This is a genomic window from Microtetraspora sp. NBRC 16547, from assembly GCF_030268965.1.
In the GTDB taxonomy this organism is placed as follows: Bacteria; Actinomycetota; Actinomycetes; order Streptosporangiales; family Streptosporangiaceae; genus Microtetraspora.
In genome coordinates, this window is sequence record NZ_BSSE01000005.1 from 171,319 (window position 1) to 227,809 (window position 56,491).

General features: G+C 70.3%; 54 protein-coding genes (2 of these 54 running past the window's edge). 23 read left to right on the forward strand and 31 right to left on the reverse strand.

The features are described from left to right. On the reverse strand, window positions 1-434 hold the beginning of the coding sequence (recA, locus tag QSK17_RS10195; protein WP_285704331.1) for a recombinase RecA. The gene continues 664 nt to the left of window position 1, outside the view; only the first 434 of its 1,098 coding nucleotides appear in the window; the start codon lies at window positions 432-434; its stop codon lies beyond the left edge, outside the window. 429 nt (window positions 435-863) lie between these two features. On the opposite strand from recA, the gene QSK17_RS10200 reads away from it, so the two are divergent. Beyond that, on the forward strand, window positions 864-1,139 hold the full coding sequence (locus QSK17_RS10200) for a hypothetical protein (RefSeq protein ID WP_285704332.1): 276 nt from the start codon (window positions 864-866) through the stop codon (window positions 1,137-1,139). A 209-nt stretch (window positions 1,140-1,348) separates the two neighbouring features. Here the strand turns inward: QSK17_RS10200 and QSK17_RS10205 are convergent, their stop codons facing one another. From QSK17_RS10205 to QSK17_RS10220, 4 genes are all read right to left on the reverse strand, one after another. After that, a complete protein-coding gene (locus tag QSK17_RS10205; RefSeq protein WP_285704333.1) occupies window positions 1,349-2,530 on the reverse strand; it encodes a globin domain-containing protein in 1,182 nt (393 codons plus the stop codon). A gap of 78 nt (window positions 2,531-2,608) precedes the next feature. Then, complete coding sequence (locus tag QSK17_RS10210) at window positions 2,609-3,055, reverse strand: RrF2 family transcriptional regulator (RefSeq protein WP_285704334.1); 447 nt, start codon at window positions 3,053-3,055, stop codon at window positions 2,609-2,611. Between the two features lie 253 nt (window positions 3,056-3,308). Next, on the reverse strand, window positions 3,309-3,680 hold the full coding sequence (locus QSK17_RS10215; RefSeq protein ID WP_285704335.1) for a ClpX C4-type zinc finger protein: 372 nt from the start codon (window positions 3,678-3,680) through the stop codon (window positions 3,309-3,311). Window positions 3,681-3,832: 152 nt separating this feature from the next. Continuing rightward, window positions 3,833-4,027: a DUF3046 domain-containing protein gene (locus QSK17_RS10220; protein ID WP_285704336.1), complete on the reverse strand. Its 195-nt coding sequence runs from the start codon at window positions 4,025-4,027 to the stop codon at window positions 3,833-3,835. 194 nt (window positions 4,028-4,221) lie between these two features. Here QSK17_RS10220 and QSK17_RS10225 point away from each other — a divergent pair, with 194 nt between their 5' ends. After that, window positions 4,222-9,231, forward strand: a complete 5,010-nt coding sequence (locus tag QSK17_RS10225; protein WP_285704337.1) for an Lhr family helicase — start codon at window positions 4,222-4,224, stop codon at window positions 9,229-9,231. A 298-nt stretch (window positions 9,232-9,529) separates the two neighbouring features. Here the strand turns inward: QSK17_RS10225 and QSK17_RS10230 are convergent, their stop codons facing one another. Next, window positions 9,530-9,655 carry a hypothetical protein gene (locus QSK17_RS10230; protein WP_285704338.1) on the reverse strand — a complete coding sequence of 42 codons (126 nt, stop codon included), beginning with the start codon at window positions 9,653-9,655 and terminating at the stop codon, window positions 9,530-9,532. Further along, a complete protein-coding gene (locus QSK17_RS10235; protein ID WP_285704339.1) occupies window positions 9,643-9,891 on the reverse strand; it encodes a hypothetical protein in 249 nt (82 codons plus the stop codon). The genes QSK17_RS10230 and QSK17_RS10235 overlap by 13 nt, the downstream gene beginning before the upstream one ends. A gap of 52 nt (window positions 9,892-9,943) precedes the next feature. On the opposite strand from QSK17_RS10235, the gene QSK17_RS10240 reads away from it, so the two are divergent. Beyond that, window positions 9,944-10,192, forward strand: coding sequence for a TetR-like C-terminal domain-containing protein (locus QSK17_RS10240; protein WP_285704340.1), 249 nt, complete (start codon window positions 9,944-9,946; stop codon window positions 10,190-10,192). Between the two features lie 39 nt (window positions 10,193-10,231). Here the strand turns inward: QSK17_RS10240 and QSK17_RS10245 are convergent, their stop codons facing one another. Further along, a complete protein-coding gene (locus QSK17_RS10245; RefSeq protein ID WP_285704341.1) occupies window positions 10,232-10,981 on the reverse strand; it encodes a TetR/AcrR family transcriptional regulator in 750 nt (249 codons plus the stop codon). A 205-nt stretch (window positions 10,982-11,186) separates the two neighbouring features. On the opposite strand from QSK17_RS10245, the gene QSK17_RS10250 reads away from it, so the two are divergent. Next, entirely contained in the window at window positions 11,187-11,825 is a 639-nt protein-coding gene (locus QSK17_RS10250) for a GNAT family N-acetyltransferase (protein ID WP_285704342.1), read from the forward strand. Between the two features lie 271 nt (window positions 11,826-12,096). Here QSK17_RS10250 and QSK17_RS10255 read toward each other — a convergent pair whose 3' ends face one another. After that, window positions 12,097-12,732, reverse strand: a complete 636-nt coding sequence (locus QSK17_RS10255) for a hypothetical protein (RefSeq protein WP_285704343.1) — start codon at window positions 12,730-12,732, stop codon at window positions 12,097-12,099. Window positions 12,733-12,891: 159 nt separating this feature from the next. On the opposite strand from QSK17_RS10255, the gene QSK17_RS10260 reads away from it, so the two are divergent. Further along, window positions 12,892-14,076 carry a sensor histidine kinase gene (locus QSK17_RS10260; RefSeq protein ID WP_285704344.1) on the forward strand — a complete coding sequence of 395 codons (1,185 nt, stop codon included), beginning with the start codon at window positions 12,892-12,894 and terminating at the stop codon, window positions 14,074-14,076. Then, entirely contained in the window at window positions 14,073-14,732 is a 660-nt protein-coding gene (locus QSK17_RS10265; protein ID WP_285704346.1) for a response regulator, read from the forward strand. Before QSK17_RS10260 ends, QSK17_RS10265 begins: the two co-directional genes overlap by 4 nt. Window positions 14,733-15,341: 609 nt before the next feature. Here the strand turns inward: QSK17_RS10265 and QSK17_RS10270 are convergent. Next, window positions 15,342-15,986 carry a M15 family metallopeptidase gene (locus QSK17_RS10270; RefSeq protein ID WP_285704347.1) on the reverse strand — a complete coding sequence of 215 codons (645 nt, stop codon included), beginning with the start codon at window positions 15,984-15,986 and terminating at the stop codon, window positions 15,342-15,344. A 148-nt stretch (window positions 15,987-16,134) separates the two neighbouring features. Next, entirely contained in the window at window positions 16,135-17,295 is a 1,161-nt protein-coding gene (locus tag QSK17_RS10275; RefSeq protein ID WP_285704348.1) for an ROK family protein, read from the reverse strand. Between the two features lie 162 nt (window positions 17,296-17,457). On the opposite strand from QSK17_RS10275, the gene QSK17_RS10280 reads away from it, so the two are divergent. The 4 genes from QSK17_RS10280 (at window position 17,458) to QSK17_RS10295 (ending at window position 22,237) form a co-directional block, all read left to right on the forward strand. After that, window positions 17,458-18,792, forward strand: a complete 1,335-nt coding sequence (locus QSK17_RS10280; protein ID WP_285704349.1) for a sugar ABC transporter substrate-binding protein — start codon at window positions 17,458-17,460, stop codon at window positions 18,790-18,792. Window positions 18,793-18,796: 4 nt separating this feature from the next. Then, entirely contained in the window at window positions 18,797-19,819 is a 1,023-nt protein-coding gene (locus tag QSK17_RS10285; RefSeq protein ID WP_285704350.1) for a carbohydrate ABC transporter permease, read from the forward strand. Then, window positions 19,816-20,670, forward strand: coding sequence for a carbohydrate ABC transporter permease (locus QSK17_RS10290; protein WP_285704351.1), 855 nt, complete (start codon window positions 19,816-19,818; stop codon window positions 20,668-20,670). The genes QSK17_RS10285 and QSK17_RS10290 overlap by 4 nt, the downstream gene beginning before the upstream one ends. Window positions 20,671-20,764: 94 nt before the next feature. Then, complete coding sequence (locus tag QSK17_RS10295) at window positions 20,765-22,237, forward strand: glycoside hydrolase family 3 protein (protein ID WP_285704352.1); 1,473 nt, start codon at window positions 20,765-20,767, stop codon at window positions 22,235-22,237. Between the two features lie 150 nt (window positions 22,238-22,387). Here the strand turns inward: QSK17_RS10295 and QSK17_RS10300 are convergent, their stop codons facing one another. Then, entirely contained in the window at window positions 22,388-23,566 is a 1,179-nt protein-coding gene (locus tag QSK17_RS10300; protein ID WP_285704353.1) for an ROK family transcriptional regulator, read from the reverse strand. Between the two features lie 189 nt (window positions 23,567-23,755). Between QSK17_RS10300 and QSK17_RS10305 the strand changes: the two genes are divergently transcribed. The 3 genes from QSK17_RS10305 (at window position 23,756) to QSK17_RS10315 (ending at window position 27,009) form a co-directional block, all read left to right on the forward strand. Beyond that, window positions 23,756-25,654, forward strand: a complete 1,899-nt coding sequence (locus QSK17_RS10305) for an endonuclease/exonuclease/phosphatase family protein (protein WP_285704354.1) — start codon at window positions 23,756-23,758, stop codon at window positions 25,652-25,654. 103 nt (window positions 25,655-25,757) lie between these two features. Next, a complete protein-coding gene (locus QSK17_RS10310) occupies window positions 25,758-26,222 on the forward strand; it encodes an RrF2 family transcriptional regulator (RefSeq protein WP_285704355.1) in 465 nt (154 codons plus the stop codon). Between the two features lies 1 nt (window position 26,223). Next, on the forward strand, window positions 26,224-27,009 hold the full coding sequence (locus QSK17_RS10315) for an Fpg/Nei family DNA glycosylase (protein ID WP_285704356.1): 786 nt from the start codon (window positions 26,224-26,226) through the stop codon (window positions 27,007-27,009). Here the strand turns inward: QSK17_RS10315 and QSK17_RS10320 are convergent. From QSK17_RS10320 to QSK17_RS10350, 7 genes are all read right to left on the reverse strand, one after another. Beyond that, the gene (locus QSK17_RS10320) at window positions 27,006-27,371 is read right to left on the reverse strand and encodes a helix-turn-helix domain-containing protein (protein WP_066947508.1); all 366 of its coding nucleotides are present in this window, start codon (window positions 27,369-27,371) and stop codon (window positions 27,006-27,008) included. The two genes, QSK17_RS10315 and QSK17_RS10320, sit on opposite strands and share 4 nt — an antisense overlap. 253 nt (window positions 27,372-27,624) lie before the next feature. Beyond that, a complete protein-coding gene (locus tag QSK17_RS10325) occupies window positions 27,625-28,122 on the reverse strand; it encodes a CinA family protein (RefSeq protein WP_285704358.1) in 498 nt (165 codons plus the stop codon). After that, the gene (gene pgsA, locus QSK17_RS10330) at window positions 28,119-28,775 is read right to left on the reverse strand and encodes a CDP-diacylglycerol--glycerol-3-phosphate 3-phosphatidyltransferase (protein ID WP_285704359.1); all 657 of its coding nucleotides are present in this window, start codon (window positions 28,773-28,775) and stop codon (window positions 28,119-28,121) included. Before pgsA ends, QSK17_RS10325 begins: the two co-directional genes overlap by 4 nt. Next, window positions 28,772-30,181, reverse strand: coding sequence for a 30S ribosomal protein S12 methylthiotransferase RimO (rimO, locus tag QSK17_RS10335; protein WP_285704360.1), 1,410 nt, complete (start codon window positions 30,179-30,181; stop codon window positions 28,772-28,774). Before rimO ends, pgsA begins: the two co-directional genes overlap by 4 nt. 29 nt (window positions 30,182-30,210) lie before the next feature. Next, the gene (locus QSK17_RS10340) at window positions 30,211-30,927 is read right to left on the reverse strand and encodes a helix-turn-helix domain-containing protein (RefSeq protein WP_285704361.1); all 717 of its coding nucleotides are present in this window, start codon (window positions 30,925-30,927) and stop codon (window positions 30,211-30,213) included. A 129-nt stretch (window positions 30,928-31,056) separates the two neighbouring features. Continuing rightward, complete coding sequence (locus QSK17_RS10345; RefSeq protein ID WP_285704362.1) at window positions 31,057-33,603, reverse strand: FtsK/SpoIIIE family DNA translocase; 2,547 nt, start codon at window positions 33,601-33,603, stop codon at window positions 31,057-31,059. Window positions 33,604-33,669: 66 nt separating this feature from the next. Further along, window positions 33,670-34,431 carry an NAD-dependent epimerase/dehydratase family protein gene (locus QSK17_RS10350; protein WP_285704363.1) on the reverse strand — a complete coding sequence of 254 codons (762 nt, stop codon included), beginning with the start codon at window positions 34,429-34,431 and terminating at the stop codon, window positions 33,670-33,672. A gap of 165 nt (window positions 34,432-34,596) precedes the next feature. Here QSK17_RS10350 and QSK17_RS10355 point away from each other — a divergent pair, with 165 nt between their 5' ends. Then, window positions 34,597-36,120 (forward strand): aldehyde dehydrogenase (NADP(+)), encoded by a 1,524-nt coding sequence (locus QSK17_RS10355; RefSeq protein WP_285704364.1) that lies wholly within the window; start codon window positions 34,597-34,599, stop codon window positions 36,118-36,120. A gap of 20 nt (window positions 36,121-36,140) precedes the next feature. Here QSK17_RS10355 and QSK17_RS10360 read toward each other — a convergent pair whose 3' ends face one another. The 4 genes from QSK17_RS10360 to QSK17_RS10375 form a co-directional block, all read right to left on the reverse strand. Continuing rightward, window positions 36,141-36,650, reverse strand: a complete 510-nt coding sequence (locus QSK17_RS10360; protein WP_285704365.1) for a DUF402 domain-containing protein — start codon at window positions 36,648-36,650, stop codon at window positions 36,141-36,143. A gap of 110 nt (window positions 36,651-36,760) precedes the next feature. Next, window positions 36,761-38,446, reverse strand: coding sequence for a ribonuclease J (locus QSK17_RS10365; RefSeq protein ID WP_285704366.1), 1,686 nt, complete (start codon window positions 38,444-38,446; stop codon window positions 36,761-36,763). A 136-nt stretch (window positions 38,447-38,582) separates the two neighbouring features. Beyond that, window positions 38,583-39,500: a 4-hydroxy-tetrahydrodipicolinate synthase gene (dapA, locus tag QSK17_RS10370; RefSeq protein WP_285704367.1), complete on the reverse strand. Its 918-nt coding sequence runs from the start codon at window positions 39,498-39,500 to the stop codon at window positions 38,583-38,585. Between the two features lie 225 nt (window positions 39,501-39,725). After that, window positions 39,726-39,980 carry a hypothetical protein gene (locus tag QSK17_RS10375; RefSeq protein WP_285704368.1) on the reverse strand — a complete coding sequence of 85 codons (255 nt, stop codon included), beginning with the start codon at window positions 39,978-39,980 and terminating at the stop codon, window positions 39,726-39,728. 190 nt (window positions 39,981-40,170) lie between these two features. On the opposite strand from QSK17_RS10375, the gene QSK17_RS10380 reads away from it, so the two are divergent. From QSK17_RS10380 to QSK17_RS10400, 5 genes are all read left to right on the forward strand, one after another. Next, the gene (locus QSK17_RS10380; protein ID WP_285704370.1) at window positions 40,171-40,908 is read left to right on the forward strand and encodes a GntR family transcriptional regulator; all 738 of its coding nucleotides are present in this window, start codon (window positions 40,171-40,173) and stop codon (window positions 40,906-40,908) included. A gap of 52 nt (window positions 40,909-40,960) precedes the next feature. Continuing rightward, a complete protein-coding gene (locus QSK17_RS10385; RefSeq protein ID WP_285704371.1) occupies window positions 40,961-41,635 on the forward strand; it encodes a JAB domain-containing protein in 675 nt (224 codons plus the stop codon). 111 nt (window positions 41,636-41,746) lie between these two features. Further along, on the forward strand, window positions 41,747-42,226 hold the full coding sequence (locus QSK17_RS10390; RefSeq protein ID WP_285704372.1) for a GntR family transcriptional regulator: 480 nt from the start codon (window positions 41,747-41,749) through the stop codon (window positions 42,224-42,226). Window positions 42,227-42,294: 68 nt separating this feature from the next. Beyond that, a complete protein-coding gene (locus QSK17_RS10395) occupies window positions 42,295-42,789 on the forward strand; it encodes a GntR family transcriptional regulator (protein ID WP_285704373.1) in 495 nt (164 codons plus the stop codon). Between the two features lie 145 nt (window positions 42,790-42,934). Next, window positions 42,935-43,528 (forward strand): DUF4142 domain-containing protein, encoded by a 594-nt coding sequence (locus tag QSK17_RS10400; RefSeq protein ID WP_285704374.1) that lies wholly within the window; start codon window positions 42,935-42,937, stop codon window positions 43,526-43,528. A 238-nt stretch (window positions 43,529-43,766) separates the two neighbouring features. Here the strand turns inward: QSK17_RS10400 and QSK17_RS10405 are convergent, their stop codons facing one another. Beyond that, complete coding sequence (locus tag QSK17_RS10405; protein ID WP_285704375.1) at window positions 43,767-44,690, reverse strand: DMT family transporter; 924 nt, start codon at window positions 44,688-44,690, stop codon at window positions 43,767-43,769. Window positions 44,691-44,778: 88 nt separating this feature from the next. Here QSK17_RS10405 and QSK17_RS10410 point away from each other — a divergent pair, with 88 nt between their 5' ends. The 4 genes from QSK17_RS10410 to QSK17_RS10425 all read left to right on the forward strand — a co-directional run bounded on the left by QSK17_RS10410 (window position 44,779) and on the right by QSK17_RS10425 (window position 48,670). After that, entirely contained in the window at window positions 44,779-46,176 is a 1,398-nt protein-coding gene (locus QSK17_RS10410; protein WP_285704523.1) for an aminotransferase-like domain-containing protein, read from the forward strand. A gap of 189 nt (window positions 46,177-46,365) precedes the next feature. Then, complete coding sequence (locus tag QSK17_RS10415; RefSeq protein ID WP_285704377.1) at window positions 46,366-46,986, forward strand: CGNR zinc finger domain-containing protein; 621 nt, start codon at window positions 46,366-46,368, stop codon at window positions 46,984-46,986. A 38-nt stretch (window positions 46,987-47,024) separates the two neighbouring features. Beyond that, window positions 47,025-47,627 carry a GNAT family N-acetyltransferase gene (locus QSK17_RS10420; RefSeq protein WP_285704378.1) on the forward strand — a complete coding sequence of 201 codons (603 nt, stop codon included), beginning with the start codon at window positions 47,025-47,027 and terminating at the stop codon, window positions 47,625-47,627. Between the two features lie 173 nt (window positions 47,628-47,800). After that, window positions 47,801-48,670 (forward strand): 1,4-dihydroxy-2-naphthoate polyprenyltransferase, encoded by an 870-nt coding sequence (locus QSK17_RS10425; protein ID WP_285704379.1) that lies wholly within the window; start codon window positions 47,801-47,803, stop codon window positions 48,668-48,670. Here the strand turns inward: QSK17_RS10425 and QSK17_RS10430 are convergent. From QSK17_RS10430 to truB, 7 genes are all read right to left on the reverse strand, one after another. Continuing rightward, a complete protein-coding gene (locus tag QSK17_RS10430; RefSeq protein WP_285704380.1) occupies window positions 48,625-49,617 on the reverse strand; it encodes a phosphotransferase family protein in 993 nt (330 codons plus the stop codon). The two genes, QSK17_RS10425 and QSK17_RS10430, sit on opposite strands and share 46 nt — an antisense overlap. A 90-nt stretch (window positions 49,618-49,707) precedes the next feature. Continuing rightward, window positions 49,708-50,445, reverse strand: coding sequence for a 4-hydroxy-tetrahydrodipicolinate reductase (gene dapB, locus QSK17_RS10435; RefSeq protein ID WP_285704382.1), 738 nt, complete (start codon window positions 50,443-50,445; stop codon window positions 49,708-49,710). A 98-nt stretch (window positions 50,446-50,543) separates the two neighbouring features. Further along, a complete protein-coding gene (locus QSK17_RS10440; RefSeq protein ID WP_285704383.1) occupies window positions 50,544-51,854 on the reverse strand; it encodes a M16 family metallopeptidase in 1,311 nt (436 codons plus the stop codon). Further along, window positions 51,851-54,148: a polyribonucleotide nucleotidyltransferase gene (locus QSK17_RS10445; protein ID WP_285704384.1), complete on the reverse strand. Its 2,298-nt coding sequence runs from the start codon at window positions 54,146-54,148 to the stop codon at window positions 51,851-51,853. The genes QSK17_RS10440 and QSK17_RS10445 overlap by 4 nt, the downstream gene beginning before the upstream one ends. Window positions 54,149-54,535: 387 nt before the next feature. Continuing rightward, window positions 54,536-54,805, reverse strand: a complete 270-nt coding sequence (gene rpsO, locus QSK17_RS10450) for a 30S ribosomal protein S15 (RefSeq protein WP_061257655.1) — start codon at window positions 54,803-54,805, stop codon at window positions 54,536-54,538. 179 nt (window positions 54,806-54,984) lie between these two features. Further along, the gene (locus tag QSK17_RS10455; protein WP_285704524.1) at window positions 54,985-55,932 is read right to left on the reverse strand and encodes a bifunctional riboflavin kinase/FAD synthetase; all 948 of its coding nucleotides are present in this window, start codon (window positions 55,930-55,932) and stop codon (window positions 54,985-54,987) included. A gap of 93 nt (window positions 55,933-56,025) precedes the next feature. Continuing rightward, window positions 56,026-56,491: the 3' portion of a tRNA pseudouridine(55) synthase TruB gene (gene truB / locus QSK17_RS10460; protein WP_285704385.1), read on the reverse strand. It continues 434 nt past the right edge of the window; only the last 466 of its 900 coding nucleotides appear in the window; the start codon falls outside the window, past its right edge; it ends in the stop codon at window positions 56,026-56,028.

Sequence of the window (56,491 nt, forward strand, 5' to 3'; positions counted from 1 at the left end):
GAGTCGATGACGATGATGTCGACCGCGCCGGAGCGGATCAGCATGTCGGCGATCTCGAGCGCCTGCTCACCGGTGTCCGGCTGGGAGACCAGCAGCGCGTCGACGTCGACGCCGAGCTTCTTCGCGTACTCCGGGTCGAGGGCGTGCTCGGCGTCGATGAAGGCGGCGATGCCGCCGGCCCGCTGCGCGTTGGCCACGGCGTGGAGCGCGACGGTCGTCTTACCGCTGGACTCCGGCCCGTAGACCTCGACGATGCGACCGCGCGGGAAGCCGCCGATGCCGAGAGCGACGTCGAGGGCGATCGCGCCGGTGGGGATCACCTCGACCGGGGCACGCGCGTCGTCGCCGAGGCGCATGACGGAGCCCTTGCCGAACTGCCGCTCGATCTGCGCGAGGGCGGTCTCAAGGGCCTTCTCGCGGTCGTTGATTGCCATTGGGTGCCCCCTGGAGGGTCGTGGTCTGTTGGTCACCGGAAAGCTACGGGGTGCCACCGACATTTTCCGGAGTTCCGGAAGCCGGCGTCTGGAAGCCGGCGCCGGACGCCCCGGGAAGCCCCGGAAGGCGCCTGTGGCTGCCCATCCGGCACGGCACACCCTGCGGCGGCGGTTCAAATATAGCCGAACGGCTGTTCGATCACATCTGGAACCGGACGGCGAGTCGTCCACCCCCCGCCCGCGCCGTTCGAGGAGATTCCACCCGTCGTACGGCGGCCCAGGACCCGGCGGTGGCCGCCGTGCCGGGCAGGGGACGTCCCCGGAGCCCAACCGCGAAGTCACATTCCCGGGCATTCCGTCAGCGCTGTTGCCTGTCCGATGACCTGCGGCGATCCTGAGGGAAAGCCGGTTCTCCCTCAAGGCGGCGAAGTGACGAGCACCAGCACCTACGCACCACAGCGCCGCACGCACCTGGAGGCGCTCGCCGGGCAACTCCCGGAGCGCGGGCTCGTCGGCCGCATGCTGGGCGGGGACGACCCCGTGCTCTGGGTGTGGCATCCGCACACCGGGCATCAGACGATCGTCTTCGCCGCGCCGACGATCGAGGGGTGGCTGTTTCTGTGGTCTCCGGACGGCCAGGAGAGTGCCGAGGACCTGGAAAAGACGGCCGACGCGGTGACGAAGCTGCTCTCCCGCACCCGCTGAGGCCGTCCGAACTTCCGCACTTCCGTCCGCACTTCCGTCCGCACCGCCGCCCCCGCTTCCAGCCGCGCCGCCAGGCGGGCTCCGGGCAGGCAAGCCTCACGACTCCTCCGCAGGCCACCCCGGCTTCCCGGCGACCCCCTCCACGCGATCTCCTCGGGCGAGGGCCCGGACCGTCGCCCCGGCCCCTCGCCCCATCTGCCGCGCCGGGTCTAGAGCCCCTGGTCCGGGCCGAAGACCTCGTAGTGAACGCGCTCGGCCGGGACGCCCCGGTCGAGCAGCCGCGCCCGCACCTCGCGCATGAACGGCACGGGCCCGCACAGGTAGGCCCGTGTGCCGTCGAGGATGTCGACGCCGGAGAGATCGACCAGCCCCGTGCGCTCGGCGGGCCACCCGTCCTCCGGCTGCTCGTACCAGACGTGCGCGACCGCCTGCGGGATCTTCTCGATGAGCAGTTCCAGCTCACCGCGGAAGGGGTGGCTGAGCGGGGAGCGGTCGCCGTGCACCACGGTCACCGGCCGCGTGGTCGCGGTCGCGGCGAGGTAGGCCAGCATGCTGGTGATCGGGGTCGCTCCGACGCCCGCGGAGGCGAGCAGAAGGGGGCAGTCCCCCTCGTCGAGGACGACGTCACCGAAGGGGGCGCTCACGCGCAGGACGTCTCCCTCGCGGACGTTGGCGTGCAGCCAGTTCGAGACCTCGCCTTCCGGGTCGCCCGTGACCCGCTTCACCGAGATCCAGTGGTCGGTGCCGCCCGGCGCGCAGGACAGGCTGTACTGCCGGATCTGCCGCGCCCCGTCCTGGAGCTCCACCTGGACGGAGACGTACTGGCCCGGCCGGAAGGACGGCGTCGGGCCGCGGTCGGCGGGCCGCAGCATGAACGTGGCAACGTCGGGGGTCTCCTCGACCCGGCCGACCACCCGCCAGGGACGCCACACGTCGCCGTCCGCGACGCCCGACTCGGTGTACAGCCGCGCCTCCAGCGCGATCAGCGCCCCGGCCATCAACCAGTAGACCTCGTCCCACGCCGCCGCCACCTCCGGGGTGACCGCGTCACCGAGGACCTCGGCGATCGCGGCGAACAGGTGACGGTGCACGATGCCGTACTGCTCCGCCGTGATCCCGAGCGAGGCGTGCTTGTGCGCGATGCGAGCCAGCAGCCGGTCGGGCCGCACGTCGGGGTTCTCCAGCAACGCGACCGCGAAGGCGGCGATGGAACCGGCGAGGGCACGGGCCTGCGCCCCGTCGGCCTGGTTGCCCCTGTTGAAGAGGTCGCGCAGCAGTTCGGGATGGGCGGTGAACATCTTGCGGTAGAAGAGCGGCGTGATGTCCCCGATCGCGCCTCCGACGGCGGGCAGGGTGGCGCGGACCACGGCGGCGGACTTCTCTGAAAGCATGACGAACTCCTAAACCTGATTTTGAGATACCAATTTCAGTCGCGACTGTTCCCACGGCTGACGTGAACATCGATGAGGTCAGGCGGGCGGGGAGGTGAGCAGTTGGAAGAGCACCGGCCTGGAGGAATCTCCGACCAGATCACATACGGTCAGCGGATCAAGCGAGGAGTAGAACGCCTCCTGCGCGTCACGCAGCGCCACGCGCAGGCGGCACGCTCCCCGCAACGGGCACGGCGGCTCGTCGTCACAGCCGACCACGTCGTCCGTGCCCTCCAGTTGACGCACCAGCCAGCCGACGGAGGCGTTGCGGCCGGTGGTGGTGATCTCCAGCCCGCCTCCCCTCCCCCGCCGGGTTTCCAGGACGCCGAGGTGTTGAAGCCGGCTGACCACCTTGGCGACGTGGGTGTACGGCGCGGCGACGGAACGGGCCACCTCCCTTGAGGTGGGCAGTTCCTGCGCCCCGTCCATCACCGCCAGGCGCATGGTGACCCGGAGCGCGAGGTCGGTGAACTTCGTCAACCGCACACCACGAAAGCTATCAAACTGGTATCCAGGGGTCGTATTTAGGGTCGCGAAAGACGGCCTCTTCCGTGTGACACGGCCTTCAGGGCCCGCCGGGCGCGCTATGCGCTCAGGGCGTGACAGGCCGGCGACAGGCCGGGCGTGATGGGTTAAGGAGCGTGTCTCGGTAACGAGCACGCGATAGGGGGCCACTCTGCAAGGCGGGATCATCTCGCATAGAAGACCACGAGATGCGGGCGGGTTGCCCCAGGTCGTGTCACTCCTTGCCGGAGAACCGCTCCCATGCGGACTGGCGGGTGATCCCGAGAGCTTCGCCGATCTTGATCCAGGTGACGCCGCGTCGGCGCAGTTCCTGCACCCACGAGCGCAGGTCGGCCTCGGCCTGGTCGATGTGCGCGGCGACGCGCGGAATGTGGCTCAGCATCTCCCCGTCTGTCAATGACTCCCAGACGGGCACGCGCGACTTTGCGGGGCTACCGAGGCTCCCGTCGATGATCGACGCGGCGAGAGCCACACACTCGTTGCAGATATACGCTCCAGGGCCGGCGACCAGCTTGTCGACCTTGGTGTCCGGCTTGCCGCAGAAGGAACACCGAGCAAGTTCGGCCGGGGCGTCAGGCTGTGTCACAGCGCACTCCTTAAGGCGTCAGGATGCCCCTGACACATTAGCTCGTCAGGAAGTCCCTGACAATTGGTATGCGCGTTGCACGCCGGGCCGGGAGCTGAAGCGCCTCGCTGACAACACCCCAGTGGCAGGTGATTGCCGTTACTGAGACACACTCAGCGGAGCCGGGGGTCCACGTCGACGACCGTGCAGACGGCGCGCCAGACCCGCTTGGCGGCCACGCCGTCGGCCAGGGCCTGCTCGACGGTCCTGCCGTCGAGGTCGGCGATGACATAGTCCTTCGCCCACGACTCGGCGTACGCCTCGCCGAAGTGGCGGTGCATACGGCTCCAGAAATCGGTCAGGCGCATCCCCCAAGTATGGTCCACGCCGCGCCGGAGGCGCCTCCAGTGACTTCCTCCCCACAGCTGAAACCGGGGGATTCCAACCCTCACAGGTTGGTCTTCCTACTTCACCGCCAGTCACCCGCCGGGCCCGCGCCCATGACACGGGAGCCGCCAACAGGTCGCAGCGAGGATCGGCGTCCGTTTCTGTCGGACGGCGGATGCATTATGGCCAGGTGAGCGTGCTCAACTACTTCAGTCCGGTGACGAGGCAGTGGTTCACCGGCGCCTTCGCCGCCCCCACCGCCGCCCAGGAGGGCGCCTGGTCGTCGATCGCGCGTGGCGACAACACCCTGGTCGTCGCTCCGACCGGGTCCGGCAAGACGCTCGCCGCCTTCCTGTGGTCGCTCGACCGCCTCGCCACCGAGCACGCCCGGGAGCGGCTCGCGGGCCCGCCCGGAGGACGAGGCGAGGAGGCGGCGGCAGAGACGGAGCCCCGTGCCGGGAGCGAGGCCGCGGCGACGGGGGGCGAGCGCCCCGGAGGTCGGGGAGCCGGCGGAGCCCGCGCGTCCCGGGCCAGGGCGCCTGAGCGGCTGTGCCGGGTGGTCTACGTGTCACCGCTCAAGGCCCTGGCCGTGGATGTCGAGCGAAATCTGCGGGCGCCGCTCACTGGGATCAAGCAGACGGCCCACAGGCTGGGCATCCCCGCTCCGGAGATCTCCGTGGCGATCCGATCGGGCGACACCTCGGCGGATGATCGGCGCCGTTTCGCGGCCCGCCCGTCGGACATCCTGATCACCACGCCCGAGTCGCTGTTCCTCATCCTCACCTCGCAGGCGCGTGAGGCGCTGCGCGGAGTGGAGACGGTCATCGTCGACGAGGTGCACGCGGTCGCCGCCACCAAGCGCGGCGCCCACCTCGCGCTGACCCTGGAGCGGCTCGACGCGCTGCTGCCCCGGCCCGCGCAGCGCATCGGCCTGTCCGCGACGGTCCGGCCGGTGTCCGAGGTGGCGGCGTTCCTGGGCGGGTCCCGGCCGGCCACAGTGGTGCAGCCGCCGTCGGAGAAGGTCATCGAGGTCGACGTCGTCGTCCCCGTCGAGGACATGACGGAGCTGGCGCCGCCTCCGCCCGGGATGGACGGAGAGCCGGCCGAGCACCGGCGGAGCATCTGGCCCCATGTGGAGGAGCACCTGCTCGACCTGATCGAGGCGCACCGGTCCACGATCATCTTCGCGAACTCGCGCCGCCTGTCCGAGCGGCTCTGCACCCGGCTGAACGAGCTCGCGGACGAGCGCGCGTCCACGGATCCGGCGGCTGCGGCGAACCAGGCGGCTGCGGCGAGCCCGGCGGCTGCCACCCCTCCGGGCGACCGTCCGCGCGGCTCTCTGGGTACTCCGGCCGAGATGATGGCGCAGGCCGGGGCGTCCCGCGGCGCGCTCGCCGAGGTCGTGCGGGCCCACCACGGCTCGGTGTCCAAGGAGGAGCGGTCCCAGATCGAGGAGGCGCTGAAGTCCGGACGCCTGCCCGCCGTGGTCGCCACCTCCAGCCTGGAGCTGGGCATCGACATGGGGTCGGTCGATCTGGTCGCGTGCGTGGAGTCGCCGCCGAGCGTGGCCAGCGGCCTGCAGCGCATCGGCCGGGCCGGGCACCAGGTCGGCGCCGTCTCCCGAGGGGTGATCTTCCCGAAATACCGCGGCGACCTCGTCCAGACGGCCGTCGTCGCCGAGCGCATGCGGAGCGGCCAGATCGAGGAGCTGCACTATCCGCGCAACCCTCTCGACGTCCTGGCCCAGCACATCGTCGCAATGACCGCGCTCGACGAGTGGACGGTCGACTCGCTGGAGGACCTGGTCAGGAGGGCCGCGCCGTACGCGACGCTGCCGCGCGGGGCGCTTGAGGCGACGCTCGACATGCTCGCCGGGCGATACCCCAGCGAGGAGTTCGCCGAGTTGCGGCCGCGCATCGTGTGGGACCGGGTGACCGGCACGCTGCGGGGCCGTCCGGGCGCGCAGCGGCTGGCCGTGACCAACGGCGGCACGATCCCCGACCGGGGGCTCTTCGGCGTGTTCCTCGTCGGTGAACGGGCCTCGCGGGTCGGCGAGCTGGACGAGGAGATGGTCTACGAGTCGCGCGTGGGCGACGTGTTCGTGCTCGGGGCGACCTCCTGGCGGATCGAGGACATCACCGCCGACCGGGTGCTCGTCTCCCCGGCTCCCGGCCAGCCGGGCAAACTGCCGTTCTGGCACGGCGACGCCCCCGGCCGGCCCGCCGAGCTGGGCCGGGCCATCGGCGCCTTCGTCCGGGAGCTGTCCGGCGCGGGTCTCCCGTCCGATGCCGGTCTCCCGTCCGATGCCGGCCGTACGTCCGGGAAGGACCGGCCGTCCCCGCAGGAGGCGTCCGCCGCGGCGCGGGTCCGCGAGGCCGGGCTGGACGAGTTCGCCACCGGCAACCTGCTGGCCTACCTCGGCGAGCAGCGCGCCGCCACCGGATACGTGCCGGACGACCGCACCCTGCTCGTCGAACGGTTCCACGACGAGCTGGGCGACTGGCGAGTGGTGATCCACTCGCCGTACGGCGCGCGCGTGCACGCCCCGTGGGCCCTCGCCATCGGGCGGCGGCTGCGCGAGCGGTACGGCGTCGACGTGCAGGCGATCCACTCCGACGACGGCATCGTGCTGCGCATTCCGGACACGCTCGACGAACCGCCCGCAGACGTGGCGGCCTTCGACGCCGACGAGATCGAGCAGATCGTCACCGAGGAGCTCGGCGGCTCGGCGCTCTTCGCCGCCCGGTTCCGCGAGTGCGCCGGGCGTTCCCTGCTGCTGCCGCGCCGTACGCCGGGGAGGCGGACCCCGCTCTGGCAGCAGCGCCAGCGCGCGGCCCACCTGCTCGGTGTGGCGAGCAGATACGCGGGCTTCCCCGTAGTGCTCGAAACCATGCGCGAGTGCCTGCAGGACGTCTTCGACGTGCCGGGGCTGGTCCAGCTGATGCGCGACATCGCGGCCCGGCGGATCCGGCTGGTCGAGGTGGAGACCGCCCAGGCGTCGCCGTTCGCCGCGTCGCTGCTGTTCAACTATGTCGGCGCGTTCATGTACGAGGGGGACGCGCCGCTGGCCGAGCGCCGCGCGCAGGCCTTGGCCCTCGACACCGCGCTGCTGGCCGAGCTGCTCGGCCAGGCGGATCTGCGCGAGTTGCTCGACCCCGACGTGATCGCCGAGGCCGAGCGGGAGCTGGCCCGGCTGGACCGGCCCCTCCGGGATCCGGAGGATCTGGCCGACCTGCTCCGCACCCACGGCCCGCTGCTCGCGGAGGACGTGTCGATCCGCGAGGGCGACCCCGCTTGGCTTGTCGATCTGGAGCGGGCCCGCAGGGCCATCCGGGTGCGCGTCGCGGGTGAGGAGCAGTGGGCCGCGATCGAGGACGCCTGGCGGCTGCGCGACGCCCTGGGCACACCGCTCCCCGTCGGCGTGCCCCAGGAGTTCCTCGACGCCCCGGCTCCGGCGTCCGGCCCGGCCTCCGCCTCCTCGTCGGGCGCCTCGTCCGGCTCCGGGACCAGATTCGGGGCCGGCTCAACGGCGACGCGTCCGGATCCGCTCGCCGATCTGGTCGCGCGTCACGCCCGCACGCGAGGCCCCTTCCACGCTGACACGGCCGCCGCCCGGTTCGGGATCGGCGTCGCGGTGGCCGGCGACGCGCTGCGGCGGCTCGCCGCGACCGGCCGGGTCGTGTCGGGCGAGTTCCGCCCCGGCGGCCGTGGCGAGGAATGGTGCGACGCCGGGGTGCTGCGGATGCTGCGCCGCAGGTCACTGGCGCGGCTCCGCAAGGAAGTCGAGCCGGTCCCGCCCGAGACGCTGGCCACCTTCCTGCCCGCCTGGCACGGCGTCGCTCCCGTCCGGCCCGCCCACGAGCGGGGCGCCGACAGCGGGCGGCGCGGCGGTCCGGCCCGGGCGATGGACGATCTGGTCAACGCGATCGAGCGGCTCCAGGGGGCGGCGGTGCCCGCCTCGGCTCTGGAGACGCTGATCCTGCCCGGTCGGGTGCCGGGCTACTCCCCCGCGCTGCTCGACGAGCTGACCGCGTCCGGCGACGTCATCTGGTCGGGCCAGGGTTCGCTTCCGGGCGGGGACGGCTGGGTGTCGCTCTACTTCGCCGACACGGCTCCGCTGCTGCTCCCCGAGCCCGCCCCGATCACGATGACACCGCTGCACGAGGGCGTCCTGGCCGCGTTGGGCGGCGGGGGCGCGCTCTTCTTCCGCGAGTTGTCCAACCGGGTCGCGTCCCTGGCGATCGGCGTCTCCGCTCCGGGCGACGCCGTTCCCGACGATCCGGCCCTGGCCGCCGCGCTGTGGGACCTGGTCTGGTCGGGACGGGTCACCGGTGACACGCTGGCGCCGCTCCGGTCGGCGCTCGGCTCCGGGCGGCCCGCGCACCGGCCCCCGGCGAACCGGTCGCTCCGGCGTCGCCGGGCGGTCCTGCCGACACGTTCCGGCCCGCCCACGGTCAGCGGCCGGTGGTGGCTTCTCCCCGACCCCGCCGACGACGGCACGCAGCGCGCGCACGCCCAGGCCGAGGTCCTGCTCGAACGGCACGGCGTGCTGACCAGGGGCGGGGTCGGCGCGGAACGGCTGCCCGGCGGGTTCTCCGCCGTCTACCAAGTGCTGCGAGCGTTCGAAGAGAGCGGCCGATGCCGCCGGGGTTACTTCGTGGAAGGGCTCGGCGGCGCGCAGTTCGCGCTGCCCGGAGCCGTCGACCGGATGCGGGCCATGTCGCCGACGGGATCTCCCGCGCCCTCTGCCGAACCGCCTGAGGATCTGTGGACGACTCCGCCGCCGCGCGCGCCCCGGCGCGTGGTCGTGCTCGCCGCCGCGGATCCGGCCAACCCGTACGGCGCGGCCCTGCCCTGGCCCGACCGGCCCGGGGAGGTCACCCACAAACCGGGCCGCAAGGCGGGCGCGCTGGTGGTCCTGGTCGAGGGACGGCTCGTCCTCTACGTGGAGCGGGGCGGCAAGACGCTGCTTTCCTTCGGCGCCGGAAGCGGCGGCGGTGACGATGCCGGGGAGGATCTCCAACCCGCGGTCGACGCGCTGGCCCTGGCGGTGCGGGAAGGGGCGCTGGGGAAGCTGACGGTCGAGCGTGCCGACGGCGCCTCGATCATCGACTCCCCCCTGGCCGCGACTCTGGAGGCCGCCGGGTTCCACCCAACACCGAAGGGCCTGCGGATTCGGGCCTGAGCAGCCGTTCCTGAACAACCGGGCCTGAACAACCGCGCCCGAACAACCTGGCGGCCCGGGTCGCCCGCAGCGCCGCGGTTCCCCCGGCGACGAAGCCGGAGGCCCACGCGATGCCGGACGGGTGCAGGGCGGTGAGGGATGATCGGCAGGGTCGCCAGGTGCTTGTTCAGGTCGACGTCGGCCAGGTGGCGCGTGTACTGCACCTCGCCGCTGTCTCCGCAGGTGCAGCGCATCCGGTAGGTCTTGCCGATCTCGTCGAGTCCGCGCTTGATGACCGGCCGGTGCCGGACCGGGGCGCTCACGCCACACCGCCCAGAGCCTTCTTGACCTTGGTGGCGATGTCGGCGCCGACGCCGAGCGCCGCACGGATCTTCTGGATGCCCGGGTCTGCGGGCAGCTCTCCCGCCGCGATCAGCTCGCGCACCTTGCAACTTGAAGTCCTGTATCGCTTCCCCCCTGCCCATTGACCTCACCGATGAGCGCGGCGTAGAAGCGGGCCAGGGCGCGAGCGGTGCAGATGCCGTTGATCGAGGGCATCTCGGCGGCCTGCTCGGCGGGGTCGTCGTGGTTCAGCAGCGGCGTCACGACGGTCATCGATCGCATGGTCAGCGACGTGGGATCGGCATAGGCTCTCATCATCTCGCGCGGGTTCGGCGTCAAGGACGCGAGCCTGTACTCCCACGTCAAGAACCTGCAGGAACTGAGGACCAGGGTGGCGGTACTCGCCTTGGCGGAAATCGCCGACAGGGTCGGCCGCCGCCTGGTCGGACGCGCGGGCTACGAGCTGTCAGAGCCCGACCATACGGATGCGGTACGGCTGCTGCACAGCACCTTCTACGGCTATGTGCGCCTGGAAGCGGTGGGCGGGTTCCGGCATCGCCCACTCGAGGCAGACGCCTCATGGTCCAGAACTCTGAACGCCCTCGATGTCGTCCTCAGAAACTGGCCGCCGGCTACGTGATTCGTCTATGGTGCCAGGCGCCACCACCAACCGACAGGCTCACCCGTCCGGCTGGTGCGCGCGCCTGGCGATCAGCGCCTCGATGCCGTCGAGCAGGAGGTCGAGGCCGAACCGGAAGTCGCCGTCCTCGATCCAGCCTTCGGATTCCCTGAGCATCCCGGAGCCCATCATGGCCGACAGTGCCGGGTACGTCTGGGGGTCGAGCACCTCGGCGAGCACCTCGCCGTAGGCGGCGGCCCCGGCGATCCCCGCTGCGGCAAGTTCCCGGCCGCCCGTGTTCATCGCGTGTACGAGCGTGGCATCGGTCAGCGCGTAGCCAGCGAGCGCGGTGGCGGCATTGAATTTCTCGCCGTCGTCGAGCGTGGTGTCGCCGAGCGCGTCCAGGGCACGGTCGAGCCAGTACAGCCGCCGCGGACCCATGGACGGGGTGAGGCCCTGGCCGGACAACAGCCACGGGCGCGACAACAGGAAGTCGCGGTTGGCCCGGGTCCACGCGGCGAGGTAGTCACGCCAGGACAGGTTCCCGCGCTCGGGCGGCGGGGGGACGGCGCTGTCGGCCATGACGGTCAGCAGTTCGTCCTTGCTGCCGACGTACCTGTAAAGCGCCATCGGCGCGACGCCCACCTGGGCGGCGACACTGCTCATCGAGACCCCGGCCAGCCCTTCGGTGTCGGCGATGTCGATGGCGGCCGCGACGATCGTCGCCAGGTCCAGGCGCGGCCGCGGCCCCCGACGCGACGCGGGTTCGCGCCCCCACATCCGCGCCACGACGGGCGGCAACTCTGCCATCGGACCTCTCTCCCCTGTCCAAGAACTGTGTACGTGATATAGCTTTCAATACTGTGTATGCCATACAGAGTACGAAATACGCGGTTAGTGAGGCCCCGATCCACGCCCATTGCCTCGCCGATCACCTCGGTGCCGTCCAGGCGGCGTGCTTCTGGGCGGCCGTTGAGAAACGAACCGGCGCATGGCCGGGAGCGCGTCTGTCGTGATGGAGATCCGTACCTTCGCCGACACCGACCGCACTGAGCTACGCGAGCTGTTCAGCCGCGTCGGCGAGGGCGCTCCGACCGCTTCTCTGTGGGGACACGAGGAGTCCGAAGCGGCCATGTACCTGGCCCCGTACATGGACCTGGAACCCGACTCGCTCTTCGTCGCCGTGATAGATGGAGCTTTGGCCGGCTACCTGACGGAGTGCCTCGACAGCTCAACGTTTCCCAGCGAGAGCGAGCGCATGGAGAAGGCCATCAGGAAATACCGGCTGGTCTTCCGGCCCAAGCCCGCGGCCTTCTTCGCTCGCAGCATGGTCGACATCGCGTGGGCCACGATCCGGCGCGAGTCCACCGCAGGAGACTTCGACGATGCCCGGTGGCCGGCGCACCTGCACATCAACGTCGCGCCCCCGGCTCGGGGAACCGGTGCCGCCGACGAACTGATGAACCGATGGTTCGATCGGCTCAGAGAATCCGGATCCCCCGGATGCCACCTGCAGACCTTGGTCGAGAACACCCGCGCGGTACGGTTCTTCGAGCGCATGGGCTTCGCCAGGCATGGTCCGACGCCGCTAGTCCCCGGCCTCAGGCACGGCGGCCGGCGACTGCACCAGCAGACGATGGTCTGGAGTCCATGACCGACTCCACATCTCTCGTCCACGCACCCACAGTCACGGCTCCCGCTCCTTTCCGGGGCGGAGACCTCGCTATAGACGATTGAGTCCAAGGGATCGCCTGCGGAAATAGAGCGAGGGCGTTCAAGATCCGTTTGTGACGACAGAACTGAACACCCTCGCAACCGCACTGTACGTGAATCCTGCAGTGGAATCATGATCATCGATCAGAGCGATCCACTGGCCAGCCCTCGAGGCCGCCATGACGCCCAGTATGGCCGCGTGGCTGGCCGAGTCAGGCCCGCGTGGCCACGGGGGCCCCAGCGGTCGTCTCCAGCACGAGCAGCCGTGCGGACAACGGGACCAACGCGACACCCATCAGAGCGAACATCATGATCCCGGACACGGCGTCGGGCGCCACGAAGTCGGCTGCCAGTGCCGCCACCAGCGTCACTGCCGCCCACCGCGGTGCCAGCCGCGTCCGCCAGAGGGCGACGACGAGGATGAGGGTGCCCACGACGGTCGCCAGCAGCACCGGGACGATGAGCACGGCGAAGGGCGGTGCCGCAAACATCGCCGCGGCGATCTCGGCCGCACCTGCCCGGTCCGGATGGTGGGCGAGCGGGTACTGGGCCATCACGTAGGCGACGGGACCGATGTGGAGCGCCCACCCCAGCGCCGTGAGGACCGTCGCGGCGACGCCGAGCCGCGAGCCCTGGGCACGGAAGGGCCCGGTGAGCCCGAACAGGCCACCGGCGAAGCACAGGAACGAGATGACGAGCAGCACGTTCGCACCCATCCAGCGGGCGGGCTGCGCCTCGATCAGGGCGAGTTGGGCGGCGGCGTCGGCGGACGCCGGCAGGAGGATCGTGCCGGCCAGGCCGGTGACGGCGGCGGTGAGCAGTGCGACGGCGGTGCTTCGGCGTGACATGTGGACCTCCGGGGGAGCACTGGTTGGTGCCGCCGACCCTAGGGACGGCCGGCGCCAGAATCGTCGGAGGTCACGCCGAGCCGCATACGAGCCTGCTCGTATGCGGCTACCTCCCCGGGTCGATGCCGCACGGGGCAGCGCGCCGTTATGGTTCGTGCCATGACCGACGACGGCGCCGACGCCCTGGCGCAGTGGCTGAGGGCCCGGCCGCGGCTCGTGGACTTCACGGTGGCCGCCGTCCTCGTCGCGCTCGGTGCCGGGCAGGTGATGGCCGGGGACGGCGCCGCGACGGCGCTGATCGTCTCGGTCGCCATGACGGCGCCTGTCGCGTGGCGGCGCCGACGGCCCCTGCTGGCCGTCCTGATCGGGTGGTCGGCCCTCTTCGTCGGGGAGGGCCTGGGCGCGGACATCACGAGCCAGGGCTACGCGGCCGTGATCGCGCTCATACTCACCGTCTACTCGGTCGCCGCCTACGCCCCGCTCCGCCGCGCGCTCGTCGGCCTGGTCGCGGCGCTGGCCCTGGTCTGGGGCGCGATCCCGTTCGCCGCGTCACAGACAGTGGCCGACTTCGCGTTCACCGGGCTGATCACGCTCGCGCCCTGGCTCGCGGGCCGCACCATCCGGGACCGACAGCTGCGCATCACCGAGCTGCGACGCCTGGCCCGCGAGCTGGAGCACGAGCGGGAGGAACGGGCCCGTGAGGCGAGGGATGCAGAGCGCTCCCGCATCGCCCGGGAGATGCACGACGTGCTTGCACACACTGTCAGCGTGGTGGTGGTCCAGCTCGGCGCGATCGAGCGCATCATGGAGTCCGATCCGGGCACGGCCCGCTCAGTGGTCGCCTCGGTGCGCGCCACCGCGAAGTCCGCGCTCGGCGAGCTGCGGTTCCTGCTAGGCCTCGATGGCGTTCCCGCGGCCGGGCCTCGTCCTTCCCTGGCCCGGCTCGGCGACCTTGTCGACGACATGCGTGCCGCCGGCGTGCCGGTTGAGCTGACGGTCAGAGGTTCGGTCGGCGGGCTGTCGTCGGCGGTCGACCTGGCCGCCTACCGGATCGTTCAGGAGTCCCTCACGAACGTCATGCGCCACGCCACGGGCGCACCCACCCGTGCCCTCGTGGTAGTGGATGAGGATGCCGTGCGTCTCACGGTCGAGGACGACGGCGCTACCCGGCCCGCGTCGCGGGTACACCCGCCCGGGGCGCCCGAGCGGGCCGGTTACGGCCTGATCGGGATGGCGGAGCGGGCCCGGCTGTGCGGGGGCGACCTTGAGGCCGGGCCCCGGCCGGGCGGAGGCTTCCGCGTTCAGGCGTGGCTGCCCCTGGTACGGGCCGTGAGCGTGGCATGATCCGGATCCTGCTGGCCGACGACCAGTCGCTCGTGCGTGCCGGGTTCCGGCTCATTCTCGAGGCCGAGGAAGATCTCGAGGTCGTGGGCGAGACCGCCGACGGGCGGCAGGCGGTCGCCGCCGCCCGCGAGCTCCGACCGGACCTCGTGCTCATGGACATCCGGATGCCTGTGCTCGACGGGATCGGCGCGACGCGTGAGCTGGCAAGGGCCAGCGCCACGGCCAAGGTCCTGGTACTCACCACCTTCGACGACGATGCCCTCGTCCACGACGCGCTGCGCGCCGGCGCGAGCGGGTTTCTTCTCAAGGACGTGGACCCTCCCGACCTCGTCCAGGCCTGCCGGACCGTCGTCCGTGATGAGGCGCTGCTCGCGCCGGCCATCACCCGGAGGCTCATTGAACGGTTCCTCGCCACCCCGCCGCCGGGCCGCCCGCCGGCTGCGTTCTCCATGCTGACGGCGCGCGAGCTCGAGGTGTTCACGCTGATGGCTCGGGGTCTGAACAACCAGGAGGTCGCCAACCGGCTGGTGATCTCCGCCACGACCGTCCGGACGCATATCACCCGCATACTCGCCAAGCTCGGCCTGCGTGACCGGGTGCACGCCGTAGTCCTCGGCTATGAGTCCGGGCTGGTTCGTCCCGGCGAGGATGCCTGAGCAGATCCAGGTCGGCAGCCACACGTGCAGTTGCCAGCCCTCGTAGGAGATGGTCTGGCCGGTCCACACCGGCCAGAAGAACACCGCCGCCGCGACAGCAAGTCCCACGACGACCCCCACAGCACCCACGCCGCCGGGTTGAGGCGGGTGTCGCCGTCGTCGCTAACGAACAGCGCCAGGGGCAACTCCGGAGGCACCTCGGCTTGACCGCATGGGGTGCCGTCCGCGTGCTCGCAGCCCCTACAGGCCCAGACCTGCTGCCGGTTGAACGTGATCTTTCTGACGGGCTTCCTGGTGCACCCGTGAAGCACTGGCCGCGCTCTGACCGCTCCCGCGCCGGTCAGCCCAGGCGTGCGTGACCGCGTTGACGGCGAGGCCGGCGGTGAAGCTGACCGCGCTGGCCCGTTACGGGCTGGTCTCCAAGGCGCCGACATCTCGACATCGCCTTCAGTTCGACGAACAGCCGCTCGGCGAGCATCTCGTAGACCGACGCCATCTCGTTGGCGTTGCTAAGCCCAGACCCGGCACGCCCAAGTCGCCGCGGCTTTGGAGGCGGCCGGGTTCCACCCGACGCCGAAGGGCCTGCGCATCCGCTCCTGAGCGGGTCGCTCAGAACTCGACCGGGCCGTAGATCGCGGCGGCGGCGCCCGTCGTCATGGCCCAGTAGCGGTCGCCGTAGGACCAGTGCCACCACTCGGTCGGATAGTTGACCAGTCCGACCGCCTCCAGCGCGGTCGAGAGGACCTTGCGGTTCTGCCGCGCGTCCGTGCTGATGTTCGACGCGCCGGTGTAGCAGGCGCCACCGCTCTGCTCCGGGTTGTCGTTCACCGCGGTGCCCATGTCGAGCTCGACGCCGTCGTCGTCGCACAGCGTGAGGTCGACGGCCGCTCCGGCGGTGTGCGGCGCGACCTCGATCGGCGAGACGTACCGGCTGGCGGCGCTGTGCAGCTCTTCGGGCGACATTCCAGGAAATGTCGCCCGAAGCTCGTCCTTGTAGTCCTCGAAGTACTTCCGCTGCAGCGAGGGCGGGCGGTAACCCTCCACGACCACGATGTGGTATCCGGCCGGCAGCAGGGCCTGCGCGTCCTCCAGCCGGGCCAGCACACCTTCCCGCAGATGGGCGTAGGCCCCGGCGTCGTCGGCGAGACGCCCGTCCACGCGGAGCCTGCCGCGGACGTCGCGGAGTGCCTCGCCGCACTCCGCGACGGGAAGGGAGGTGACACGGGGATCGGAGATGAGGACGATGTCAAGCATGGTCAAAAACCTACCCGCTCTCGCGCAGCGCTCGGGGCCGTGGCTTCCCCGGCCCTGACGCACACCCGGGGCCATCTGCGTCTCGATCAGCCCCGTCCGGACCAGCCCAGTACCGGACCAGACCCTCCCCGATCAGGGCCGTACCTGATCAGACCGTGGACGAGAAGACCTGCTCCCTCGCCTGGTCCAGCGCCGCCACCAGGGCGCCGCGCAGGACGGGATTGCCCTCGACCTGGGTGACCGCGACGGCGGGCCGGCTCGGGCAGACCCGGGCCACCGCCTCCTCCACCCGGCGGGCGAGCTCCCATCCCCCGGCCCGCCCGATGTCGCCGCTCAGGACGACGAGCCCGGGGTCGAGCACCACCGCCACCGCCGCCACCCCCACAGCGAGGCGGCCCGCCAGGTCCTCCAGGAAGCCGGAGTTGCCGGTGGCGACCGCCGTACGGACGAGATCGGCGACGGGAGCGGCGGCGAGGCCGTGCCCGGCCGCGATCTCGGCCAGGGCCGTGTTCCCGACCAGCCGCTGGAACGAGCCGGACTGGGGATCCGTGACGTCCGCCGGCAGCGGCTCGCCGGGGACGGGAAGCCAGCCGACCTCCCCCGCGCCGCCGGAGATGCCCCGGTGCAGGCGCCCGCCCAGCATGACGCCGAGCCCCTGGCCGACGCCGGTCCAGAGGACGACGAAGTCGTCCACCCCCATGGCGACGCCGTACGCCTGCTCGGCGAGCGCGACGAGGTTGACGTCGTTCTCGATGACCACGGATTCGCCGAGGCCGGCCCGCAACCCCGCGAGGACGCCGACGTGCCAGGCGGGCAGGTCGAACGAGTAGCGCACGTCACCCGTGGCGGGATCCACCACGCCGCGCGTCCCGATCACGAAGCATCGCAGGCGGGCCAGGTCGACGCTCGCCGTCGCGCAGGCGCGGAGCACGGCGTTGCGCACGATCCCCACGGGGTCGGCGGCCTCGGTCGGGTCGACGGTCACCTCCGCCATGACCTCGCCGGTGATGTCGGCCACGGCCGCGGTGACGCTGTCCGGCAGCACCTCAAGAGCGGCCACGTACGCGCTGGTCGGATCGACGGCGTAGAGCGCGGCGTTCGGGCCGCGGCCCCCCGGCCGCTCACCGGCCGTGGTCACCAGCCCCCGCTCCTCCAGTCGAGCCAGCAGCTGGCCGGAGGTGACCCGGGAGAGCCCGGTGAGTTCTCCCAGCTCGCCGCGGGTCAGCGGACCGTGCGCGACAAGCAGCTCCAGCGCGGCCCGGTCGTTCATCTGGCGCAGCAGCCGGGGTGTGCCCGGTCGTAGTGACACCGGCCGCGCCTCCTCTCTCGTCACGATCCGCTAACGGCATGTTTTTTTTAATAAAGTTTATTGTTAGTTTAGCGGCAGCCGCCCCGGAGGCAAGCGATCAGGCCACGGGACGCGCCAACCGAGCGCCACCCCGACATGAAGCCGGGAAGGGAGAAACCCAACGTGAAGTTCGTGAAGATCGCGGCCGCCACCACCGCGACCGCCGCTTTGGCCCTGGGTCTCGCCGCTTGCAGCAGCGAGGACAAGCCCGCGACGCAGCAGACCACCGCCGCGTCCGACGCCGCATCCGGCCCCAAGTACGCCGGGCAGACCCTCACCGTGTGGCGCCTCGGCGCTCCCACTGAGGTCTCCGACAAGTACATGGCCGACCTGGGCGCCAAGTTCAAGGAGGTCACCGGCGCGGAGGCCACGGTCCAGTACATCCCGTGGCCCGACGCCCAGAAGAAGTGGACCGCCGCGCTCGCCGGCGGCGAAGGCCCGGACGTCACCGAGTTCGGCAACGACCAGGTCGCCGCGTGGGTGCAGCAGGAGGCGCTCGCCGACATCACCGACCTGACCAAGGGCGACGCCGATCTGCAGCAGATCCCGCAGAACCTGTGGAGCTACGAGACCATCGACGGCAAGATCTACGCGGCGCCCTGGGGCGGCGGCACCCGCGCCGTGCTGTATCGCAAGGACTGGTTCGACAAGCTCGGCATCTCCGTGCCGACGAGCTGGGACGAGCTGGTCGCCGCGGCCAAGAAGATCGTCGAGAAGCAGGGCAAGGACGTGGACGGCTTCGCCTTCAACGGCGGGTCGGACGCCAACATGTCGCTCTCGCCGTTCGTCTGGTCGGCCGGCGGCGACTTCGCCGCGTTCGAGGGCGGCAAGTGGGTCGGCAAGCTGACCGAGCCCGCCTTCAAGGAGGGCTTCCAGTTCTACACGGACCTGGTCGCCAAGGACGGCGTCTCCGGCAAGGGCCGCCTGACCCAGAACTCCGTCGACATCTCGCAGCGCTTCGCCGCGGGCAAGGTCGGCATGTACGTCACCGGCGGCTGGGACATCGCCGCCATCAAGGAGCAGAGCAAGGGCAAGATCGACGAGTCGAAGATGGCGTTCTTCTCGCTCCCCGCGAAGGACGGCAGCGGCCCGGCCCCGGCCTTCCAGGGCGGCAACGACATCGCCATCTGGAAGGACGCCAAGAACCCCGAGCTGGCCGCCGAGTATCTGAAGCTCGCCGCGGGCAAGGAGTTCGGCGTCCGGTACGCCAAGGAGGGCGGCCTGCTTCCGCTCTACCCGGACGCGCTCGCCGAGATGGGCAACGACCCGGCGCAGAAGCCGTTCACCGACACCTTCAAGGTCGCGAAGGGCTTCCCCGCCAGCCCGAACTGGGCCGAGGCCAACGACACCAAGGCGGTGCTGCAGAACGCGGCCCGCTCGGTGATCGACGGCAAGAAGAGCGTCGACCAGGCTCTGGCGGACGCCAACACCGAGCTCGAGACGATTCTCAACCAGTAACGCCATGACGACTCACACGTCGACAGCGGCCCGGGGCGGAGGGAACTCCTCCGCCCCGGCGCGGCGCCCGCGACAATCACCGCGCAGATCCAGCGGGCTCCCCGACTGGGTCGTTCCGTACGTCCTGCTCCTGCCCGGGCTCCTGGTCATCGCGGCGCTGCTGCTCTACCCGCTGTACCAGATAATCGACATGTCCTTCCACAAGGTCGGGCTGGCGCAGATCAAGGCGATCAACCCGCGCCCCGCGGAGTTCGTGGGGGTGGACAACTACACCCACATCTTCGAGTCCGACCTGTTCTGGCCGTCGCTGCGGAACACCATCCTGTTCGCCGCCGTCACGGTCGCCCTGACGCTGATCCTCGGAACGCTCGTCGGCCTGCTGCTCAACAAGCTCGGCAAGAAGATGTCGATGCTCGTCATCGTCGGCATCATGGCCGCCTGGGCGACCCCGCCCACCGCGCAGAGCGTGGTCTGGAAGTGGATGTTCGACTCGGACTCCGGCGTGGTGAACTGGTCGCTGAACCTGGTCCCCACCTGGCTGTCCGAGCTGGTCTTCGGGGTCTCCGACTGGAGCGGGCACCCCTGGTTCAACAGCACGATCACCATCTACTTCGTGTTCGTCGTCATGGTGGTCTGGGGGGCCTTCCCGTTCATCGCGGTGTCGGTCCTGGCCGGTCTGAAGAGCATCCCCAGCGAGCTGTACGAGGCCGCCCAGATGGACGGCTCCGGCCCGTTCACCACGTTCAGGAAGGTCACCTTCCCGCTGCTCAAGCCGGTGTTCTCGGTTCTGATGGTGCTGTCCATCATCTGGGACTTCAAGGTCTTCACCCAGCTCTACCTGTTGGGTGGCGGCACCGTGAACCGGGACGCGTTCAACCTCTCCCTGTGGAGCTACGCCGAGGCGTTCAGCAACCCGCCGAAGATGGGCATCGGCGCCGCGATCGCCGTCGTGCTGACGGCCATCCTGATGGTGATCACCTTCGTGTACGTCCGGCAGATCGTGAAGACGGAGGACGACATCCGATGAACGACGGCCTGACCCGCAAGCGTCTCGGGCGCGCCGCGCTCAACGGAGCCGGGATCGTCGTGTTCCTGTTCGCGGTGTTCCCCGTCTACTGGATGGTCTCCACCGCGTTCAAGCCGAACGATCAGATCTTCACCACCGAGTTCATCCCGTTCCCCAGCCCGCCGTCGCTCGACCACATCTCCCGGGTGTTCACCAAGGGCGTCGCCGGGCACTCGATCTGGCAGTACCTGCTGAACAGCGCGATCGTGGCGGTCAGCGCCGTCGTGCTCGGCGCGGTCTTCGCGCTGCTCGCCGCGACCGCGGTGGCCAGGTTCCGGTTCCGGTTCCGCACCTCGTTCCTGATCCTGCTGCTGATCGTGCAGATGGTGCCCGCCGAAGCCCTGCTGATCTCGCTGTTCACCATGGTGAAGCGGCTCGGCATGTACGACCAGCTCATCGGCTTGGTCGTGATCAACGTCGGGCTCACCCTGCCGTTCTCCGTCTGGATGCTGCGCACGTTCGTCGCCGCGGTGCCCAAGGAGGTGGAGGAGGCGGCCTGGATCGACGGCGCCAGCCGGTTCTCGACCTTCTGGCGGGTGCTGTTCCCGCTGGTGGCCCCCGGCCTGGTCGCGACCAGCATCTTCTCGTTCATCACCACCTGGAACGAGTTCGCCTACGCATTGACGCTGATCAACGACCAGGGCAAGTACACGATGCCGGTGGCGCTGCAGTTCTTCGTCGGCCAGCGGTCGACGGACTGGGGCGGGATCATGGCCGCCTCGACCCTGATGACCATCCCGGTCCTCATCTTCTTCCTCCTGGTGCAGCGGCGCATGGTCTCCGGACTCGTCGCCGGCGCCGTCAAGGGCTGAACCCGCCCTCCACCACTCCGCGCTGAACCATCAGCGCCGATCCACACCATCTCGTACGGCTCCGGCACGCCGCGGGAGCCGTACCACGACCATCATGGAGCCGAAGACAGCCATGTCCGACTACTCCGCGAGCATCGGCGACCGGGGGCTATACCGTCTCGCGGCCGGCACGTTGCTCGTCGCCTTCCCCGGCACGACCGCCCCTGACTGGGTTCTCCACGAACTGGAGAACGGCCTCGGCGGTGTCACCCTCTTCGGATTCAACGTGGCGAGCCCCGAGCAGCTCGCCGAGCTCACCGGGCGGCTGGGCAGCGCCGGCAGACCGGTGATCTCGCTCGACGAGGAAGGTGGGGACGTCACCCGCATCGCCTACCACACCGGCAGCCCGTACCCGGGCAACGCGGCGCTCGGCGCCGTCGACGACGTCGAGCTGACCGAGCGGGTCTACCGCTCCATCGCCTCCGACCTCGCCAGGTCCGGCGTCAACCTCGACATGGGACCCGTGGCCGACGTCAACACCGCGGACGACAACCCGGTGATCGGCACCCGTTCCTTCGGCTCGTCCACCGACCTGGTCGCGCGGCACACCGTGGCCGCCGTGCGCGGGCTCCAGGCGCTCGGGATCGCCGCCTGCGTCAAGCACTTCCCCGGGCACGGGGCCACCCGGCAGGACTCCCACCTGGAGATCCCCCAGGTCGACGTCCCGCGTGACCTGCTCTGGCGGCGCGAACTGACGCCCTTCCGGGCCGCCATCGACGCGGACACCAAGGCGATCATGACGGCGCACGTGGCGGTCCCCCACCTCACCGGTACGGCTCCCGCCACGCTGTCGCCCGCCGCGCTGACCACCCTGCTCCGCGAGGAGATGGGCTACGACGGCGTGGTGATCTCCGACGCCCTCGACATGCACGCGATCACCAAGAGCGTCGGCCTGGGCGGCGGTGCCGTACTGTCCCTGGTGGCGGGCTCGGACCTGCTCTGTCTCGGGCCGCTGCCCACCCACGAGGAGATCCGCGGCATCCTGGACGAGATCACCCGCGCGGTGGGCGACGGCCGCCTGCCGCTCGCCCGTCTCGAAGAGGCCGCCGACCGCGTGGCACGGCTGCGCGAGTGGTTCGCCGTGGCCCGCGAGGAGGCGGCGGAGAGCAACGTCATCGGCCTGGACGCCGCCCGGCGCGCCGTCACCCTCTCCGGATCGACGGCGCCTCTGGTCGATCCGTTCGTGATCGAGGTGGACACCCCGCCGACGATCGCGGTCGGCGACGTCCCCTGGGGCGTCGCGCCGTGGCTGCCGGAGGCTGAGATCGTCCGGATCAAGCCGGACGAGGCCCAGCCCGCCGCGCTGCTCAGCCGCGCCGAGGGCCGCTCGCTGGTCATCGTGGTCAAGGACGCGCACCGGTACCCCCGGAGCCGCGACCTCGTCTCCGCCCTTCTCGCCGGCCGCCCCGACGGGGTGGTGGTCGAGATGGGGCTGCCCGTCTGGCGACCCCAGGCGGCGGCGTACATCGCGACCTATGGGGCCGCGCGGGCCAACGCCCAGGCGGCCGTGGAGCTACTGACGGCGTAGCCACCCGCCCCAGATGTCCTCCGGCACAGAGTCCGGCACAGAGACCGGCACAGACGCCCGGCCCCGCCCACCGAGCGCGGGCCGGGCGTTCCCGTGTGCCCAACGCTTCCCACGTTCCGACCACATGGCCGACGGCCGCGTGTCAGGAACCTAAGACGCGAAGATCTCCTCACGGGCCTGCTCAAGCGCGGCCAGGACCGCGCCGCGCAACACCGGGTTGCCCTCGAGCTCGGTGGTGACCACCTGGGGCCGGATCAGGCAGATCCGCGCGACGGCCTCCTCGACCCGCGAGGTCAGACCGGCTCCTCCGGCCCGGCCGACCTCTCCGGCGAGGACCACCAGCCCGGGGTCGAGCACCACGCAGACCGACGCGACGCCCAGGGCCAGGCGGGAGGCGATCTCGTCCAGCAGAGGGGCGCCGCGCTCCCCGGCCTCCACCGCCGCCGTCACGCATTCGGCGGCGCCGCCGCCGACGAAGCCGTACTCGCGGGCCAGTTCGGTGACCGCCTCGGCGCTGACCAGGGACTGCAGGCCGCCGGCGAGCGAGGGCAGCCGTCCTGGCGTGGCCTTCACGGTCTCGGCCAGCGGAACACCCGGCACCGGAAGGTAGCCGATCTCGCCCGCGCTGCCGGACCTGCCCCGGTGCAACCGGCCGCCCAGGACGACGGCGAGACCGATGCCCCGGCCCACCCAGACGAGCACGAAGTCCTCGACGTCCCGGGCCGCCCCGCTGGCACGTTCCGCGACCGCGACGAGGTTGACGTCGTTCTCGATGGTGACCTCGCGGCGCAGATCCCTGGCCAGCGCCTCGTGGATGCCCTCATGCCAGTGCGGCAGGTCGAAGGAGAACCGCACGTCGCCGGTCCGCGGGTCCACCACGCCGGGGGTGCCGATGACGACGCCGCGCAGCCGTGACAGCGCCACCTTGGCCGACCTGCACGCCTTCACGACGGCGTTGTGGACGGCGGCGACGGGATCGTCGTGCGCGCTCGGCTCCGCGGTGACCTGGGCGATCACCTTGCCGTTGATGTCGGCGATCGCCGCCGTGACCAGATCGGGACCGACGTCCAGGCCCGCGACGTACCCACACGACGGGACCACGCCGTACAGCGCGGCGTTGGGCCCCCTGTTGCCCGCCTGTTCCCCGACGACCTCGACGAGGCCGCGCTCCTCCAGCCGCGCGAGGGTCTGCGAGGCAGTGACCTTGGACAGCCCGGTCAGCTCGCCGATCTGGCCCCGGGTCAGCGGGCCGGAGGCGAGCAGCAACTCCAGCGCGGCCCGGTCGTTGATCTCCCGCAGCAGCCTTGGAACGCCAGGACGCCGCTCCATGGTCCTACTTTCCATGATCGCCCCCGAAGATCATTTACAAGGTGCGCACGCGTCCGGTCAGCAAAGTTTCCTGTCAGCTTAGCGATCAGGCCCCCCTGCCGCATCGGGCGGAAACCGCCGGATGCCGGGCTATTGCCCTCCCACACCAGAAGCACGAGGATCGCTCATGTCTTCGATAGAGGAGAGCGCATGGCCGGACAGGTCACCGATCACCGCGACACCCCCACGATGCGGCGGATTCCTCCTCAGATCGGGACTGCGGCCGCCATCGCTCTGGGCGTGCTCCTGCTGACCGACACGCTGCGGGTTTTCCTGCCCTCACTGATCACCTTGTACGGCAGGGCCGGCGACACCCCGCCGGAACAGATGGGGATCTTCGCCGCGCTGTGGTTCGCGCTGCCCTTCGCCGCCATCCCGGTCGCGCGCCTCACCGGCGCCCGCCCGATCCAGATCTGCGGCGCCGTCCTCCTCATCGTGGCCCGGCTCGTCCTGCAGGCGGCCGACGGCGGCGATCTCCAGCTCTACGTCTCCGCGATCGGCGTGTGCGCCGGCCTCCTCTTCCTGTACGGCACCGCCCGCACGGCCGCACGTGAGGCGGTCCCCGTGGGCCTGGCCGCCGGGCTGGCGATCTCAACGATCGCGCACCTCCTGCTCGACCGGATGGACCTGGTCTGGCGGGACGGCCCGCTCCCCTGGCTCGCCGTCGCGGCGGTCTGCGCCGCCTTCCTCGCGTCCGTACGGCTCTCGCCCCCGTCAGGCGACCTCGCCCCCGCGCCCGTGTGGTTCCTGGCCGGACCGGCCCTCCTGTTGCTGGGCATGACCTCGGGCGGCTTCGCCTTTCCTTTCGCGTTCATCGGCGTGGTCCTCCAGGTCGTCGCCCTGTGCTGGGGCGTCGTGACCGCGCGCACCGCCCGATGGGGCTGGTGGAGCGTCATCCTCGTTCTGGCGACCCTGCTCTGGGCCGACGCACCGGCCTCGCCGCCCTCTCTCCTCGTCCCCCTGGCACTGGGCGCGTGCCTACGCTTCTGCGCGTGCGCCGCCACGCCCCCTGGCCGTCCTCCTCGCGCCGGCGTCGCCGCACTCGGCGGCATGGTGGTGTTCCTGGTCGCCACGTTCCTCTACTACGCGGCCTACGACACCGACCTCGGATTCCCCAACCTGGTGATCCCTGCCGCGGTGGCCGCGCTGGTGGCCGGCACGAGCGCGAAGGTCTCCCGGCGCCGCCTCCTCGTCCCCATCGCGTGGCCGTCCAGGAAGTGGCTGCCGTTCGCCCTGGGGCTGGGCCTGGTCACCGGACTGCTCACCTGGCATCCGGAGCCCGACCGGCGCGAAGCGGCTCAGCCCGAGTTCACCCTCATCACGTACAACATCAGGATGGGCTTCGGCCTCAAAGGACGGCTCGACCTGGACCGGATCGCCGACTGGGCCCGCGCGCAGCACCCGGACGTGGTGCTGCTCAGCGAGGTGGACCGGGGATGGATGCTCAACGGCGGCCACGACGACCTGGCCCGGATCGCCAAGGGCCTCGGCATGCGGTACTACTTCGCTCCCGCGGCCGACCCGCTCTGGGGCGACGCGCTGCTCACGAACCTTCCGGTCGAGGAGATCGCCTCGCACCCTCTGGGCCGGCACGACTACCCCACCGGCGCCCAGGCCCAGGCGATCGTGCTCACTGTCAGCGGCAAGGAGGTCGGGATCGTGAACACCCATCTCCAGGCGCCGCCCGGCCAGGCTCCCGAAGTGGCGGCGATCGTACGGAACCTCACCGCCGGAAACTCCGCGACGAGCGCGGGAACCCTGGAAAACCCCGTGTCCACGGCGGGACACGCCGGAGTGGCACGACCGGTGCTCCTGGCGGGGGACCTCAACACCACGCCGGACGACCCCGAGATGCGGATCCTCTCGGCTGCCGGGGTGTCCGACCCGCTGCTCGCGCTGGGAAACCCGCCCACGTCTCCGGCCGAGGCTCCGGAGGAGCGTATCGACCACGTGCTCATCTCCCCGGGACTCCAGGCGGTCGAGGCCCGGGTGCCGCGGGTGCCCTTCTCCGACCACCTTCCGGTCGTCGTACGGCTCCGCCTCGACTGACGGCGGGTTGACGGCGGCGCTGACGGCGGGGCTGACGACAGCGCTGACGACATGGCGCGAGGCGGCGTCGAACCACTGCCAACCAGGCGGGATAATCGACTACATGCGACTTTCTGCCCGTGTTGACTACGCTCTCCGTGCCGCCGCCGAGCTCGCCGCCGCGGGTGAGGGACCAACAACCGTGGGCGAGCTCGCCAAGGGTCAGGACATGCCTCCCAAATACCTGGAGAACATTTTGCTCCAGATGCGCCGCGCCGGACTGGTTCGCGGTCAGCGCGGCCCGGAAGGCGGCTACGTCCTGGCCCGGCCGGCCGACAAGATCTCCCTGGCCGACGTGATAAGGGCGGTGGACGGCCCGCTGGCCAACGTGCGCGGCGAGCGCCCGGAGCACGTGGGCTACACGGGAGCGGCCGAAGCGCTGCAGCAGGTGTGGATCGCGTTGCGCGCCAGCGAGCGGGCCATCTTGGAAGAGGTCACGCTGGAGCAGATCGCCAAGGGTGAGCTGCCCGCGCGGGTCACCGACCTCACGGCCGACCCGTCCGCCTGGAACTCGCACACGCCGGTCTGACATGCCCGAGGGCGACGCGGTCTACCGGGCGGCGAAGCGGCTGCGCCGGGCGCTCGACGGCCGGGTGCTCACCCGATCGGACTTCCGGGTGCCCCGGCACGCCACCGCCGACCTGCGTGGCCGTGCCGTCCTCGGGACCGTCTCCCGTGGAAAGCACCTGCTCACCCGGGTGGAGGGCGGCCTCACGATCCACACTCACCTGCGGATGGACGGCGCCTGGCGGGTCGTTCCCGCGGACCGGCCCGCGCCGCGCGGCGACGTCGTACGACTCATCCTCGCCAACGCGGAGTGGCAGGCCGTCGGGACGAAGCTGGGCGTGGTCGATCTGCTGCGCGGCGACCGGGAGGACCGGGTCGTCGGCCATCTCGGGCCCGACCTGCTCGGCCCCGACTGGGACGCGGCCGCGGCCGTACGGAATCTGCGCGGGGTGTCGGAGACCACCATCGGAGAGGCGCTACTCGATCAGCGGAACCTGGCGGGGATCGGCACGATCTGGCGGGCCGAGACGCTTTTTCTCGCGCGTCTGTCGCCGTGGCGGATGGTCGGATCCATGTCGGCGGATGAACTCGAGAACCTGGTCACACTCGCCCACCGGCTCATGGAGGCGAGCAAGGACGCTCCGGCACCGGTCACCACGGGTGACGCTCGGCCCGGACGGGCGTTCTATGTGTACGGCAGGGCACGCCGCTCCTGCCGGCGTTGCGGGAACCCGGTCAGCGTTGGGGAACTCGGGCCGCAGCCCTACGAACGATTGATCTTCTGGTGCCGCTCCTGTCAGGGAGATTAGGCGGCGACCATGTCCTTGACCTCGGGGAAACCGTCGAACTCGGGGCCGGGAAGGCCACCGGGAACGGTCTCCGGAATCGGCAGCCGCTCGTGCTCGGGCATGTCGGCCAGGACCGGGGCATGCTGGAGCTCGGCAAGCGCGAACTGGTCGGAAACCTCACGAAGCACCTGCGAGAGCGGAACACCGAGGGCGCCGCAGATCGAGGCGAGCAGCTCCGAGGACGCCTCCTTCTGACCGCGCTCCACCTCGGACAGGTAACCGAGTGAGACACGCGCCAGGGTGGAGACCTCACGCAGGGTGCGGTTCTGCCGCACCCGCAGCCGCCGCAGCACATCACCGAGCAGCTGACGCAGCAGGACCATCTGTCGCTCCCTCCCGAGCGCAGGCGTCTTCACGGCGCTCCGCGCGGTCGGTTCATATCGCCCGTTCTTCGAACGCCCTTCGTACATAGTCCTCGCCGTCATCATTGGTTCGTTCGGCCCTTTCCCCGGCCGCTTTCCGGACTTGCTCCTCGCCGATGGCTCACGGACCTCACTCACAGCTCCACCGTACCCGTATCGAGCGACACCGCGGCAGACCGTCGTGAGCATGTTCGCTGGTGACGTAACGCGGTAATCACCCCGATTGTTCCCCCAAATTTGCTTCTAGCACACCTCTCAGCAGCTCCAAGGCCTCCTGGGCCGTGGCCTCGCGAATCCGCTCCCTGGACCCGTTCAACATCATGTTCCGGTGCCAGACGCGGCCCTCCGGACCGCAGACCGCGGCATACACGGTGCCGACCGCCTTGCCGTCCTGCATGTCAGGGCCGGCCACGCCCGTGACGGCCAGGCCGTAGTCGGACTCCGTGAGATCACGGACTCCCTTGGCCATGGCGGCCGCGACATCCGGGTGCACGGCGCCTTCCCGCTCCAGCAGGTCGGCCGGCACCCCGAGCAGCTTGATCTTCAGTTCGGTCGCGTAGGCGATCACGCCGCCGCGGAATGCGGCCGAGGCGCCCATCGGATCGGTCAGCGCGGCCCCGATCAGACCACCCGTCAGCGACTCGGCCACCGCGGCGGTGGCCCCCTGCCGGACCAGCAGCGACAGGATCTGTCCTGCGGCGAAGCCCCTCACTCGGCGCGCGACCTCCTCGCCACCTGGCGCAGCCGGACCGCCCGGACCACGTAGTCGACACCCGTGCCGACGGTGACGGCCAGCGCCAGTCCCATCAGCAGCCACCGGACCAGGTCCGGTGCCTGCGGCAGGATGTAGAACGCGATCGCCGCGATCTGCAGGACGGTCTTCACCTTCCCGCCGTAGCTGGCCGGAATCACGCCGTGCCGGATGACTATGAACCGGAGCAGGGTCACCCCCGCCTCCCTGGCGATGATCACGTTGGTGATCCACCAGGAGATCTCACCGAGGAGCGACAGGCTCACCAGTGCGGCACCGATCAGAGCCTTGTCGGCGATCGGATCCGCGATCTTACCGAAGTCGGTGATCAGGCCGTATCTGCGGGCCAGCCACCCGTCGAGCTGGTCGGTCAGCGAGGCGATCAGGAAGACCGCGAGGGCGGCGTACCGCCAGCCCTCCCCGTCCATGAAGAGGAACGCCGTGAAGACCGGAACGATCATCAGCCGCGCGATGGTCAGAGCGTTCGCGATGTTCCATGTGCTGACCAGGCGGACGGGAGCCTCGGCCGGCTCGGCGATCCGGGTCGCCTGCGGCTCCGGGACGATCTCCGGCGGGCTCGCCGCGCTCACCGGCGGCTCGCTGCGCTCGGTCATGGACCGGCCTTGATCCGGGCGATCAGGTCAACCCCCTCCGAGTCGACGGCGACGGCGGGGACGATCTGCCCGGGCACCAGGCCGATGCCCTGGACGGTGACCGAACCGTCCACCTCCGGCCCCTGGTGGGCCGCGCGCCCCTCGTAGCCGCCGTCTCCCAGATCCTCCTCGATGAGGACCTCGAGGTCGGTGCCGATGCGCTCCTCCGCCCGCTGGGCGACGAGCTCCTCGGCCAGCTCGGACAGCGCGGCGACCCGCTCGTCCACGATCTCCTGGTCGAGCTTGCCGTCGAAGGAGGCCGCCTCCGTGCCTTCCTCGTCGGAATAGCCGAAGACGCCGATGACGTCGAGCCTGGCCTCCTCCAGGAAGGCGACCAGCTCGTCGAAGTGCTCCTGGGTCTCGCCCGGGAAGCCCACGATGAAGTTCGAGCGCACGCCCGCCTCGGGAGCGCGCTCGCGGATCTGCTCCAGCAGGTCGAGGAACCGCCGGGGGTCGCCGAACCGCCGCATCCGCCGCAGCACCGGCCCGCTGGCGTGCTGGAACGACAGGTCGAAGTACGGCGCCACGCCCTCGGTCGAGGCGATCACGTCCAGCAGGCCGGGCCGCAGCTCGGCCGGCTGGAGGTAGCTGACCCTGACCCGCTCGATGCCGTCGGTCGCGGCCAGCCGGGGCAGCAGTGCCTCCAGCGCCCTCAGGTCACCCAGGTCCTTGCCGTAGGACGTGGAGTTCTCGCTGACCAGGACGAGCTCCTTGACGCCCTGCTCGGCCAGCCAGCGGGCCTCCGCGAGCAGGTCCTCGGGGCTCCTGGAGACGTACGCGCCGCGGAAGGCCGGGATGGCGCAGAAGCTGCACCGCCGGTCGCAGCCGGAGGCGAGCTTCAGCGAGGCCACCGGTCCGCCGCTGAGCCGCTTGCGCAGCATGCGCGGCCCGCTGGCCGGGGCCAACCCCTCGGGCAGATCGCCGCCGTGGCCGGGGATCTGGGCTCGTGCCGCCTGACGCTCGACCGGGCTGATCGGCAGCAGCAGGCGGCGGTCGCGCGGCGTGTGCGGCTTCAGCGCACGGCCGGCCACGACGTCGTCAAGCCGCTCCCCGATCGAGGCGTAATCGTCGAAGGAGATCACCGCGGCGGCCTCGGGGAGCGCTTCGGCGAGCTGGTCGCCGTAGCGCTCCGCCATGCATCCGGCCGCCACGACCTTGGCGCCGGAGTCCGCCGCCGCGAGCAGCGTGTCGATCGAATCCTTCTTCGCCGAATCGATGAAGCCACAGGTGTTGACGACGATGACGTCGGGGGCGTCATCGCCCATCTGCCAGCCTGCGGCTTCAAGGCGTGCGGCCAGCTCTTCGGAGTCCACCTCGTTGCGCGCGCAACCCAGGGTGACCAGCGATACGGTTCGGCGAGAAGACATGATGAAACTACGGTATCGGGAGTCGACCCCTAACGGGGACCCGGGACTCCCGGCCCGTAGGTGCGCCGCAGCATCTCTCCCTTCTTGCCCGGCGTGCCGAGGTCCTTGCCGTTGACCTCGAGACGGACTGCCCCCGCGTCACCGAAGACGACTTTGACCTGGTCACGGGCCTTCCAGGTGGAGGTCTTACCCTTCGCGACGGTGCCCTGGAAGAGCTGGTGGCCCGCCCCGTCCTTGACGTCGAGCCAGGACGACCTCTTCGCGATGACCGTGAGCACGACCATGTCGCTCGCCGCCTTCGCCGCGTCGTGCTCGGCCGCGGGGGCCTTCCTGCTGTGCGCCGCCGTCTCCTGGACGGCATCGCCGGAACCGCCGAGCAGCCGGACGATCCCGAAGATCACGGCGACTGCCAGCGCGAGCGCGAGCGCCACGGTCCAGTTGGGCGTCCTGCGCCCGCGTATGCCGAGTGATCGTCCGGCCTTGAACACGCTCGCCGCGCGTACCGGTATGACGGACCCGCCGCGGAGATCGTCGTACTGCCTGACCATCTCGTCGGGGTCCAGCCCGACCGCTCTGGAGATCGCGCGGAGGTGCCCGCGCACGTAGAACTCGCCTCCGCAGAGCGAGAAGTCGTCCCGCTCCATGCCCTCGATTATGGTCTCGCGTATGCGCGTGCGCTGGCTGAGCTGACTGACCGTCATGCCCATCCGCTCTCGCGCCTCCGCCAGAGCTTCGCCAATGCTCATAGCTTCCGCCCCCCGAAACGGCTACGCCCGGAACCATACCCCGTCATCGACGTTGCGTAGTTGGTCCCATTCAACCAGTAGTCGATCCATGGCGGCACAACGGGGGCACCCCGCACGGTAATTTCCCGGCTACTCTCCGCGCAGGTCGGCGAGCAGTCCCGGCAGGTCATCCGGCTTGACCAGGACCTCGCGGGCCTTGGACCCCTCGCTCGGGCCGACGACATTTCGACTCTCCAGCAGGTCCATCAACCGGCCCGCCTTCGCGAAGCCCACCCGAAGCTTGCGCTGGAGCATCGACGTCGAGCCGAACTGGGTCGAGACGATCAGCTCGGCCGCCTGGATCAGCACGTCGAGGTCGTCGCCGATCTCCTCGTCGACCTCGCGCTTGGCCGCCGCGGGCGCCGACACGTCCTCGCGGTACTCGGCCTGCATCTGCGCCCGGCAGTGCGCGACGACCTCGGCGATCTCCTTCTCCGAGACGAACGCGTTCTGCAGCCGCATCGGCTTGCTCTTGCCCATCGGCAGGAACAGCGCGTCGCCCTGGCCGACCAGCTTCTCCGCGCCCGGCTGGTCCAGGATGACCCGGGAGTCCGCCAGCGAGGAGGTCGCGAACGCCAGCCGGGAGGGCACGTTCGCTTTGATCAGACCGGTGACCACGTCCACCGACGGCCGCTGCGTGGCGATCACCAGGTGGATGCCGGCCGCGCGGGCCAGCTGGGTGATCCGGACGATCGAGTCCTCCACGTCCCTGGGGGCGACCATCATCAGGTCGGCGAGCTCGTCCACGATCACCAGCAGGTACGGGTACGGCTGGTAGACGCGCTCGCTGCCCGGCGGCGGCACGAGCTTGCCCGCCCGCACCGCCTTGTTGAAGTCGTCCACATGCCGGAAGCCGCTGGCCGCGAGGTCGTCGTAGCGGCGGTCCATCTCGCCGACGACCCATTCGAGGGCCTCGGCGGCCTTCTTCGGGTTCGTGATGATCGGCGTGATGAGGTGGGGGATGCCCTCGTACGCGGACAGCTCGACCCGCTTGGGGTCGACCAGCACCATCCGCACCTCGTCCGGCGTGGACCGCATCATGATCGACGTGATCAGCCCGTTGATGCAGGTGGACTTGCCCGCGCCGGTCGCGCCCGCGATGAGGATGTGCGGCATCTTGGCCAGGTTGGCCACGATCGTGTTGCCCTCGACGTCCTTGCCCAGCCCCACGATCATCGGGTGGTGGTCGGCCTGGGCCACCTGAGACCTCAGCACGTCGCCGAGTGAGACGAGGTCCTTGTCGGTGTTGGGGATCTCCACCCCGATCGCCGACTTGCCGGGGATCGGGGAAAGGATCCGGACATCCGCCGACTTGACGGCGTAGGCGATGTTCTTGGTCAGCGCGGTGACCTTCTCCACCTTGACCGCCGGCCCCAGCTCGATCTCGTAGCGGGTCACGGTCGGCCCCCGGGTGAAACCGATCACCTGCGCGTCGATGTTGAACTGCTCCAGCACGCTGGTCAGCGCGTTCACCACGATCGTGTTGGCCTTCGTCTGCGGCTTGGGGGCCGATCCCACGCGCAGCATCTGCGTGTCCGGCAGGGTGTACGGCCCGGCCTGCGGTGAGAGGACGAGCTGCTCGACCTTGCGCGGCGCCGGGGTGGGCTGCGGCGGCGGGGTCGGCGCCTTGCCCGGAGCGACGGCGGGCTCCGCCTCGTCGTCGACCAGTCCGGGAACGATCTCCGGCGCGTGGTCGGCGCGCCGGCCCCCGTCCTCGGAGAGCACGGGGGTGTCGTACGGCTTGATGTTGTCGCCGACCTCGGCCTCCCCCTCGGGGGCGCCCGCCTTCTTCCGCGGGCGCTTCGGCCGTGACTGCGGCTTGGTCGTGCCACTCGCCGCGGACTCCTCCGGCCGCTGGAAGAGCATGTGCCGGATCTCGGTGAGGCGCTCGGGGACGCGGTGGACCGGGGTGGCGGTGATGACCAGGACGCCGAAGCCGGACAGCATCAGGAGCAGCGGGATCGTGATGAACGCGGGCAGGATGCTCGACGGCGGGGCGGAGACGAGGAAGCCCAGCATGCCACCGGCCTCGGAGATCTTGTCCATGCCGTCGTTCGCACCCCCGGAGGGGTACGGCGTGCCGTGCGCCACGTGGACGATCCCGAGGATGCCGGCGAGGAGCGCCGCCCATCCGATGCCCATCCGGCCGGTCTCCGCGTTCTGGTCGGGGTGGCGCAGGAACCGCCAGGCGAGCAGCCCGAGCAGGAACGGGACCGCCCAGGTCAGCGTGCCGACGGTGCCGCGTACGACCGCGTCGACCACCTCGGCGACACCGGTCTTGGTTTGCCGCCAGGTCATCGCGGCGACCACGATCGCGCCCGCGAGCGCCGAGAGGCCGAGACCGTCGCGGCGGTGCGCCGGGTCGAGGTCGCGGGCGCCCTGCCCGAGAGCGCGTGCGGCACTGCCCATGCCGTGCGCGACCAGCGACCAGAGGCCGATCACCAGCCTGCCGATCATCAGGAAGACCCAGCTGACGGGATCCTGACCGGTCGCGACCGGGCGCTTCTGGGCGGGGCGGGAACCGGACCCGGATCGGCCGCGGGACCCCGCCGGAGTCCGCTTGGCGGGAGCCGGGCGGGACCCGGTTCGCGGCGTGGGACGTTTCCCTGAACCCTTGCCGGACGTACGGGTGGCCATGATGCCGAAGGTACTCGCGAGACTCACCGATTTCCCGGAGGCACGCCGAAAGGAGCTCCAGGCCGGTCAGCTCTCCACGGTGCGGCCTCCGAGCCAGGCGTGGTCGGGGTCGGCGGGGTCGAGCTCGGGCAGCCCGGCGGCGTAGACCTCGGCGTCGTCCCGCGGGTGGTACCCGAGGGCACGGCCCGGCTCCAGGTCGAGCCACCCCCGCGTATTGGCCGAGACGCCCCACACCAGGGCGTAGATCAGGCCGGGGGTCGTGAGGCAGGCGTGCGCCAGCCGCACCATGTCCCCCGGACTCAGCCAGGTGGACAGCGCCCGGGCGTCGGGCGGGCGCGGTTCGAAGGAGCCGATGCGCAGGCACGCCACGCGCATGCCGTATCTGTCGGCGTAATAGCGGCCCAGCGCCTCCCCATACGCCTTGGAGACGCCGTACAGCGAGTCGGGACGGGCGGGGGTGTCGGCGGGCGCGGACTCCTGGCGGGGTGTGAACCCGGCGGCGTGGTTGCTGCTGGCGAAGACGACCCGTTCCACGCCCGCCACGCGCGCCGCCTCGAAGACCCGGTAGGTCCCTTCGATGTTGGCGCCGAGCACGCTCTCGAAGGACGCGGTCGTCGACGGGTCGCCGGCCAGGTGTACGACGGCGCCGACGCCCTCCATCGCGCGGGCGAGCGCCCCCGGGTCCGTGATGTCGCCGGTGACCTGGTCGATGTCGGCGTCCTCGACCGGGACCCGGTCCATGAGGCGCAGCCGGTGGCCGAGCTCCGGCAGTCCCCGGCGCAGGCAGGTGCCGATGCGGCCGGCGGCGCCGGTGATGAGCGTCACCATGAGGCGACAGTACCGGCGGCGCAGTCGTGATCAAAGCCGTGCGATAGGCCATGGCCCCGGTGCCGCCGGTCACCCGCCTGGGGCAGGATGGTCCCAGCCGACTCCGGGCGGCCACTCCGCCCTGGGCCGGATCACGCGAGATCGTGCGATTGGAGAGCACCACCGATGACCGTCTGGAGCGTCGACGCCCGCACCGGCGACCGCCGCGGCGAGTACGCCGAGTCATCCGCCGAGCAGGTCGATCAGGCATGCCGTACCGCCCAGGCGACCCTGCGAGCGCTGGACGCGGCAGGCCCGCGCGGCCGGGCCGAGCTGCTGGACGCGATCGCCGCCGAGTTGGAGGCGGCCGGCGACGCGCTGGTCGCCGCCGCCGATGCCGAGACCGCGCTCGGCGGGCCCCGGCTGACCGGTGAGGTGGCCCGCTCCGCCGGGCAGTTCCGGCTGTTCGCGCGGGTGCTGCGCGAGGGGTCGTTCCTCGACGTGCGGATCGATCACGCCGACGGCTCGACGACGCCGCCGACGCCCGACCTGCGCCGGATGAACGTGCCGTTCGGCGTGGTGGCCGTCTTCGCGGCGAGCAACTTCCCTCTGGCGTTCAGCGTGTGCGGCGGCGACACCGCGAGCGCGCTCGCCGCGGGGTGCCCGGTCGTGGTCAAGGCGCATCCGCTGCACCCGGAGACCTCCGAGATCGCCTTGGCCGCGCTGCGCGCGGGAGCGCGGAAGGCGGGCCTGCCCGAGGAGGTCGTCCACCTCGTCCACGGCCAGGAAGCCGGGATCACGCTGGTCAACCACCCGCTCGTGAAGGCCGTCGGCTTCACCGGGTCGGTCCCCGGCGGCCGTTACCTGCACGACGTGGCGAAGGCGCGGCCCGAGCCGATCCCCTTCTACGGCGAGCTCGGCAGCCTCAACCCGCTGGTGATCACGCCCGGCGCGGCCGAGGCGCGGGCGGCTGCCATCGCCTCCGGCCTCGCGGCTTCCGCGACCCTGGGCTCCGGCCAGTTCTGCACCAAGCCGGGCCTCGTCCTCGCTCCCGCCACCGAGGCGGGCCGCGCGCTGGTCGAGGCGCTGGCCGGGCACTTCACCGAGACCGGCCCGCAGGTGCTGCTCGGCGACGGCATCCGCGGCGGCTTCCTCTCCGGGGCGGACGCCCGTTCCTCGCTCCCCGGCGTGACCGTCGCCGCGACCGGCAAGCCCGGAGACGACCGGCAGGTGACCGCGCGGCTGCTGACCGCCCCCGCCACGCTGCTCGCCGACGACAAGGCCGCCGAACTGCTCCTCGAGGAGTGCTTCGGCCCGCTGACCGTCGTGCTGACGTACGAGGACGAGGACGAGCTGGTGGCGACGCTGTCGGCCACGCCCGGCAACCTGACCGCCACCCTGCACAGCGAGCCCGGCGAGGAGGAGCTGGCGGCGCGGCTGGTGTCCGTCCTGCGTGACCGCGCCGGCCGGCTGGTCTTCAACGGCTACCCCACGGGCGTGGCCGTGGCGTGGGCCCAGCAGCACGGCGGGCCGTACCCCTCGGCGACGGAGCCGGCCACCACCTCGGTCGGCACGGCCGCGATCTTCCGCTTCCTCCGGCCGGTCGCCTACCAGGACACCCCTCCGGCCCTGCTTCCCGAGGCGCTGCGCGACGACAACCCGCTGGGGGTGCCCCGCCACGTTGACGGCGTCCTGGACGTGCCGCGCTGACGGTTACGCGTCAGGGGTGGTCAGCTGATCAGGGAGAGCCAGCGGTGGTGGGCCCCTCCGAAGGGCCCGTCCCCGCGGTTCACCGCGTCCATCAGCCAGGCGGCCGACCGCTCCGCCTGGCTGATGATCTCCACGGGGTAGCCGTACAGCACCTGGTGCTCGGCGAACTCGTCCTCATCGTCGAGATGCAGGCGGCCGTCGCGGAGCCGCAGCACGTCGAGATCGAGATCGACCATGGTGACCTCGCCGTCGTGCCACTCCGGCACGGTGGTGACATCGCAGTAGATCGCCGTCTTGTGGTCATCGGGGTTGAACGTCGCCGTCCACCACGCGTCGCGCGGAAAGAGGATCACGAACGGCCGCTCCCACACGACCGGCGGCTCCTCACCCCTGCTGCCGCTGGTCCCCGCCGGACACCCCACCCAGACGCCGAACTCGTCATCACCGAGCAGCCGCGCCTGATGGTTCCAGTGGAGCGACCCTCCGTACTTGCGGTAGACGACCCTGACCGGATCCGCCTCAGCGGCCACGCCGGCCCCTTCCTCCGAAGGACGATGATCGGACCGAACGTACGCGGTCCCGTGTCCGGGGCACAAGACGCGAAGAGCACCGGGGAACGTGGTCCCCGGTGCTCATTCGGCTATACCTCGACCACCACGGGGATGATCATCGGGCGGCGGCGGTAGGTGTCGCTCACCCACCGGCCGACCGTACGGCGGACCGCGCGGCGGATCTGCTGCACGTCCGCCACCCCGTCGGCCGCCGCCTCCTGGAGGGCGATCTCGATCTGCGGGATCACCCCGTCGAAGGCCTCCGGGTCGATGCCCGACCCGCGCGCGGTGATCTCCGGACCGCCGGTCAGCTTGCCGGTGGTCGAGTCGACCACCACGACGACGGAGATGAAGCCCTCGTCGCCCAGGATGCGCCGGTCCTTGAGCGCGATGTCCGTGATGTCGCCGACCGAGGTGCCGTCGACGAACACGTAACCGCAGGAGACCGCACCGGTGATCTGCGCCTGCCCGTCGACGAGGTCGACCACCACGCCGTCGTCGGCGATGACGATGTTCTCGTCGGGAACGCCGGTCAGCCGCGCGAGCTTGGCGTGCGCCCGGAGGTGCCGCCACTCGCCGTGCACCGGCATGAAGTTCGACGGCTTGGTGAGGTTCAGCACGTACAGCAGCTCACCGGCCGCCGCGTGGCCGGACACGTGAACGCGGGCGTTGCCCTTGTGCACGACCCGGGCACCCCACCGGCTGAGGCCGTTGATGACCTTGTTGACCGCCGTCTCGTTGCCGGGGACCAGGGAGGACGCCAGCAGGATGGTGTCGCCGGCGGCGATCCGGATGGGGTGGTCGCGGTTGGCCATCCGGGACAGCGCGGCCATCGGCTCGCCCTGGGACCCGGTGCAGATGAGCACCACGTCCTCCGGCGGCCGCTCCTCGATCTCCCGGGAGTCGACCAGCAGCCCGGCGGGCACCCGCAGGTAGCCGAGCTCGCGGGCCACGCCCATGTTGCGGACCATGGACCGGCCGATCAGCGCCACCTTGCGCCCGTGCTTCTCCGCCGCGTCCATGACCTGCTGTACGCGGTGGATGTGCGAGGCGAAGCTCGCCACGATGATGCGCTTCTCGGCGCTGCGGAAGACGTCGTCGATGACCGGGGCGATGTCCCGCTCGCTGGTGACGAACCCGGGCACCTCGGAGTTGGTCGAGTCCGACATCAGCAGGTCGACGCCCTCGGCGCCGAGCCGGGCGAAGCCTCCGAGGTCGGTCAGCCGTCCGTCCATCGGCAGCTGATCCATCTTGAAGTCGCCGGTGTGCAGCACGATGCCGGCCGGCGTCCTGATCGCGACCGCCAGCGCGTCCGGGATCGAGTGGTTGACCGCGAAGAACTCGCACTCGAACGGCCCGAACCGCCGCCGTTCTCCCTCGACGACCTCGACCTTGACCGGCTGCATCCGGTGCTCGGTGAGCTTGCTCTCGATCAGGCCCAGGGTCAGCCGGGACCCGACCAACGGCAGGTCCCGCCGCTCGCGCAGGAGGTACGGCACCGCGCCGATGTGGTCCTCGTGGGCATGCGTCAGGACGACCGCCTCGATGTCGTCCAGGCGGTCCCTGATGTAGTCGAAGTCAGGCAGGATGAGATCGACGCCCGGCTGCTCGGGATCGGGGAAGAGCACCCCGCAGTCGACCACGAGCAGGCGGCCGTCGAACTCGAAGACCGCCATATTGCGGCCGATCTCCCCCAGCCCGCCGAGCGCGACGATGCGCAGGCCGCCGGTGGGCAGCGGCGGCGGGGCTCCTAGCCCGGGATGCGGATGGCTCATGCGAACTCCTCGATCCGCACGCCGCGGTTCCCGATCACTCCCCCGCTCACCGGACCTCCCCGCCTGTCGGCTGGGGCCCCCGGGAATCGCGACAGTTATGTCTGGTGATGCGCTCGCTCATTCGTCTCCATTGTTACTAGCTATCTGCAAGCTTCAGGCCGCCCGCGACGAGGTCGACGCGCAGCATCGCGATCTGCTCCTCCGTCGCGTCGACGAGCGGCAACCGCACGTGACCGGCGTCCTGGCCGATCAGCCTCAGCGCGGCCTTCGACGCGATCGCCCCCTGGGTCCGCGTCATGACACCCGCGACCACGGGGAGCAGCCGGCGGTGCAACTCCAGGGCGCCGGCGACGTTTCCGGACCGGTAGCGCTCGATCATCGAGGCGAGGTCCGCGCCGACCACGTGACCCACCACGCTGACGAACCCGGCGGCGCCCTGGGACAGCCACGCCAGGTTCACCAGGTCGTCACCCGAGTAGAACGCCAGGTCGGTGGCGGCCATGACCTGCGAGCCCGCGAACAGGTCGCCCTTGGCGTCCTTGACCGCGACGATCCGCGAATGCTGGGCCAGCCGTACGAGCGTCACAGTTTGGATGGGCACCCCGGTCCGGCCGGGAATGTCATAAAGCATCACCGGAAGGCCGGTAGCGTCAGCCACAGCGGTGAAATGACGATAAAGACCCTCTTGTGGTGGTTTATTGTAATAGGGAGTTACCACCAACAGACCATGCGCCCCGGCGCGCTCCGCGGCCCGGGCCAGCTCCACGCTGTGGTGGGTGTCATTGCTGCCCGCTCCGGCCACGACCGTGGCCCGGTCGCCCACCGCCTCGATCACCGCGCGGAGAATGCGATCCTTCTCGGCGTCGGTGGTGGTGGGGGACTCTCCTGTGGTGCCGCTCACGACCAGTCCATCGTTGCGCTGCTCGTCGACCAGATAGGTGGCGAGACGCTGGACGCCCTCATAGTCGACCGCTCCGTCCTTGGTGAACGGGGTGACCATGGCGGTCAGCATGCGACCGAAGGGGGCGTCAGAGGTTCCAGTTGGCGATGCCATAGACCGAACGCTACCCGGATCCACCGAATCGGTAGACGTCGCCACCCCGTTACACGGACTGCACCGGCACGACCTGGTCGCGACGGAGTGGGTAGAGGCCGCTGATATGTGCTCGGGGGTACACAGATCAGCGGCCTCTACCAATGAATCGCCGCACCTTACGAGCGCGTTACACGCGGCCGACGAGAATTTTCCGAACCGTCGGGCGGCCGGCGTTCGCCCAGCTCATCGGGCCTCCCCGAGAAGCAGCCTGAGCCACAGGTTCTCCATCCTCACCGTCACGAGCCGCTCGCTCTCGTGAACCCGCGACCCGTCGGGGCCGCGTACGGTCCGGCGGATGAACAGCAGGCCGCCCGAGTGGCACAACTCGTAGAGCGTCGCCTTGCATTCGCAGGTATGCCTCCGCACGCGGACCCGGTCGCTCCGCTGGGCCGGCACGAGCCAGCGGATCTTCTCGTGCTGCTTCTGCAGCGGGGCCACGTGAACACTGTGATATGGCCCGGGAATCGGACTTTCCGGAACCGCCGTGGGGGGCGAATCCATCGCCGGCGCACCTCTCACCATCTGATCCATAAAGTTGGAATCACAGACACGGGCCATTACTCTGGGTTGTCCATCGGATACGCCAAGATTGGGCGACCGCATCAAAGCCCACCCCCAGGGATGGATGATGGCCAATTCCGATCCGGTCTACCTGCGCGTAGTCGAGGACATCCGACGTCAGATCGTCGATGGCACTCTGCCGCCGGGTGCACCGATCCCCTCACGTCACCAGATCACGCGGAAGTACGGCGTCGGCGAGACGGCGGCCCGGCACGCCCTGCGCGTGCTCGCGCACGAAGGGCTCATCGTCGGACGCGTCGGCTCCGGCCATCGCGTCCGCGAGAAACCGACGCTGCTTCCGCTGTACCGAAGTCGCCTGCCCGACACCCTCGCGACACTGCCGTCGGACGTGCAGGGCGGCGGCTACCGTCCCACATGGAGCTGGCGCAGCGAGCTCTCGGAGGCGCCTCCGGAGATCGCCCAGCGCCTGAGGCTCGGCCACGGCAGCCAGGTGACCAAGGTCTTCCACGTGGTCCGCGGCGACGGCCGGCCGATACAACTCGCCACGTCGTACGAGCTGCTGGAGTTCAGCCAGGGGCACACCCCCGACGAGGGCACCACCGAGCGCAGGAGCGTCCTGGAGCGGATGGCGGTCTCTGGAACGAAGATCACCGATATCAGCGAGAGCGTGCACATCCGGGTGCCCCAGCCGACCGAGAGCGATCTGCTCGAGCTTCCGGCGGGCGTCCAGGTGATGCACATCGAGCGCACCCACTGGACGGGCGACCGGCCCGTGGAGACCAGCGACATCGTGATCCCGGGCGACAGGTTCCGCCTGGTCTACGGAATCCCGGTCCAGCTCTGACTGTCGGTGGCCGCTGGTAGAACCGATCCGGATTCCCCATCCGGAGGTGGCGATGCGCGTCAAGGATCTGCCGGTGTCCGACCAGCCCAGAGAGCGCCTGCTGGCCTCAGGTGCGACCGCGCTCGCCGATCGGGAGCTGCTCGCACTGCTGCTCGGCTCGGGCAGCAGGGGCACCAACGCCGTCGAGCTGGCCTCGCGACTCATCGCGCACTGCGGCGACCTGGGAGAGCTGAGCCGGGCCGAGCCCCATCGCCTGCTGGCCGTTCCCGGCGTGGGCCCCGCCAAGGCGGCCCGCGTCGCCGCCGCCTTCCAGCTCGTACGCCGCGCGCAGGCGGAGCCCGAGCGGACCCGCATCACCTGCTCGGGTGACCTGGCCGCCGCCGCGGCGCCGCTCCTGCGCGGCCAGGCGAAGGAACGCCTGGTCGTGCTGGTCTGCGACGCCAGGGGCAACGTCCTGCGGCGGACCCTGGCCAGCGAAGGGGGCAGCGACCACACCCCCGCGCCCGTTCGCGACATCATCACCACCGTCCTCATCTGCGGCGGGACCGCCTTCGGCCTCGCCCACAACCACCCCAGCGGCTCACTGGAGCCCAGCCGTGCCGACCTCGAGGTCACCGCCCGCGTCCACGAGGCGGCCGAGACCGTCGGCCTGCGCTTCCTCGACCACGTGATCGTCACCGACACACGCTGGCGCCGGATCCCGCTCTCCCCTCCGGAAAACGCCTGACCACACGATGGACCTTAATCGACTCGACCGCATTGGTCTAGTGCACGTATATATTGGTTAAGCAGGTGTCTGTTTTGTGGGTAGACGTACCTTTTCGTCTATCATGCGGATGTGCTTGATCGCGAGGGACCCATACCCGTCTACAAGCAGATCGCCGAAATCATCCGAGACCGGATCGACCACGGCGATCTGACGCCGGGCGACGCCGTTCCGAGCGAGGCGGAGTTGGAGGCCGAGTACGGCATCGCCCGGATGACGGCACGACGTGTGGCACGCGAGCTCCGCGAACAGGGCCTCGTCTACACCGTCCAAGGGGAGGGCACCTTCGTCGGGCAGCCCGGGACGCCCCGGTCTCCTGAACGAACGCCCATCTACCAGCAGATCGCCGCGGACATCAGCACCCGCATCCGCAAAGGCGAGTTGCACATCAACAAGCCCATCCCCAGCGAGAAGGTGATCATGCGCCAGTACGGCGTGGCCAAGGCCACCGTCCGGCAGGCCATGGCCCTGCTGCGCACGCAGGGATGGGCCTTCACCGTCGCCTACCGCGGAACGTACGTCTCACCTCAGAAGGAATGGCCGGAGAGCTAGACGTACACAACCCGTCTACGGTGGTCGACTTGCCCATTCATGACGTACCCATCGTCTATCTTGGCTAAATGCTCGATCGCGATGGCGACACACATGTGTACCTTCAAATCGCCGACATCGTTCGGCGTCAGATCGTCGACGGAGCACTCCTGCCCGGTCAGCCCATCCCGAGCGAGTCGATGATCCAAAGGGAGTTCGGCGTCGCCAGGACCACGGCACGGCGTGCGATCGGGCTGCTGCGGAAAGAGGGCCTGGTCCATGCCGTGCGCGGCGAGGGAACGTTCGTAGGCCCCCCGGGCGCGGCCCCTCGGGAGTCCCGGAAGACTCCACTGTTCCGCCAGATAGCGGATGACATCATCGAGGGCGTTCGGCGGGGCGACCTCCAGCCTCGGCGCCCCATCCCCAGCGAGACGACGCTGGTGCAGCAATACGACGTGGCGAGAGAGACGGTGCGCAGGGCCATCGCACTGCTGCGCGAAGCCGGCTGGATCTACACCGTCCCGGAACGCGGCAGCTTCGTCTCTCCCCGGGACAGATGGCCCGATCCGGACTCGTCGCGGTGACTTGTAGCGATGCTTTGACCCGATACGCCACCTTCGGGTGATCTGGGACGTTTCCCCACGGGTTGGAGGGTAGTCACCATGTGCGGTCGGCCTGTCCTGGCCGTGCCGAGATCGTCCCGACAAGAGATCCAGGGGGGATCTCATGGTGAGACGAATTGTCCTTCTGCTGGCCATCATGATGAGCGCCCTGGTGGCGGGAACCACCGGCGCCGTCGCCCAGCCCAGACCCAGTCCCACTCGCAGCCCCACTCACAGTCCCAGCGTCAGCGCCAGCGAGCAGGACCGGACGTTCCTGATCGAGGCCCATCAGGGCAACCTGGCGGAGATCCGGGCGGGGAGGCTCGCGCAGGAGAAGGCGACCACAAAGTCACTGCGCGAACTGGGCACGAAGATGGTCAAGGATCACACGAAGCTCGACACGAAGGTACGGAAGGTGGCCAGGGAGGCCGGCGTTCAGCTGCCCAGGGAACCGACGAAGCAGGACCAGGCCGAGATCAAGCAGTTGAGCGGGCTGAGCGGCACCGCCTTCAACCGCGCGTGGGTGCAGGCGGAGCTGCCCGGCCACCGCAAGACTCTGGCGGCCATCAACAAGCAGCTCTCGAACGGCTCCTCGGAGCAGGTCAAGAAGGTGGCTCAGGAGGCGAAGCCCGTCGTCCAGGAGCACCTGACGCTTCTCGAGAAGGCGGCGGCGAGCGCGTCTCCGCACGTCAAGACGCCGACTCCGCACCCCTCTCACTGAGCGGCCCGCTGGGCGCCGCGAGCGCCTCGCTGAACGCTTCATCTTCACCGAACGGCGGAACGGCACGGCCGTCTCCGGCGGTCCCGCCTCCGAGGTCGTTCACCGAGAGGAGACTCGGGCCGGACGACCTCGGACGCGCGTGAAGGCGCCCAGGGCTCAGAACACCGGGATGACGTCCTCGACCCAGCCGATGCTGTTGTGCGCGGCCCGCTCCAGATCGGTGGACGGCGTCCTTGCTTCAAGCCCTGTCCGGCCGCCTCGCACCGCCGGCGCGGCTGACCTGGGTGACCGCCACGCACACCAGCACGGCGAGAGCCGCCGCCACCGTGGCCCAGCCGAACCGCTCATCCAGGAAGAGCCAGGCCCAGAGCAGCGTCAGCAGCGGCTGCGCGAGCTGGACCTGTCCCGCACGGGCGATCCCGCCCATGGCCAGCCCCGCATACCAGGGGACGAAGCCGAGGAACATCGACACCAGGCCCACGTAGGCCAGCCCGGCCAGCGAGACGCCGCTCGGCTGCGCGTCGCCGGTGACCGCCAGCGCGACCGTCACCGGCACGGTGACGGGGGCGGCCACGACCAGGGAGTACGAGATGACGCGCCAACCCGGGGTCTCCCTGGCCAGCAGGCCGCCCTCGGTGTAGCCCGCGGCCGCGCCGACCAGCGCGAGCACCAGGAGCACGTCCGCCCCGGCGAAACGGCCGGTTCCCCGGCTGAGGACGAAGACCGTGATCGACAACGCCCCGGCCGCGCAGGCGACCCAGAACAGCGGTCTCGGCCGTTCCCCGGCTCGGAGGACGGCGCCGACGGCCGTCGCGGCGGGAAGCAGGCCGGTGACGACCGCGGAATGGGCCGTGCTCGCCCCGCTGTGCAGTGCCAGAGCGCTGAACAACGGGAAGGCGAAGACCACACCCCCCGAGATCACGGCGTACGACCGCAGATGCTCCCTGGGCGGCAGCAACGGCGCGCCTGCGGCGGCGAGGCAGATGACGGCGGCCAGGGTGGCGAGATTGGCGCGCGCGAAGCTGAGGAAGTACGGATCGAACCCCCGCATCGCGAAGACGGTGCCGGGAAACGAGCCAGAGAACGACAGGACGCCCAGCGCGGCGAGCATCGTTCCCAGCCAGGTTCGCCGCTTGATCCGCGGGTCGCCGAGGAGCCGCACGGCCGGTCCCCCGATGACCCCACGGTCCGCCGCTACTGACGCCCGATTGATAGCGCTATCGTTATCTCTCATGAATGACGATAGCAGTATCGCTCGCTTGACGGCGATCCTCCGTGAGGAGGCGGATCGCTCGCGGCCGGGCGACCGGCTGCCGTCGAGCCGGGAGCTGATGCGGCGGCACGGCGTCAGCCCCGTGACCGTGTCCCGCGCCATCGCACAGCTGACCGCCGAGGGGCGGATCGTGACCAGGCCGGGCAGCGGGGCTTTCGTGGCCCAGGCGCGCGGGCACGCCGCCGAGGCGCCAGATCTGTCCTGGCAGACGGTGGCCCTCGGCGACCGGGTGGTGGACGACTCCGCGGTCTCCGGGCTCCTCGCCCGCCCCGCCGACGGGGTGATCCCGCTGACCGGCGGATATCTTCACCCCGACCTGCGCCCCCTGACGGCCCTGTCGGCCGCCGCCGCGCGAGCCGTACGCCGTCCGGAGTCGTGGTCGCTGCCTCCGTTGAACGGTGACGCCGGCCTGCGGCGGTGGTTCGCCGGCGAGGCCGGCGGGACCGCGACGCCGGACGACGTGCTCGTGGTCAGCGGCGGCCAGGCGGGGCTCACTCACGCCTTCCGCGCGCTGGCCGCCCCGGGCGATCCCGTCCTGGTGGAGACGCCCACCTATCCGGGGGCGCTGGCGGCGGCCAAGGCCGCCGGGCTGCGCGCGACCGCGGTGCCGATCGACCAGGACGGCGTACGGCCCGACCTGCTGGCGGAGGCGTTCGCCGTCACAGGGGCACGCGTCTTCCTCTGCCAGCCCACCCTGCACAATCCCACCGGAGCGACGCTCACCCTCGAACGCAGGGAACAGGTGCTCGCGGTCGCGCGGGCCGCGGGGGCGTTCGTGATCGAGGACGACTACGCCCGCTATCTCGGGGCCGGCCCCATCCCGCCCTCGCTGGGGTCGATGGACACGCACGGCACGGTCGTCCACATCATCTCGCTGAGCAAGATCTCGGCACCGAGCATGCGGGTGGCGGGCGTCATCGCCCGCGGTCCGGCGGCGCAGCGCCTACGCGCGAGCCAGGTGGTCGAGTCCTTCTTCGTCGCCCGGCCGCTCCAGGAGGCCGCGCTGGAGTTCGTCACCTCGACGAGTTGGCGACGGCACCGCGCCACCGTGCGCCAGGAGATCGTCGCCCGCCAGGAGGCGCTTCTCACCGGCCTGGCCCGGCACGTGCCGGAGGCGGAGGTCCACCTCCGGCCGCTCGGCGGGCTGCACGTCTGGCTGCGGCTCCCCCAAGGAATGGATGAGGCGGCGGTCGTCGAGGCCGCGCAGCGCAGGGGCGTGCTGGTCAGCCCGGGCCGGATCTACTACCCGTCGGAGCCCCCCGGACCGCGTCTCCGGGTCACCCACATATCGGCGAGCAGCCTGGCCGAGCTCGAAGAGGGGGTGCGCCGCCTCGGCGCCGCGTTCCGGGACCAGGTGGTGACGCCACCCGAATAGCCGCGGCCCATGCGTGCCGGGTAAGCCGAACATGCCGAGAACCAGCACATGCGCGGAATACGCCGCATACCGCGAAAACAACGCATGCCGGGAAACCATCGGTCATGTGCCGGGAAAGGCGCCGGTCATACGCCCGGCATCGCGCAACCTCCATGTCCCATACAGTGGTCGCAGGAGGGGATCACGCAGATGACAGGTCCCGCGGAACTGCTTCGCGACTTCGTGAACACCTACGATGTCGAGTCGGACATCGACGATCTCGCCTCACCGGCCGAGCTGACCGTGTGGCTGCGCGAACGCGATCTGATCCATGAGGGGGATCGCGCGGTGGACGGCGATCTCGCCCTCGCCATCCGGCTGCGTGAGGGCCTTCGGGACGCGCTGCGCCACAATCACGACGGAACGCCGTACGACGACGGGAAGGCTCTCGACGCGGCCCTGGCGGTGCTCCCGCTGCGTGTGACACTGTCCGGAGGGGCGCCCGCGCTGGTGCCCACGGTGTCCACCGTGGCTGGAACCGTGACTGAAACCGTGCCCGGAGCGGCGACTGGAACGGTGACTGGGACGTCCGCCGGGCCCGGGGTGCCCGGCGGGCTCGCCCGGATCGCCGCCGCGATCCCGGCCGCCCACGCCGACGGGATGTGGCCCCGACTGAAGGTGTGTGCGGAGAGCACGTGTCAGTGGGCCTTCATAGACTCGTCCAAGAACCGCTCGCGGTCCTGGTGTTCCATGCGGGTGTGTGGAAACCGCACAAAAACCCGGGCATATCGGGCACGACGCCAGACGGACGGTTCGTCCCGTGTCTCCTGACCAGTACGGTGATACATGCACAGAGAGGAGCCGGCCGCATGGGTGTTAGATCTGCCCGTCTGGAAGACGTCGACGCGGTAACGAGCACCCAGATCAGGGCGTGGAAGTGCGGATATCGCGACTTCCTCCCTCCCGGCCCGCTGGAGCAGATGACCGGGCCGGCGGCGGAGAAGATGTGGCGCCGACAGTGGGACGAGGCGATCCTCTCGCCGCCCACACCGCGCCACCGCGTTCTCGTCGCGGTCGAGCGCGTGGTTCCGGACACGGACGCGTTCGCGGCCCTCGGCCCCGGCGGCATCCTCGCCAGCGCGGCGTCACGGGCGTCCGACCGGGTCGTGGGGCTCGCCTCGCACGGCCCCGCCGAGGACCCCGACCTGCGCCCCTCCACGACCGCCGAGCTGCTGACGCTGCTCGTCGACCCGAACCACATCCGCCGCGGCCACGGCAGCCGCCTCCTCAACGCCACGGTCGACCACCTGCGCGAGGACGGCTACAGCACCGTCGTCACCTGGGTGTTCGCCGACAACCATCCGATGCTCGGCTTCCTGGAGTCGGCGGGCTGGGGCGAGGACGAGGCGGAGCGCGTGCTCGACATGGGCCGTCCCATCCGGATGATCCGTCTCAGCACCGACATCAGCTGACCTGCCTCAAGGCATGATCAGGATCCCCCGCCGGTCCTCCCGCCCTCACGGGCGGACCGCCTTCCGCGCCGCGTGCCCCGCCCGGGGCCGCCGCGCGACCGCGGGGGCGCTCGCGGGCGGCTCGTGACCGCGCGCGGGTTCCCAATCTCACGAGATCTCACAAAGGTATAAACGTGGCCACACCAGCTCAATGGGTCGCGGGAGCGCGTCCCCGAACTCTTCCCGCCGCCGTCGTCCCGGTCGCCGTCGGCACCGGCGTAGCGGTCGCTGAGGGCGGAGCCGTCTGGTGGCGGGCCCTCCTCGCTCTGTTCGTGGCGCTCGCGCTGCAGATCGGCGTCAACTATGCGAACGACTACAGCGACGGTGTCCGGGGCACCGACAAGGACCGGGTCGGCCCCATGCGCCTCGTCGGATCCGGCGCGGCCACGCCCAAGGAGGTGCTCGCGGCGGCGCTGGGCTGCTTCCTCGCCGCCGCAATCGCCGGTCTGGTGCTCGTGGTGGCCACCCGCGCCTGGTGGCTGCTGCTGGTCGGCCTCCTCTCGATCCTGGCCGCGTGGTTCTACACCGGCGGCTCCCGGCCATACGGCTACCGCGCGATGGGCGAGATCTCGGTGTTCGTGTTCTTCGGTCTCGTCGCGGTCGCCGGAACGACGTACGTCCAGCTGGAGCGGCTGCCCTGGCTGGCTCTCGCCGCCGCGGTCCCGGTGGGACTGCTCGCCTGCGCGCTCCTCGTCATCAACAACCTGCGCGACATCGTGACGGACGGCCCCTCGGGCAAGCGGACGCTCGCCGTCGTCCTCGGCGACGGCCGCACCCGGCTGCTCTACGCGGCCGCGCTGATCGTGCCCTTCGTCATCGCGCTCGCCGTCGTACCGGACCGGCCCTTCGCCGCGATCGCCGTGCTCGCGCTCCCGCTCGCCATCACGCCGGTGCGGACCGTCCGGTCGGGGGCGAGCGGCCCGGCGCTGATCGCGACGCTCCAGCAGACCGGGCGCCTTCAGCTCGCGTTCGGCGCCCTGTTCACCCTCGGCCTCGCCCTCTGACCCCCGCTCGGGCTCTCCTGAACCCCGAACCAGCGGTCGGCCAGCTCGTCGAAGGTAGTGGCGCCCGAAGCAGGCACCTCCCGGAAATACCACGGCAGGTGCGAATACACGTGCAGCAGGGCGTAGGCCATCACCTTGCGGGGTAGCGCCGCCCGTCGCTCCTCGGGGTAGCCATAGCCGTCCAGGAAAGTACGCATCAGCGACCGGTCGCCGCGTGTGAGGAAGATCCCAACGGCGACCAGGTCGTACTCGCGAGCACCACGCATCGCGGGCTCGAAGTCGAACAACCCGGACAGCCTCCAGGCACCCGCTTCCTCCTGAACCAACACGTGGACGTTCATGAACTCGGTGTGCAACAGAACGGGCTCACCCGGTTCGAGGTCGACCGAGTCCAGGAATGCCGGGATCTGGTCCAGCCATGTCTGGTCCAAACCGCGGCGCCGGTTCTGCGCGGCCGTGGCCGCGGCACGCTCGGCGCGGAAGGCAGCCCAGTCAGGCGGACCGAGCACATCCGGCGGGGTGATGGCGTGCAACTCCGCAAGAACCTTCCCGAGCTGTCTGGCTAGGCGCTCCCGCTCATGCCGCGGAATCTTCGGCCAGGCCCGCTTGAGGTCCTCACCGTGCAGCCTGTCCATCAGGATGTAGCCCCAGCCGTGGAACTCACCGGCCTCCTTGGCCCCAGGCGTGGGGATCGACAGGTGGCCCTCCAGCGCACTCAGCACGTCCCGCTCGATGGGCAGCTCATCCAGGTAGAGCGGCGGGTAGAGCTTGATGACCAGATCGTCGCCGACCGCGTAGACCGGTAGGGAGCCCTCGTCGAAGGCCACGACTTCGCCCGTCAGCCCGAGGTGTTGACATAGCGCCAGCACCCCTGCCCGCAGTTCCGCTTCATCGATCGCGTCGTATTGCTCTTCGGTATCAGCCAGAGGAAGCACATCAGTGACCATATTGACAAGGTCAACCGAATTTCCTGGAACGCGTGGACCGCCTCCGACGATCACGTGTTTCCAGGATAGGCCACCGCCTGTGGATGGCTTTTATAGGTCGAGGAGGTTCTCCAGGCCGACCGTCAGCCCGGGAAGCTCCCGCACCCTCCGCACGCCGAGAAGCACACCAGGCGTGAAGGAGGACCGGTTCATGGTGTCGTGCCGGATGGTGAGGATCTCCCCGTCGCCGCCGAGCAGCACTTCCTGGTGAGCGATCAGACCGGCCAGCCGGACGGCGTGGACGTGCACGCCGTCCACGTCGGAACCGCGCGCGCCGGCCAGTTCGGAGGTCGTCGCGTCGGGCGAGGGGCCGACCCCGGCCTTCCTGCGGGCCTCCGCCACGAGCTCTGCCGTACGGCGGGCCGTGCCCGAGGGCGCGTCGGCCTTGTTGGGGTGGTGCAGCTCGACGATCTCTACCGATTCGAAGTACTTCGCCGCCTGCTGCGCGAAGTGCATCATGAGCACCGCCGCGATGCCGAAGTTGGGGGCGATCAGGGCGTTGGTCCCCGGGTTCGCCGCGAGCAGGGCGCGTACCGCGTCCAGCCGCTCGGGGGTCCAGCCCGTGGTCCCGACCACCGGGTGGATGCCGTGTGTGATGCACCACTCGACGTTGTCCATGACCACATCGGGGTGCGTGAAATCGACGACCACCTCGGCGCCGGTCAGCGCCTCCAGCGGGTCGTCCCTGTCGACGGCCGCCACCAGCTCCAGGTCATCGGCCGCGTGCACGGCCTTGCAGACTTCCACACCCACGCGGCCACGCGCGCCGAGAACACCCACCCTAATCACGGGCCAAGGCTATACCCGGCGTCGTGGCCGATCTTCACGCGCTCTTCGCGGACACGCGAAAGGCCCGGATCATCCTGATCCGGGCCCCTCACATGCTCTCAGCAGATCGCCGAACTGAAGTCCTTGTCGGCGTACGGACCGATGACGGCGAGCGTCAGCGGCCGGTTGAGGATGTCACGCGCGACCGCGTTGATGTCCTCGGGCGTGACCGCCTCGATCCGGGCCAGGACCTCGTCCACGGACATGAGCTCCTCGTAGACGAGTTCGCTCTTGCCGATCCGCGACATGCGGGAACCGGTGTCCTCAAGCCCGAGAACGAGCCCGCCGCGCATCTGGCCCTTGCCGCGGGCGATCTCCTCCGCCGTGATGCCCTCGGCGACGACCCTCGCCACCTCGTCCCGGCAGATCTTCAGAACATCGTCGATCTTCGAGGGGAGGCAGCCGACGTAGATGCCGAACTGGCCCGTGTCGGCGTACTGCGAGGTGTAGCTGTAGGCGCTGTAGGCGAGGCCGCGCTTCTCGCGGATCTCCTGGAACAGCCGGGACGACATGCCGCCGCCCAGTGCCGCGTTCAGCACGCCCAGGGCGAACCTGCGGTCATCGCCGCGGGAGACGCCGGTCGTGCCCAGCACCAGGTTGGCCTGCTCGGTGGGCCGGTCGATGACCCGGACTCCGGATCGCTGCTCGACACCGGGACCGTCGAGACGGGGAGGAGCTGGGGTCGCGGGACCCGTCAGGGCGCCCGCGCGCTCGTACGCCGCGGCGACCAGCTCCACGACGCGCTCGTGGTTCACGTTGCCCGCCACCGAGATGACCGTCAGCGGGGGAAGGTAGTAGCGCTGGTAGTACTCGTGAATCCGGTCACGGGTGAGCGCGTTGATCGAGTCGTCGTTTCCCAGGATGGGCCGCCCGATCGGCGTGTCGCCGTACAGCTCGGCGGAGAACTGCTCGTGCACGACGTCGGCAGGGTCGTCGTCGTGCATCGCGATCTCCTCCAGGATCACGCCGCGCTCGGACTCCACGTCCGCTGGGGTGATGAGGGAAGAGGTGACGACGTCGGCCAGGACGTCGATCGCCAGGGGAAGGTCCTCGTCGAGCACCCGCGCGTAGTAGCAGGTGTACTCCTTGGCGGTGAACGCGTTGATCTCACCGCCGATGCCCTCGATGGACGCCGAGATCTCCATGGCGTCCCTCGTGGGCGTGCCCTTGAAGAGCAGATGCTCGAGGAAGTGGGTGGCCCCCATGTGCTCGGGGGCCTCGTCACGGGAGCCGATGCCGACCCACATGCCGACGGCGACGCTGCGCACCGTCGGCATGGTCTCGGTCACCACTCGAAGACCACCGGTAAGGACGGTGCGGCGGATGACCCCCGCACCGTCCTTACCGGGATGGAGGATGGTGGTCGTCACGAGTTGCGGTCGTCCCGTCCGCTGCGGGTGCGCCGGCGAGGACGCTCGGAGCGCTCCTCCTCCTGCTGCGGCGCCTCAGCGGGCGCGGCCGCCTCGTCGCCGCCGGCGGCCTTCTCGGCGGCCTCCTTCTCGACGACCTCGACGGGAACGAGCGACAGCTTGCCGCGGGAGTCGATCTCGGCGATCTCCACCTGGATCTTCTCGCCGACGTTCATGACGTCCTCGACGTTCTCGATCCGCTTGCCGCCGTGCAGCTTACGGATCTGGGAGACGTGCAGCAGGCCGTCCTTGCCGGGCAGCAGCGAGATGAACGCGCCGAAGGCCGCGATCTTCACGACCGTGCCCAGGTAGCGCTCGCCGACCTCGGGCATGTGCGGGTTCGCGATGCCGTTGATCAGGGACCTGGCCGCCTCCGCGGACGGGCCGTCGGTGGCGCCGATGTAGATCGTGCCGTCGTCCTCGATGGTGATCTCGGCGCCGGTGTCGTCCTGGATCTGGTTGATCATCTTGCCCTTGGGGCCGATGACCTCGCCGATCTTGTCCACCGGGACCTTGATCGTGATGATGCGCGGAGCCGTCGGGTTCATCTCCGCCGGAGAGTCGATGGCCTCCTGCATCACGTCGAGGATCGCCAGGCGGGCCCCCTTGGCCTGCTTGAGCGCGGCGGCAAGAACCGACGCCGGGATGCCGTCGAGCTTGGTGTCGAGCTGCAGCGCGGTGATGAGCTCCTTGGTGCCGGCGACCTTGAAGTCCATGTCGCCCATGGCGTCCTCGGCCCCGAGGATGTCGGTCAGCGTGACGTACTGGTCGCCCTCGCCGATGAGACCCATGGCGATGCCCGCGACCATCTCCTTGAGCGGGACACCCGCGTCGAGGAGGGCCATGGTCGAGGCGCAGACCGAACCCATCGAGGTCGAGCCGTTGGACCCGAGGGCCTCCGAGACCTGACGGATCGCGTACGGGAACTCCTCGCGGCTCGGCAGCACGGGGATCAGCGCCCGCTCGGCGAGCGCGCCGTGCCCGATCTCGCGCCGCTTCGGCGAACCGACACGGCCCGTCTCCCCGGTGGAGTACGGCGGGAAGTTGTAGTTGTGCATGTAGCGCTTGGTCCGCTCAGGGTTGAGCGTGTCGATCATCTGCTCCATGCGCAGCATGTTGAGCGTGGTGATGCCCAGGATCTGGGTCTCGCCGCGCTCGAACAGGGCCGAGCCGTGGACGCGCGGAACGACGTGGACCTCGGCGTTGAGCTGCCGGATGTCCTTGGTGCCGCGCCCGTCGATGCGGATGCCCTCGCTGATGACCCGCTCGCGCATGAGCTTCTTGGTCAGCGACCGGAACGCGGCGCCGACCTCCTTCTCGCGCCCCTCGAAGTCGGCGAGCAGCTTCTCGGCGGCGAGCGCCTTGACGCGGTCGATCTCGGTCTCGCGCTCCTGCTTGCCGGCGATGGTCAGGGCCGCGGCGAGCTCGCTGCGCACCGCGCCGGTGACCGCCTCCAGGGCGTCGTCCTGGTAGTCGAGGAAGATCGGGTACTCGGCGGTCTCCTTGGCGGCGACCTTCGCGAGCCTCGACTGGGCCTCGCACAGGACCTTGATGAACGGCTTGGCCGCCTCAAGCCCCTGGGCCACGGTCTCCTCGTTGGGCGCGACGGCGCCCTCGGCGACCAGCTTGAGCGTGTCACGAGTGGACTCGGCCTCGACCATCATGATCGCGACGTCGCCGTCCTGCAGAACCCGGCCGGCGACCACCATGTCGAAGGTGGCGCCCTCCAGCTCGGCGTGGGTCGGGAACGCCACCCACTGGCCGTTGATCAGCGCGACGCGGACGCCGCCGATCGGGCCGGAGAACGGCAGCCCGGCGAGCTGAGTCGACAGGCTCGCCGCGTTGATGGCGACCACGTCGTACAGGTGCTCGGGATGCAGCGACATGACGGTCGCCACGACCTGGATCTCGTTGCGCAGGCCCTTGACGAACGACGGGCGCAGCGGCCGGTCGATCAGCCGGCAGGTGAGGATCGCGTCCTCGGACGGCCGGCCCTCACGACGGAAGAACGAGCCGGGAATCCGGCCCGCGGCGTACATCCGCTCCTCGACGTCGACGGTGAGCGGGAAGAAGTCCAAGTTCTCCTTGGGATGCTTGGACGCGGTGGTGGCCGAGAGGACCATCGTCTCCTCGTCCAGGTAGACGACGGCGCTTCCAGCCGCCTGGCGCGCGAGCCTGCCGGTCTCGAACCGGATCGTACGCGTGCCGAACGAGCCGTTGTCGATGACGGCTTCTGTGCTGTGGACACCCTCCACGGGGGACCTCCTTCTCGGGTCGGTCTCCCCACGTCCGTGTGCTGCGGTCGAGGCAGCCTGACCGGCTTTCCCCTTCCTCTGCCGGCTCCCCGTCAGGTGCAGCGCCGGTCTTCGATCGAAGCGCCCGGTTTCCTCTGCGGCTTGCGCCGCATGACCGGGGGCCACTACCGAGGACCGGCCCTCTCACGCCGCGGATCGCGCGTGTTGCTTGCTTGCGGACGCGGGGCACTGTCTGTCGGGTCGAGGTCGCCTAATCGGCTACCTCTCCCTTTCGGCTATTAAGTTTGCGCGGTGTCGCAGCCGCTCTCGTGGCGACTCGCCGAACCGTAGGCCTATTTTGACCTGATATGTGAAAGGAGCGGCGTTGGATCGCCGCTCCTTTCCACCCTATCGACGAAGGCCGAGCCGCTCGATCAGCGAGCGGTAGCGGGTGATGTCCTTGGCCTGAAGGTACTTCAGGAGCCGGCGGCGACGGCCGACCAGCAGGAGCAGCCCGCGACGGCTGTGGTGGTCGTGCTTGTGGGTCTTCAGGTGCTCCGTAAGGTCGCTGATGCGCTTGCTGAGCAGCGCGATCTGGACCTCCGGGGACCCGGTGTCACCCTCGGTCGTGCCGTATTCGGCGACGATGGCCTTCGTGGTGGCGGTGTCGAGCGACACTGCATCTCCTTCTCTGGGAGGCACGCGTGACGATGGTCCAGCCCGCGAACGACCGTGCGTGCCTACAGTCGCCGTGACAGTCCGGCCACGCGGCGGATGCGCCGCGTATGGATGGCCGACATGCAAGGATACCATCGCACTCCAGCGCGCGGACGGGCCGCACCCCGGCCGGCCGCTGGTCAGCCGCTGGTCAGCCGCCGGGCCTCGTCCACGTCGGCGTGCATCTGCTCGATGAGCGCGTCGATCGAGTCGAACTTGAGGTTGTCGCGCAGCCGCGCCGTGAAATCGACGGCCACGTGCATGCCGTACAGGTCGAGGTCGTCCCGGTCCAGCGCGTACGCCTCGACGGTGCGGGAGACGTTCTCGAAGGTGGGGTTGGTGCCGATCGAGATCGCGGCCGGCCAGAGCTCCCCCTCGTAGCGTGAGGGCGACTGGGTGCAGTGCAGGTATCCGGCGTAGACCCCGTCGGCCGGGATCGCGGTGTGCTGCGGCGACTCGACGTTGGCGGTCGGGAAGCCGAGCGCCTTCCCCCGCTGGTGGCCCCGCACGACCACGCCCTCGACCCGGTGCGGCCGGCCGAGCGCGGCGGTGGCGCCCTCGACGTCGCCGGCGGCGAGCCGCTCGCGGATCTGGGTGGACGAGATCGTCTCGCCGTCGCTCAGCAGGGGAACGCCTTCCACCACGTAGTCGTACTTCTCGCCCAGCGTGCGCAGCGTGTCGACGTCACCGGACGCCTTGTGGCCGAAGCGGAAGTTCTCCCCCACCACGACCCCGGCGGCGTGCAGCCGGTCGACGAGCGCGGTCTGCACGAACTCGTCCGGCGACATGCGCGAGAACTCCAGCGTGAACGGCAGCACGCACACCGCGTCGACGCCCAGCGACGCCAGCAGCTCGGTGCGGCGGCGGGTGTCCGTGAGCAGCGGCGGGTGGCTGCCGGGGCGGACCACCTCGTCGGGATGGGGATCGAAGGTGACGGCGACGGAGGGAAGTCCGAGATTCGCGGCCATGTCCACCGTACGGGCCACCATCTGCTGGTGACCGCGATGCACACCGTCGAACACGCCGATCGTGACGACGGACCTGCCCCAGTCCTCGGGCACGTCGTCCAGTCCGTGCCAGCCCTGCACCTCGACCTCGATTCCTTTACGCGCCATCCGGCAGTAGACAAGACTGCCATGCCCGGACGCCTGCCCGGGCACCAGCCCCCGCGGATCCATTTCTCACGAGACGAAGACGGCCAGTGGCCGGGCCGTACGCCCCCGCTCCTCGACGAGCGCGAGGAGCGTGCCGTCGGGGGCGAAGACGCCGATGGGCCCGGAGCCGAGCCCGGCGGCGGGCAGCCGGCCACCGTGCGCGACCAGGCGGGCCTCCTCCTCGGTCACGTCCCGGCGGGGGAAGGCCGCCGCCACCGCGTCCGCCATGGGCAGGATCGCGCATTCCCGCGAGAGCTCCTCGATCGTGCGCGCCGACTCGATCGTGTACGGCCCGACGCGGGTACGGCGCAGCCGGGTGAGGTGTCCCCCGACGCCGAGCCCGTTCCCCAGGTCCCGGGCCAGGGCCCGGATGTAGGTGCCGCTGGAGCAGGTGATGACGGCGTCCACGTCCACGACGTCGCCCTCGCGCCGGATCGCGGTCACCTCGAAGCCGTACACGGTGACGGGGCGGGCGGCCAGTTCGACGTCCTCG

Bases quoted from the DNA above. Each gene is read 5' to 3' on its own strand.
- QSK17_RS10205 (WP_285704333.1), bottom strand. From the start codon at position 2,530: ATGCTTTCAGAGAAGTCCGCCGCCGTGGTCCGCGCCACCCTGCCCGCC.
- QSK17_RS10220 (WP_285704336.1), bottom strand. From the start codon at position 4,027: ATGCGCCTGACCGATTTCTGGAGCCGTATGCACCGCCACTTCGGCGAG.
- QSK17_RS10225 (WP_285704337.1), top strand. From the start codon at position 4,222: ATGCATTATGGCCAGGTGAGCGTGCTCAACTACTTCAGTCCGGTGACG.
- QSK17_RS10245 (WP_285704341.1), bottom strand. From the start codon at position 10,981: ATGGCAGAGTTGCCGCCCGTCGTGGCGCGGATGTGGGGGCGCGAACCC.
- QSK17_RS10250 (WP_285704342.1), top strand. From the start codon at position 11,187: ATGGAGATCCGTACCTTCGCCGACACCGACCGCACTGAGCTACGCGAG.
- QSK17_RS10255 (WP_285704343.1), bottom strand. From the start codon at position 12,732: ATGTCACGCCGAAGCACCGCCGTCGCACTGCTCACCGCCGCCGTCACC.
- QSK17_RS10260 (WP_285704344.1), top strand. From the start codon at position 12,892: ATGACCGACGACGGCGCCGACGCCCTGGCGCAGTGGCTGAGGGCCCGG.
- QSK17_RS10265 (WP_285704346.1), top strand. From the start codon at position 14,073: ATGATCCGGATCCTGCTGGCCGACGACCAGTCGCTCGTGCGTGCCGGG.
- QSK17_RS10270 (WP_285704347.1), bottom strand. From the start codon at position 15,986: ATGCTTGACATCGTCCTCATCTCCGATCCCCGTGTCACCTCCCTTCCC.
- QSK17_RS10285 (WP_285704350.1), top strand. From the start codon at position 18,797: ATGACGACTCACACGTCGACAGCGGCCCGGGGCGGAGGGAACTCCTCC.
- QSK17_RS10290 (WP_285704351.1), top strand. From the start codon at position 19,816: ATGAACGACGGCCTGACCCGCAAGCGTCTCGGGCGCGCCGCGCTCAAC.
- QSK17_RS10295 (WP_285704352.1), top strand. From the start codon at position 20,765: ATGGAGCCGAAGACAGCCATGTCCGACTACTCCGCGAGCATCGGCGAC.
- QSK17_RS10300 (WP_285704353.1), bottom strand. From the start codon at position 23,566: ATGGAGCGGCGTCCTGGCGTTCCAAGGCTGCTGCGGGAGATCAACGAC.
- QSK17_RS10305 (WP_285704354.1), top strand. From the start codon at position 23,756: ATGGCCGGACAGGTCACCGATCACCGCGACACCCCCACGATGCGGCGG.
- QSK17_RS10310 (WP_285704355.1), top strand. From the start codon at position 25,758: ATGCGACTTTCTGCCCGTGTTGACTACGCTCTCCGTGCCGCCGCCGAG.
- QSK17_RS10315 (WP_285704356.1), top strand. From the start codon at position 26,224: ATGCCCGAGGGCGACGCGGTCTACCGGGCGGCGAAGCGGCTGCGCCGG.
- QSK17_RS10320 (WP_066947508.1), bottom strand. From the start codon at position 27,371: ATGGTCCTGCTGCGTCAGCTGCTCGGTGATGTGCTGCGGCGGCTGCGG.
- pgsA (WP_285704359.1), bottom strand. From the start codon at position 28,775: ATGACCGAGCGCAGCGAGCCGCCGGTGAGCGCGGCGAGCCCGCCGGAG.
- rimO (WP_285704360.1), bottom strand. From the start codon at position 30,181: ATGTCTTCTCGCCGAACCGTATCGCTGGTCACCCTGGGTTGCGCGCGC.
- QSK17_RS10340 (WP_285704361.1), bottom strand. From the start codon at position 30,927: ATGAGCATTGGCGAAGCTCTGGCGGAGGCGCGAGAGCGGATGGGCATG.
- QSK17_RS10345 (WP_285704362.1), bottom strand. From the start codon at position 33,603: ATGGCCACCCGTACGTCCGGCAAGGGTTCAGGGAAACGTCCCACGCCG.
- QSK17_RS10350 (WP_285704363.1), bottom strand. From the start codon at position 34,431: ATGGTGACGCTCATCACCGGCGCCGCCGGCCGCATCGGCACCTGCCTG.
- QSK17_RS10355 (WP_285704364.1), top strand. From the start codon at position 34,597: ATGACCGTCTGGAGCGTCGACGCCCGCACCGGCGACCGCCGCGGCGAG.
- QSK17_RS10365 (WP_285704366.1), bottom strand. From the start codon at position 38,446: ATGAGCCATCCGCATCCCGGGCTAGGAGCCCCGCCGCCGCTGCCCACC.
- dapA (WP_285704367.1), bottom strand. From the start codon at position 39,500: ATGGCATCGCCAACTGGAACCTCTGACGCCCCCTTCGGTCGCATGCTG.
- QSK17_RS10380 (WP_285704370.1), top strand. From the start codon at position 40,171: ATGGCCAATTCCGATCCGGTCTACCTGCGCGTAGTCGAGGACATCCGA.
- QSK17_RS10385 (WP_285704371.1), top strand. From the start codon at position 40,961: ATGCGCGTCAAGGATCTGCCGGTGTCCGACCAGCCCAGAGAGCGCCTG.
- QSK17_RS10395 (WP_285704373.1), top strand. From the start codon at position 42,295: ATGCTCGATCGCGATGGCGACACACATGTGTACCTTCAAATCGCCGAC.
- QSK17_RS10415 (WP_285704377.1), top strand. From the start codon at position 46,366: ATGACAGGTCCCGCGGAACTGCTTCGCGACTTCGTGAACACCTACGAT.
- QSK17_RS10420 (WP_285704378.1), top strand. From the start codon at position 47,025: ATGGGTGTTAGATCTGCCCGTCTGGAAGACGTCGACGCGGTAACGAGC.
- QSK17_RS10430 (WP_285704380.1), bottom strand. From the start codon at position 49,617: ATGGTCACTGATGTGCTTCCTCTGGCTGATACCGAAGAGCAATACGAC.